The following is a 54749-nucleotide window of genomic DNA, read 5'->3' on the forward strand; positions in this document are numbered from 1 at the left end:
GTGGCGCGGGCGGTGGCCGACGCGGCGGCACGGGCCAGCGGGCCGGGCTCGGCGGCGCGGGAGGAGGCGTTCGGGGGCAAACCGCCGGAGCTGGCCGGCCCGCTCACCCTGGCGCAGAGCATCAACGCGGCGCTCGCCGACGGGCTGCTCGACCACCCCCAGATGGCCGTCTTCGGCGAGGACGTGGCCGCCAAGGGTGGCGTGTACGGCGTGACGAAGGGCCTGCGGGACCGGTTCGGCGCGGCCCGGGTCTTCGACACCCTGCTCGACGAGACGTCGGTGCTCGGGCTGGGCCTCGGCGCCGGGCTGGCCGGGATGCTGCCGGTGCCGGAGATCCAGTACCTGGCGTACCTGCACAACGCCGAGGACCAACTGCGCGGCGAGGCCGCGACCATGCAGTTCTTCTCGCGGGGCGCCTTCCGCAACCCGATGGTCGTGCGGGTGGCCGGGCTGGCGTACCAGGAGGGGTTCGGCGGGCACTTCCACAACGACAACTCGGTGGCCGTACTCCGGGATGTGCCGGGTCTGGTGATCGCGGTGCCGGCGCGGCCGGACGACGCCGCGCCCATGCTGCGGACCTGCCTGGCGAGCGCGGCGGTGGACGGCAGCGTCTGCGTGTTCCTGGAGCCCATCGCGCTCTACCACACCCGCGACCTGTACGCCGAGGGTGACGGGGAGTGGCTGGCCGGCTATCCGGAGCCCGGCTCGTGGGTGGCCGGGCATGTGCCGGTCGGCCGGGCCCGGGTCTACCGGGTCGGCTCGGCCGACGACCTGACCATCATCACCTTCGGTAACGGGGTACGGATGTCACTGCGGGCCGCGGCCGTCCTCGCCGAGGAGGGGGTGGGCACCCGCGTGGTGGATCTGCGCTGGCTGGCGCCCCTGCCGGTGGCCGACATCATCCGGGAGTCCTCGGCGACCGGCCGGGTGCTGGTGGTGGACGAGACACGCCGCTCCGGCGGGGTCGGCGAGGGGGTGATCGCCGCGCTGGTCGACGCCGGATACGTGGGTGCCGCGCGGCGGGTGGCCGGAGTTGACTCTTTTGTACCATTGGGTCCGGCAGCCCGTCATGTTCTGGTCTCCCCGGAAGCCATTACCGACGGTGCCCGTACGCTGCTGGCACGGTAAATTCCGTTCCACCCGGTGCGCCACTTGCGCGCAGAGGCACAACTGTGTGGACTTTGCCTGACGGCGTCGGTCCGACGCCGCGAGCAGGGACGAAATGAGGAGGCACGCGACAGTGAGCGCGACCGCTGGTCAGGCCGCCGACGGGGTACGCAGCCTGGCGGACCGGTTCGGCATCGAACCGGGGATGGTCGTCATGGAGATGGGGTACGACGACGACGTCGACCAGGATCTCCGCGACGCCCTGACCGACCGCTGTGGAGATCTGGTCGACGAGGACACCGACGAGGTGGTCGACGCGGTGCTGGTGTGGTACCGCGACGGCGACGGTGACCTCTTCGAGCTGCTCGTCGACGCCCTCGGCCCGCTGGCCGACAACGGGGTCGTGTGGCTGCTCACCCCGAAGGCGGGGCGCGAGGGGCACGTTGAGCCGAGTGAGGTCGCGGAGTCCGCGCCCACCGCCGGCCTCCAGCAGACCTCGACCGTCAACGCCGGCCGGGACTGGAGCGGCGCCCGCCTGGTGCTGCGCCGTGGGGCCAAGGCCAAGAAGTAGCCGTCATCGCTTTCTCGCGCCCGGCGGTCCGCACCGCCGGGTGTGGCAGGCTGGCGTCGTCCCCCGACTCGACCCCGAGGAGTGCTCATGCCGATCGAGGTTGGCGCCGAGGCGCCGGACTTCGTGCTGAAGGACCAGAACAACCAGGAGGTCCGCCTGTCGGACTTCCGGGGCCGGCGCACCGTGCTGCTGGTTTTCTACCCGCTGGCGTTCACCGGCACCTGCCAGGGCGAGCTGGCCGAGGTGCGGGACAACCTCGACGAGTACGTGAACGACGACGTCCAGGTGCTGACGGTCAGCGTCGACTCGGCCTACAGCCACAAGATCTGGGCCGACCGGGAGGGCTACCAGTTCCCGATGCTTGCCGACTTCTGGCCGCACGGCGCCGTCGCCCAGGCGTACGGGGTCTTCAACGAGGTGGCCGGCTTCGCCAACCGGGGCACCTTCGTCATCGACAAGGCCGGCGTGGTCCGCTTCGCCGAGATGAACGGCCCGGGCGAGGCCCGCGACCAGCAGGGCTGGCGCAAGGCCATCGCCGACGCGACCGCCGGATAGGGGTACGCCGTGCGGCCGGGCCGGCGGCGAGCAGGTAGGCTTGCCAGCCACCGGCCCGCCGCACACGGGCGATCCGGGCGCGTAGCTCAGTGGGAGAGCACCCGCCTTACAAGCGGGGGGTCGCAGGTTCGAAACCTGCCGCGCCCACCCTTCGCCACCAGCGGAAACCGCCCCGAGAAGATCAGTTCCCGGGGCGGTGACAGCAGCGAGGTCTACGAGAGCCGTCCGTCGAACGCCTGACGCATCGCGTCAAGGTTGGCAGCAGCCATCCCGTGGCCAGCGGCCCGGCTACTCCGCGACGAAGACTCCCACGCCGGGCAGGGTCTCGGTCATACCTTTGATCCGCAACACCTGCATGGCGCGGTCGATCACCGGCTCAGTAACCCCGTAGTGCTCGATCAACTCTCGCCGACTGGGCAGTTTGGAGCCCGGCTGGAACTCGCCTGACGCGATGCGTTCGGCGAGGTCGTCGGCGATCTGTTCGTAGCGGTAACGCGGTGGCACGTGGTTCTCCTCGGTTGGCAACACGAGTAGACCACCTACGTCAGCCCTTGACTACCCAACGGTACCTGTGGGGGGTTGCCGAGGAGGTCGATTCCCTCGGTTGGCGCTGTGGGCCGTCCTCGCCGGCGTGGATGTCCGGCGCGTCCCCCCGCCTCGGGCATCCACGCCTCCAGATTGCTGCGGCACGAGGAGGCGGCAGTGTGTCCTTTGGCTTGGGCAGCACGGCAGACCACGGCGCGAGCGGGAGTGGCGAGCTGGTGAAGCGAGTCTCGTACGACGAGTACGTCTTGGCGGTGGCGCTGACTTTGGCTCGCCGTCACCGGCCCGTCTGGTCCTGGCGGCATTGGCGGCGCATCTGCCGCTGCGGAGGCGAGCTGCCATGTCGAAGCCGCCACCGCATTCCGATCAACCGCGGCCACTGGCCCAGCCAGGATGGCCCGCAGTGACCACTCACCACCCGACCAAGCCGGCCTGGACGTGCGGCGCCTGTGCGGGGGAGTGGCCATGCGAGACCCGGCGCCGAGAGCTGCGGGCCGAATACGACCGAGCCCGAGTGTCGCTGGCCCTCTACCTGGCCGCCCATCTCGTCGACGCCGCGCAGGACCTGGTCCACGTTCCCGCCAGTCACCTGCACTACCGCTTCCTCGGCTGGACGCGATGAGCATCCTGCGGCCTGGCGACGAGAAGTTCCACTACAGCGACGGCTCGCACAAGTGGATCCCACCGAACCCGGACTACGACCAGGAAGTCTGGGATGAGCAGGTCCACCAACACAAGCAGGGCCACCTCAGGAACGAGCGCCCGAAGGTCCGCATTCAGCGCCTCGTCTGACGGCAGCGAAGTACAGCAACCGGCCAGCCGAACCGCGCCCCCGATCCCCGTTGTCTGCCGAGGTTCATAGCGGGAGTCCTGGGCCGGCCCTGCCGTGACACGGGAGCCGACTCAGTCTGTTTCCGCAGCGTCCGTAGGTACGTCAAGGCCGTCTCGACGTGAACGGCGATGTCAGGACTGGGTGCGGGTCCACTGCTGGTTGGTGCCAGTTCCGCAGGTGTACTGAGTGATGTCGGTGCCGTCTGCGGTGCCGCTGCTCACCACGTCCAGGCACTTGCCGCTGTGTCGGGCGCGCAGCTGGTAGTAGTTGCCGGTGGCGACCCACTGCCACTGCTGGTTGCTGCCCCCGCCGCAGCTGTACTGGATGACGTTGGCGTTGTTGGCGGTGGAGGCGTCGGCGACGTCGAGGCATTTGCCGCTGTTCTGGTTGACGATCCGGAAGTAGCCGCTACCGGCGTCGCGGAACTCCCACTTCTGGTTCGCACCGCCGTTCCAGGACCACTGTTTGGCTTCGGCGTTGTCGGTGACGGCCTGGTCCAGCACGTCGACCACCTTGCCGCTGTTGCGGTTGGTGATGCGGTAGTAGAGCGGTGCCTCCCCGGTGACGGTGCCCGCGGCGGTGTCGATGGTGATGGTGGGATACCAGGTCAGGCTCATGGTCGTGGCCGAAGGGAAGGCGATCGGCAACCACACGTACTGGGAGTCGTTGACCGGCCCGCCCCAGGCGCCGGCCCAGCGGTCGCCGAGGTAGAGGTAGCTCGTCGACGACGTGCCCTGGATGGGGAGCACGAAGGCCGACTGGGAGCGGAAAGTGGTCGAGTCCCCGACGTTGGTCATGCCGGTCCACGGGCCGGAAATGCTGGACGCCGTGGCGTACCTGGCCTGGTTCGGGCTCCAACCGGTCAGGCCCGAGGTGAGCAGGAAGTACGTGCCACCGCGCTTGAACAGAGCCGGTGCCTCACGGTTGCCGTCGTTCCAGAAGTTGCCGACCAGCGTGGCCACGGAGAGATAGTCGGCGGTGAGGCGATAGATGAGCAGGTCGCGGTTCTCGTCGCCGGCGGAGGCCATGTAGGCGGTACCGCCGTCGTTGTAGAGCGTGATGTCTCGCGACATGTTTCCCAGCGGCCGGAAGCTGCCGTGGTACGTGTAGGTGCCGTCCACGGTGGCCGAGGAGGCGACGGCGGCCCTGGCCTCGCCGTAGTCGCTGCCGTTCTCCTTGTGCATCCACATCACGTACCGGTTGGTGCTGGCGTTGTAGATGACCTTCGGCCGCTCGATGTTGGCCGACTGCAGTTCCGCCGCCGACGACTGGGTCAGCACGTTGTTGCGGAACTCCCAGTCGCGCAGGTTGGTGGAGCGGTAGACGGAGACGGCCCGGAACGTGTTGTTGGCGTTGCGGTTCTCACCGAACCAGTAGTAGTAGTCGCCGACCTTGAGTACCCCACCGCCGTGCGCGTGCAGCACGTTGCCGGCGGTGTCGGTGAACTGTGTGCCGTTGGAGATCGTGACCGGCGCGGCCTGGGCCGGGGCGGCGGCCATGGTGGTTACCGCCACGATCGCCGTTCCGACCAGGGTGAGCGCCGCCATCAGGGATACAAGCCGTCTGTTGCGTCTCACTACGTTCGTCCTTCCGTGGGCGGGCGGCGACCCGCCGCCGACTGCGGACGACGGCGCCACCGTCCGAACCAATCCATTCATGAATGTACATCTGTCGTCGTCGACTACCTCATCCGCCGGCTGGTGCCGTTGTGGGAGCCAGTGAGTCCCACCGGGGTCAGGCGCGATCCGCGACCATCACCCGACTGTGGGCGAGTGACGCACGGCGGATCGGCAGGGCGAGTGCCCGCGCCGTGTCGAGCAGGTCGTGGTCGCCGGTGACGGTGAAGCCGTGTCGGGCGAGCAGGGCGGCCATGGCGGCGGGCGTCCAGGTCGAGCGCCACGGCTCGGTAGCCCAGACACTCCGCCGGCCGGTGGACGCCATCAGCAGCCGTGCGACGAGCCGGCCCAGCGTCAGGGATTTCCCGGGGAGCTGGAAGTTGACGATGAGGCGGCTCGTCGGCGCAGAGCACGCGGCGATCGCGGCAACCGTCGTGGACACCTCGGCAGCCGTCAGGTACGGCACGACCCCCTCCCAGATCCACGTCGTCGGCTCGCCGGGGCGATGCCCGGCGGCTGCCAACGCCTCGGCGAGGCGGTCGCGGCCGAAGTCCACCGGCACGAACGTCGGTGAAGTGCCGGGCAGGCCCTCGGCGCGTTCGCGTTTGTCGCGCTGGCTGCTCGGCTGGTCGACCTCGAAGACCGTCTTGTCGGCGAGTTCCGGCATCCGCCAGGCGCGACCGTCCAGCCCTGCCCCCAGGATCACCACCTGCGAGCTGCGATGGTCACGTACGGCGTCGTCGATCGCCACCGTGCGGGGCACCATCATCTCGGCGCAGGCCCGTACGGTCTCGTAGTCGACCCGTTGCCGCCACGGCTTGGGCGCGGAAGCGCCGCGTACCCAATCGACGGGCTCCCGCTCGTCGGCGCGGAGCAGGCGCATGGCCGTCGGGTCCGCGAAACGGCCGGGAGCGATCAGGCCGTCCGCCGCCGCGCGGCCCTGGCAGACGAGCACCGCCGTACGGCTCGCGGATGGCGTCGTCGGCATAGCTCGCGCTCCTGTCCGTGTCGCGGCATCGGCTCTGGGTGCCGACGCTACCGTCGCACGAAGCCGGTCGGCCCGTTGGTCTCAGTCTCCACGACCGTCACTTGACCGCACCGGATAGCCTTCGCGGCTATGGGCGCGATCAAACCGTGGCACCTCGCGGTCCTCAGCATCTGTTGTCTGCTGCCGACGGTGGTGGCGATCGCCGGTGGAGTCTGGGCCGTACGCCGCAACCGCACCCGGCGCTGAGTCGAGGCGACACGCATGACCAACGCGGACGAGCACGGTCACCCCGAACCGCCCGTCGCGGGCGACGAGACCGCCACACTGCTGGGCTCCCTGGACCGCCAGCGCGCCACCCTGGCCTGGAAGACCGGTGGTCTCGACGCGGCTGGCCTGCGGGCGACGCTCGGCCCGTCGTCGATCACCCTGGGTGGGCTGCTCAAGCACCTGGCGCTGGTCGAGGACCTCTACTTCTCGCTCAAGCTGGCCGGACGTTCACCCGGGCCACCGTGGGACACCGTCGACTGGGACGCCAACCCCGGCTGGGAGTGGCGCTCGGCCGCCGAGGACACCCCCGAGCAGCTCTACACGCTGTGGCGGGAGGCCGTGGCGCGCTCCCGGGCCACGGTCACCGAGTTGCTGGCCGACGGCGGCCCGGAACAGCTCGCCCGGGGCGAGTGGCCCGACGGTCGGGTGCCGAGCCTGCGCCGGGTCCTGGTCGACCTCATCGAGGAGTACGCGCGGCACGTCGGGCACGCGGACCTGATCCGGGAGTCGGTGGACGGGCTCACCGGCGAGGACCCGCCCCGCTGAACGTGGCCCACTGCGACAGGGCCGCGGGGCACCGCCAGAATGGGCGCGTGCAGGACACCGTCGCCGTCGCGCTGATCACCTCACTGTCCACGTTGGCCGCCGCGGCCCTGACCGGGCTGGTCGGCGCGTTCAGCACCCGCCGGCAACTCGCCCACCAGCTCACCGTCGCCGGGCAGGAGAGCGCCGACCGATGGGCGACCCGGCGTGACGAGCTGCGGCGCGACGCGTACGTCGGGTTCCTCAGCGCCTGCGACGCGGCGTACCGGCGGCTGGACCGCCGGTGGGTCGAGCCGGGCGTGGACGGGGCCACGCCCGGCTACGACGAGACGTACGCGGCGATGCGCGCCGTGGACGAGGCGTACAACCTGGTGTTGTTGGAAGGCCCGGCGGACGTCGCGGCGGCGGGCCGGTCGGTGCTGGCCAGCCTCACGACGGAGTACGCCGAGCAGCGCCGGCTCGCCGACGAGCCGGGCGACGCGGCGGTGCCGCTTCGCGACCGGCACCGGGAGCGCTGGCTCGCGGCCATCGAGGTACGGACCAATCGGCGCGTCGCGTTCGTCGACGTCGTGCGTTCCGTGTTGGGCCGGGAGGAGTGACGCAGCTGGGTGGGGTATCTCAGCTGGTGAAACCCCCGTCGACGTTGACCACCGCCCCGGTCACGTAGCCCGCCTCGGGGCTGGCCAGGTGCGCGACGGTCGCCGCGATGTCGGCGGGTCATGCAAACGATCATGTCGACGGCTCGTCTTCGAGTCTGGCGGCCATCGGACCACTCGTTCCCAGCGCCGGGTCCGTTTCCCGCCGCCGGCCAGGGACGCCCTATCCTCGTGACGGAGCGTACGGGGGGGCATGATCGTGGAGCTGGCAGACGTCGACGCGGTGCTGTTCGACATGGACGGCACCCTGGTCGACTCCGACGCCGCCGTCGAGCGGGCGTGGGAGCGCTGGGCGTCCGAGTACGCCGTCGAGCCGGCGGCGGCGCTCGCGATCGCGCACGGCAGGCCCGCCGATCAGACGATCCGCCGGCTCCTTCCCTCGCTCGACGAGGCAGCGGTCGCCGTGGCGGCGGCACGGCAGTTGGCGTTGCAGTACGACGACCTGTCCGACGTGACCGCCACCCCGGGCGCCCTCGAGCTGCTGTCGACGTTGGCCCGGTTGGGGTTGCCCTGGGCGGTGGTGACCAGCGCCGACGTCCGGCTGGCCGAGGCCCGGCTCGGTGCCGCCGGCATCACCGCGCCCGTGCTGGTCACCGTCGAGGACGTGCGCGCGGGCAAGCCGGCCCCGGAGGGCTACCTGCGGGCCGCCGCGCTGCTCGACGTGCCACCGGCGCGCTGCCTGGTCGTCGAGGACGCCGAGGTCGGGTTGCAGGCCGGGCGCGCGGCGGGCGCGATGACCGCCGCGCTCAAGGGACTCGACGGCGACCTGCGGCTGGTCGACCTGACGCAGCTGGCGTACGGGTTCGCATCGGTGCCCACGGCACGCTGACCCCAGCACCGCAGTACGGCACCCGGCAGCGCGACAGCGCCAACGGGTCGCATCAGGCGAGCCGCTCGGCCAGCCAGGGGAGCAGGGCGTCGGCCTGCGCCTGCTGGAACGCCCGTACGGTGGGGATGCCGGGCGGCGGCGGACGGCGGGCGCTGTCGGCGAAGAAGCCGGCCAGTCCGGCGTACACCCCGGTGAGCGCGGCCGGGTCGACACCGGCGGTGAGCGGCAGCCGGCGCAGCATCGCCTCGGTGTCGTGCCCGCCGTAGAGCCGGACGTTCACCAGCAGCAAGGCGGTGTCCAGCCAGGCCGGCCCCCGGCAGGCCCACGGCCAGTCGACGACGGTCACCGTGCCGGCCGCGTCGAGCAGCAGGTTGTCGGCCCGCACGTCCAGGTGGCAGAGCGTGTCCCCGCTCAGCGCGGCGACGCCCTCGTCGGCGGCGTGCCGCAGGTCGTCCAGGTGGGCCCGAACCCACGGATCGAGTCGTGGCGGCGGGTCGGCGGCGATCCGGTGCCAGCCGGCGAAGTCCCCGGCCAGCAGCTCGGCGGCGGCCGGCACGTGCGCGACGGGGTTCGGGGTGAGCGCGACGGCCATCGCCTCCAGGGCGTCCAGCACGCGGGTCAGCTCGTCGGCCCGCCACGGGGTTGTCGGGTGTCGTCCGTCCACGTCGGAGAAGACCAGTGCCACCCACTCGCCGTCGTCGTGGCAGCCCAGCAGGCGGGGTGTCGGCGCTGTCGGCGGTAGCGCGCCGGCGGTACGGGCCTCGGCGCGGTGCATGACCGGGCTGTCCGGATTCTGTGCCGGGCTGACCGCCTTCACGAAAGCCCGCCGGCCGGTCGCGGTGCGGACCCGGTCGGCGGTGCCCGGCGAGAAGCCACCCGACTGGGACACCGCCTCGACCACCCGATCACCGATGATGCCCTCCACCGCGGATCGGACCGCCGCCGGCAGATCACCCCAGCCGATCCGCGTCGCTGTCCCCTGCATCCCGCCACGGTGCGCCGGCCCCGCCCCGACGAACAACCCATTTCCCGGGCTCGATGATCATGTGGTTGCCGGGCCTCTCCGGGAGATCGGCCCGGGTCGCGGCCCCGTCGCGGGTATCACGGTGGCGGCGTCTGCGTGGTTCTGCGGCACCCGGCCCGACGCGGGCCTGGATTCAGAACATCGAGGTACATCCGGCGCACCGGGGGCGTGGCCACGCGCGGCGGATGATCCAGCTCATCGAGGCCGAACTGGCCGGACTCGGGGTGCCCGAGCTGGGGTTGAACGTCTTCGGAACGAACACCGTGGCGATCGGGCTCTACCGGAGCCTGGGCTTCGAGGTCACCGCGCAGCAGATGGCCAAGCGCATCGACCCGGCGGGCTGAGCCACCCCGGCCCCGGTTCAGGACTGTTCGTCCGACCAGCGGGAAACCGCTGCGGACCGCACCTGGGGAGGAGCGACGGATGACGCATGGCGCCGGACTGACCATCGGTGTGCTCGGCTCGTACGGTGGCCGGAACCTCGGCGATGAGGCGATCCTCACCGGTCTCCTCCTCGATCTACGCATGCAGGAACCGAACGCCCGGATCATCGTCTTCTCCCGCAACCCGGAACACACCCGCGCCGCCCACCCGGACGTCGAGGCGGTGCCCTGGGAAGGCGTCAGCCGTACCGACTCGGCGTTGGTACTGGCTCAACTCGACCTGCTCATCCTGGGCGGCGGCGGGATCCTCTACGACCGGGAGGCCCGCCGCTATCTGCGGGTCGTGCGGGTCGCCCAGGAACGGGGCCTGCCCCTCATCACGTACGCGGTGGGGGTCGGGCCGCTCAGCGACGCGGTCGACACCGGCATGGTCCGGGAGACGCTCGCCAGCGCGACCCAGGTGACCGTCCGCGACCAGGAGTCCCGGATGGTCCTGGAAGAGGCGGGACTGCTCAACCCGATCACGGTCACCGCCGACCCGGCGTTTCTGTTGCAGCCGGCCGACTTTCCGGTGCACCTGCTCAGCGAGGAGGGGGTGCCGGCCGGTAAGAGGCTGGTCGGGATCAGCGTGCGGGAGCCGGGACGGGCCGCCGAACGCCTCGACGTCGACGGTTACCACCGGCTGCTGGCCCAGATCGGTGACTTCCTGGTGCACCGCATCGACGCGTACGTGCTGTTCGTGCCGATGGAACGCGACGACATCCGGCACTCGCACGGGGTGTTGTCGCACATGGTCGCCGCCGAGCGGGGGCGGATCCTGCACGGCACCTACTCACCGGAGCAGGTGCTCGGGCTGATGCGCCACTTCGACCTGGCCGTCGGCATGCGTCTGCACTTCCTGATCTTCGCGGCGATGGTGGGCACGCCGTTCCTGCCGCTGCCGTACGCCGGCAAGGTCTTCGACCTGGCCCAGCGGCTCGGTGTGCCGGCGCTGCGGGGCGTGGAGCGGGAGGTGGAGGGGCCGCTGCTGGCCGAGGTCGACCGGCTCTGGGACGAACGCGAGGAACGCGCCGAGGCCACGGCCCGTCGGGTCGCGGAGGTCTGCGAGCAGGCGCGGGGCACCTCGGAAGTCACCCGTGGCGTGCTGGACAGACTGCGCGCTCAGGCCCTCACCCGAGTCTGACCCGCGTCACACCGCCGGACCGGTCCACCGGTAGCGCCACTCGCGGCCTTCCTCGCGGGCGGACTCCAACTCGTAGATCTGCGCCTCCGCCAGCCCACCGGACCCGATGTGGTGGTGGGTGAGCGGCGGCCGGCCGTTGGTGTCCAGTTCGACGGTCACGGTCTGCCCGTCCGCCGCGCCGCCGACGAGGAGGATCTGCACGGATGAAGCCATGCGCCCATCCTGCCCGTCACGAGGGCGCCTCGCAGCGGGATACGGGGCAGCGCGAGGGGCCCGACGTGGTTACGGTCGGCGAATGACGGAGCGGACCATCGGCCGCTCTGAGCCCGGCCGCCCGTCGTCATCCGGCGGGTAACAGGCCCGGCGGATACTCCATGCCGTCGTGGGCGCAGGCCGCCGCGGCGACCCGTGCCGCGTACCGGGCCGCCTCGGTCAGGGGCTCGCCCCGCAGCCGCCCGGCGATCAGCCCGGCCGCGAACGCGTCGCCGGCCCCGTTGCTGTCCACCACCGGCCCCGGCGCGGCGGCGGGCGGCACCGGCACCCGCGTGCCGTCGCCCGGGTACAGCTCGGCGCCGTCCGCGCCCCGGGTCACCACCACGGTCCGGGGCGCCAGCGTGCCGGCGAGCGCCGCGGCCCGCTCGCCCAGCCGCACCCCGCTGACCAGGACCAGGTCGGCGACCTCGGCGAACGGCCGGTGGTAGGGGTTCGTGCCGTCCCAGTCGTGCAGGTCGGTGGAGAGCGACACGCCCGCCGGGAGCGCGGCCCGCACGGCGGGCAGCAACGGCACCACCCAGTCCATGATCGAAAGGTGTACGTGCCGGGCGTCCGCGACCAGCTCGGCCACCTCCGCGGGCGCGAACGGCGGGTCGCCCCGCCACGGGCGCGGGTCGTACAGCGAGGTGCGCCGGCCGCCCGGGTCCACCAGGTTCACCGACCGTCGCGTCCCGCCGCTGTCCTGCGCCAGCACCGCCGGCACCGCGGCCCGGGTCAGCGCCGCCCGGACCAGATCGCCGGCCGGGTCCGCGCCGAGCGTGTCGACCACCCGTACCCGCAGCCCGAGCGCCCGGCCGGCCAGCGCCACCCCGGCGCCGGTGTTGCCGATCCGCAGCTCGATCGGTTCGACGGTGTGCGAGTCGGCGGCCGGCAGCGGCAGCGCGGGCACCCGAACCCGCACATCCACCCCGAGCCCGCCGACAACCAGGAGATCGACCATGGTGCCGACGCTAGCCCAGCCCGGCGTGGACACCCCCACACCCCCGACCTGGAGTCGATCAACCCGTCGGCGGCGGGTGTCGTGCGGTGGGCGCTGACGCTCGTCGCCCCGGGCCGCCTATCCTGGGCGCGGGCGGCGGAGGGGGAGTAGGTGCTGGTCATCCATGGGCTGTGGCTGCCCGGCGACGACTCGACCGCTGGCCTCGCGGTCTGGGCCGAGGACAGCGCCGCGCCGCCGGCTCCGGTCCGCCCCGGCAGGCCGCCCCGGGAGCGCCCGCATCCCTTCGCCGCCGGGCACGCGGACCTGGTCGCGGCTCTCGCCGACGCCGCCGAGCCGGCCCGCCCGGCCACCGCGCTGCTCACCCTGCCCACCCGAGCGGGCGCGCCGACCGACTCACCCGAGCTGATCCGGACCACCGTCGCACCCCCGGCCCGCGGCCAGCTCACCCTCGCCGCGTGGCGGGTGCCCGTCCTGGTGTACGCCCCAGACGACGCCCTCGCACTGCTGCGCGCCCTGGACGACCTCCCGGCGGTGCCCGGGGCGACCCTGCGCCACCTCGCCGAGCTGGCCGACTTCGCCGCCGACCTCGTGGCCCGGGGCCGGGTCCTGCCCGGCGTCAGCACGCCGATCCCCACGGCCGGCTCGGTCGATGCCCCTGTCGGCTCGCCGGATGCCGGCGTGGCGTCGCAGGCCGGGTCGGCCGATGTCGACGTGACCGGGCTGGTGGCAGACCGGGCAGCCCAGGTGGCTGCGCGGGCCGTCTGGCGTCCGCTGCTGACCGGCACCGACGCCGCCTGGGCGCGCTCGCTGGCACTGGCGCTGCCGCCCGCAGCCCGCGCCGCCGCCCCCGTCCCGGTCGTCGTCCCCGCTGGGGCTGCCACCGCGCCGTCGGCCGTTGCCGCTACCGCTGCTGCGGTGCCGGCCGCCGAGCTGGTGGCGGACGCGCTCGACGCGCTCACCGACGCCGCCGCCCGAGCGGCCCTCGTGACCACCACGCTGGCCCGAGGAGTACGCCCTGGCGGGCCCGCGCCGGCCTGGTTGGCCGCGCTCGCCGGCCCCCGCCGCGACTTCACCGTCGACCGGGCCGCACTGGACATCCTGCGCGCCGAACTCGACGACTGGCAGCGCGACGCGGCCGGCGGCGCCGTCCGGGCCAGCTTCCGCCTGGTGGAGCCGGCCCCCGACGAGGTCACCGAGCCGATCCTGGCCACCCGCCCGCTGCCGGGCGACGCGCCGCCCGCGTCTGTTCGCACGGGCGGCGGTGAGCTGGCCGAGGGTGGCCCGACAGGCGGCGAGGACTCCCCGGCGGCGCGGTGGCGGCTGGAGTTCGGGTTGCAGGCGGCCGATGAGCCGGGGCTGCACATCGACGCCGGGGAGGTCTGGCGGGCGCACCCGCTCGACGGTCTCGCCGACCGTACGGCCAGCCCGCAGGAGACCCTGCTCGCGGAGCTGGGCCGGGCCAGCCGGCTCTGGCCCGACCTGGACGCCGCGCTGCGCACCGCCGCGCCCGAGGCGATGGAGTTGGACGTCGAGGGCGCCCACCGGTTCCTCAGCGAGGGCGCCCCGGTGCTGCACGCCGCCGGCTTCGGGGTGCTGCTGCCCTCCTGGTGGCGGCGTCCGTCGGCGCGGCTCGGCGCTCGGCTGCGCGCCCGCAGCCGGACCGCGCCCGGCACGGTGGCCAGCACCGAGGCCGGCGTCGGGTTGGACGCGCTCGTCGACTACCGCTGGGAGGTCGCGCTCGGCGACCAGCCGCTGTCGGCCGACGAGCTGGCGGCGCTGGCCGAGCTGAAGACCCCGCTGGTACGGCTGCGCGGCCGATGGGTGGAGCTGGACCCGGGTCGGCTCGCGGCCGGTCTGCGTCTGCTGCGCTCGGCCGGCGAGCTGACCGTCGCCGACCTGTTGCGCCTCGGGCTCGCCGACGGCGACGACACCGAGGCGCTGCCGGTGCTGGAGGTGACCGCCGACGGGGCGCTGGGCGACCTGCTCGCCGGCGCGGTCGAGCGCCGGCTCACCCCGCTCGACCCGCCGCCGGGTTTCCAGGGCACGCTGCGGCCGTACCAGCGGCGGGGACTGGCCTGGCTGGCGTTCCTGCGGTCACTCGGCCTGGGCGGGGTGCTCGCCGACGACATGGGGCTGGGCAAGACCGTGCAGTTGCTGGCGCTGCTCGCCGGGGACCCGCCGGAGGCCGGACCGACCCTGCTGGTCTGTCCGATGTCGCTGGTCGGCAACTGGCAGCGGGAGGCGGCCCGGTTCACGCCGACGCTGCGGGTGCACGTACACCATGGGGCGGAGCGGGCGCGGGGGGCGGAGTTCACGACTGCCGTGCACGGCGCGGACCTGGTCCTCACCACCTACTCGGTGGCCGCGCGCGACGCCGTCGACCTGGCCGGCATCGACTGGCACCGGGTGGTGGTGGACGAGGCGCAGGCGATCAAGAACGCGTCGACCCGGCAGGCCGAGGCGGTCCGCGCGCTGCCGGCCCGGCAGCGGGTGGCGGTGACCGGTACGCCGGTGGAGAACCGGCTCGCCGATCTCTGGTCGATCATGCAGTTCGCCAATCCGGGGCTGCTCGGCCCGGCCGCGACGTTCCGCAAGCGGTTCGCCGAGCCGATCGAGCGCCACGGCGACGTCGAGGCCGCCGAGCGGCTGCGCCGGATCACCGGCCCGTTCGTGCTGCGTCGGCTCAAGACCGACTCGTCGATCATCTCCGACCTGCCGGAGAAGCTGGAGATGGAGGTGCTCTGCAACCTCACGGCCGAGCAGGCCGCCCTGTACCGGGTGGTGGTCGACGACATGCTGGCCCGGATCGAGACCAGCGACGGCATCGAGCGACGCGGGCTGGTGCTGGCCACCATGACGCGGCTCAAGCAGGTCTGCAACCACCCCGCCCAGCTGCTGCGCGACGGCTCGGCGCTGGAGGGCCGCTCCGGCAAGCTGGCCCGGCTGACCGAGATCCTGGAGGAGGTGCTGGCGGCGGGGGAGCGGGCGCTGCTGTTCACCCAGTACGCGGAGTTCGGCGCGATGTTGCGCGGTCACCTGTCGGCGCGCTTCGGCCGCGAGGTGCTGTTCCTGCACGGTGGGCTCGGCAAGGCCGAGCGGGACGCCCTGGTGCAGCGCTTCCAGTCGGCCGACGGCCCGCCGCTGTTCGTCCTGTCCCTCAAGGCCGGTGGCACCGGGCTCACCCTGACCGCCGCCAACCACGTGGTGCACGTGGACCGGTGGTGGAACCCGGCGGTCGAGGACCAGGCCACCGACCGGGCGTTCCGGATCGGGCAGCGCCGGCGGGTGCAGGTCCGCAAGTTCGTCTGCGCCGGCACCGTGGAGGAGAAGGTCGCCGCGATGATCGCCGACAAGCGCGCCCTCGCCGAGCGGGTGGTGGGCACCGGCGAACAGTGGATCACCGAGCTGTCCACGGGTCAGCTGCGGGAGCTGTTCGCCCTGGAGGCCGGGGCGGTGGTGGAGTGATGAGCACGGACCGGTTCGCCGACTACGGCCGTCCCCGACGGGTCGACGGTGGGCTGCGGGCGCGCAGCGCCCGAGGCGCGATCGGGCGGTCCTGGTGGTCCCGGCGCTTCCTGGAGGTGCTGGAGTCGTTCGCGCTCGGCACCCGGCTGACCCGTGGCCGGTCGTACGCGCGGGCCGGTCAGGTGCTCCGGCTCGACATCGCGCCGGGCCGGGTCACCGCCCAGGTGCAGGGTTCCCGGCCCCGCCCGTACGAGGTCTCCATCGCGCTGGCGACGTTCCCGGCCGCGCTCTGGACCCGGATCGAGGACGAGTTGGCCGGGCAGGCGTTCTTCAGCGCCCGCCTGCTCGCCGGGGACCTGCCCGACGAGCTGGAGGAGCTGTTCGTGGCGGCGGGCGCCCCGCTCTTCCCGGCCGCCGTGGACGAGCTGACCCAACGCTGCAACTGCCCCGACTTCGCGGTGCCGTGCAAGCACCTCGCGGCCACGTTCTATCTGCTCGCCGAGGCGTTCGACGCGGACCCGTTCGAGCTGCTGCACTGGCGTGGCCGCTCGCGCGCGGACCTGCTCGACCGGTTGCGCGCCCGCCGGGCCGAGGCCACCGGCACGGCGGTGTCGCCCGCGCCGGCTGCCGCCCCCGTGTCCACTTCGGACGTCAGTTCGTCCGCGGTGGACGCGCTGCCGCCGGTCGGTGCGGCCCGGGCGCTCGCCGGGCTGGCGACCACCCCCCTCGCGGAGGCGGTGGACCGCTTCTGGGCGTCGCCGGTGCCGCTGCCCGACCGGCCACCCCGACTGGCGACCGGGCCGGATCTCCTGCTGCGCCAGCTCGGCCCGCCGGCGCCGGCCATCGGAGGGCCGGGCCTGCTGGAGCGGCTGCGTCGTGCGTACCGGGCGTTCGGCCCGGGGTGAGCCCTCACGTCCAGCGGCGGCGGAACCGCCACATGATCGCCGCGTTGGCCACCAGCACCACCGCGCAGATCGCGCCGGCCAGCCGGCCGGCGAACACGGCCATCGCCGGGAGCGACGCCCACAGCACGATGGTCAACAACATCAGGTAGCGGCCCCTGCGGGCTCGGACCCGGTGGTCCAGCCGGGCGAAGAAGGCCGGGTCACTCTCCCGGAGCTGACGGGTGATCTGGTCGAACCTGCGCTGATCCTCTTTGCTGAGCATGGCGCTGCCTTCCCCTCACGCGTTCAGCGGTTCGGCGGCATACCCGCTGCGGCGGCGGCTCACGCTCGCCCGCTCCTCCTTTTCCCAGCGTGAGGACACTTCACGTCCGGCTTAGCCGAGCCTTAAGTTTGCCTGTGGTGGTGAACGACGCGGAACGTGTCGCGTACGGCGGCCAGGTCCGATCCGTACCCGGCTGCCGCACGTCCGCCCTGCTGGGAAGGTCGGAGCCCGGCCCGCGTCCCCGGCCTGCCACGAACGCGGTGGTGAGGGCTGTCTTAAGTGCCCTCACCGGCGCGTTCGGCTCACCTTGAAGGCACCTGAGCGCTTGGTTACCTTGCCGTAGCAACCCCCTCAGGCAACAGTCGCCGCACCTGCCGCACCTGCTCGGTCGCAGCTTCCGGCGCTCATCAGAAATCGGGATTGGTACATGGCCGACCAGAATGTGCCACCACGTCGACCGCGGGACGACCGCGGCTGGGACGGACGCCAGCACCACACCTCGGACAGTTACGGCGACCCCACCGCGTCCGCGTCGTACGGATACGACTCGCCCCACCCCTACCAGGGCGGCTACCCGGCGCAGGGGGACCCGCGCGAGCAGTACGGCGACGGGTACGCGCACGCCGGACAACCCGCCCCCGCCCCGCGTGGGCCGCAGTGGGTCGGCCCGGAAGGTCTGGGTCGTCCGGCCCCGGCGCGTCCGGCCGGTGCTGGACTGCCCACCCTGGACGATGACGACGAGCCGGGCCGCAAGGTCGGCCGGCGCAAGGCCATTGTCGCGCTCGGTGGCACCGCCGCCGTCGTGGCCGGTGGCGCGGCGCTCGCCATGACGCCGCAGTTCCGCAGCCTCTTCGGTGACGAGGCGGCCGCGGGCGACGCGACGGGCAACACGGTGACCGACGGGACCGCGGCGCGTCCCAGCGGCCAGCAGCCCAGCACGGTGCGTACCTACACCGAGCAGAACGAGAGCTACATGGGCTCCCGGGCCGGCGAGGCGCTGAAGAAGAACGCGCCGACCGGTGGCCGGACCTTCTCCGGCCCGGCGGCGGCCGCCGCGGAGACCACGGTGACCGTCAAGACCGTGCTCGCCAAGGACCCGATCCTGCACCTGGCCCGGCGGGCCACCTTCGGCGCGACGCCCGCCGTGGTCGCCGACATCAAGCGCCAGGGCATCGACGCGTGGATCCGCGGGCAGCTCGACCCGGACAAGATCGAGCCGAGCAAGGCCGAGCTGAAGCTCGCCGAGCTGCCCACCCAGACGCTCTCGGTGGAGCAGCTGCGGACCCAGCGCGACAAGCTCAACGAGCAGGGCGCCCAGCCGGAGCGTGAGGTGGTCGACGCCACCCTGGCCCGCCAGATCTGGTCGAAGCGCCAGCTGTTCGAGGTCATGGTCGACTTCTGGAACGACTTCCTGCACGTCGCCGCCGACTTCGACGGCGGCGAGGTGTACCGCACGTCGTTCGACAAGGACGTGGTACGCAAGCACGCGCTGGGCAGCTACCCCGAGATGCTGGTCGCGGCGAACAAGCACCCCGCGCTGCTGATCTACCTGAACCAGAAGGACTCCCGCAAGGACGCCATCAACGAGAACCTCGCCCGGGAGAACCTGGAGCTCTACTCGGTCGGCGTCGACGGCGGCTACAAGGAGGGCGACGTCCGGCAGGCCGCCATGCTGCAGACCGGCCGTGGCGTCGACGACAAGGGCCAGTACGTCCTGCGCGTCAACCAGCACTACATGGGCAAGGTGAAGATCCTCGGCTTCACCCACGCCAACACGTTCAGCATCAAGGACGTCAACAACCCGACGGCCAAGGAGATCGCCGCCGTGGACGCGGCGATCGACAAGTACATCACCTACATCGCGCTGCACCCCTCGACCGCGAAGTACGTGGCGCAGAGCCTCGCGACCCGGTTCGTCTCGGACACCCCGCCGAAGTCCCTCGTGGACCGGCTGGCCAAGTCGTACACCAGCAACAACGGCATGATCAAGCCGGTGCTGATGACGCTGTTCAGCTCGTCGGAGTTCTGGGCGGCGGTGGGTCAGAAGGTGCGCCGGCCGATGGAGTACCTGGTCGCCACGTACCGCACCCTGGGCGTCGCGCCGGAGGCGTCGGCGAAGAACGACAACGGCGACAACAAGCGCACCCCGTTCGCCCGGGGCCTGCGGCAGATCCAGGACAAGCTGCGTGAGCTGGGCCAGTACCCGATGGGTCAGCCCACCCCGGACGGCTACCCCGACGTCTACGTCGCGTGGACCTCGGCCGGCACGATGGTCAACGGCTGGAACGAGGCCGGCGAGATCGTGGCGGGCTACCGCACCGCCTTCACGTACACGGCGCCGGAGAAGCTGGTCGCCAAGCCGCCGGCCACCGCCGGGGCGTACGTGGACGCGCTCTCGATGCGACTGGTCAACCAGAAGCTGAGCACCCGGGAGAAGAACCTGATCCTCGGCGTGGCCGGCGTGCCGGCGACCGCCAAGGTCGATGCCACGTTCAACGGGGCCATCACCGCCGTCGCGCGGGCGATCCTCGCGTCCCCCCAGCACCACCTCCGGTGAGGCACCCGATGGAGAAGACTGTGTACAACTCTTTCCCCCTGCACCCCGAATGCCCGGACCTGCGGCGACTGGCCGACAACCCGGCCGAGGCTCTGTTGCGCGCGGAGGCCGACCTGGTCGCCGCCGAGAACGCGGCCGAGGCCGACCGCTACCGCACGCTGGAGGACCTGGAGGAGGCCCAGCAGGACGGGCGCGGCGTCACCCGACGGACGTTCGTCGCCGGTGCGGCGGCCACCGCCACCGCCCTGGCCACCGCGCAGTTCGTCACCACCTCGGCGTCGTTCGCGGCGACCAAGACCGGCACGCTGATCCACGTCTTCCTCTACGGCGGCCTGGACGGGCTGAGCCTGGTCGCGCCGGACAACGACCCGGTACTCGCCAAGGCCCGGCCCGACCTGCTGCTCGGCGACGACTCGCTGGCCCTGAGCCGCGGCTTCAAGCTGACCAGCGCGTTCAAGCCGCTGGAGCAGTACCTCAAGGCCGGTCAGCTGGGCTTCATCCCGGCGGTCTCCGACGAGCGGCTGTCCCGCAGCCACTTCCAGGCCGCGGACGCCTGCAACCTGGGCGGCCTGCCCAACGAGACCGGCGGCCGGGGCTGGCTCGACGGCCTGGTCGACCACCTGGGCAAGGGCACCGCGTTCCGTAGCGTCGGCATCGGCAGCACGCTGCCCCGCTCGCTGGTCGGCAACAACGGCGCGCTCTCGCTCAACAGCGTCGGCTCGCTGCGGCTCAACGGCGACGACAAGTTCCGGGCCGCCACCGAGAAGGCCATCAAGGGGCTCTTCACCGGGATCAACCACCCGGTCGAGGAGGCCGTGCAGGAGGGCATGGGCGCGCTGGCCACGGCGCAGAAGCTCGCCGCCAAGCCGTACCAGCCCGCCGCGGGCGTCAAGTACGAGGGCGTCGGCAACGCGTTCCAGCAGCTCGCGCAGCTGATCAAGGGTGGTGCCAACGTCCGGGTCGCGACCGTCGGCATGGGCGGCTACGACACCCACGAGAACCAGGGCACCCGCGAGGGCGGCCAGCTGCACCGCCGGCTGAACGAGCTGGCCAGCGCGATGGCGGCGTTCTTCACCGACCTCGGCCCGCAGGCCGCCGACGTCACGATCATGGTGTCCAGCGAGTTCGGCCGCCGGGTCAGCTCGAACACCGGCGGCACCGACCACGGCCACGGCGGCGTGGTCACCGTCCTGTCCGGCAAGAAGCTGGCCGGATCGCTGCTCGGCACCTGGAACGGCCTGGACAAGCTGGACTCCGGTGACGTGCCGGAATACAACAACATGTTCAACGTGTACGGCTCCCTGGCGCAGGGCCGCTTCGGGCTCACCAACGCCGAGGTGCAGAAGGTGTTCCCCCGCATGAAGTACGCACCGATGAAGCTGTACGCGTGACGCATTCGCACACCCACGCCGCCGGCCGCCGCACCGGGACGACCTCGTCCTGGCACGGCGGCCGGTCGGCGGAACCCGTACCCCCGCAGATCCCGGCCCGGCGCGGACCCGCCGGCCGGCGGCTGCTGGCCGCGCTGCTCCTGGTCGGGCTGCTCGCCAGCGTGCTGCCCTGGTGGCTGGGCACCCCCGCCGGTTCGCTGCGGACCACCGCGGCCACCGTCACCGCGGCCGGCCGGATCACCGGCCTGATCGCCGGCTACCTGCTCCTGGCGCAGGTGCTCATGATGAGCCGGCTGCCGGTGCTGGAGCGGTGGATCGGCGGCGAGCAGCTCGGCCGCTGGCACCGCGACATCGGCGCGACGCTGCTGGTCGCCGTGCTGTCGCACCTGTCGCTGATCCTCGTCGGGTACGCCGACCTGCGAAACCACTCGGTCCTCGCCGAGGTGGGCACGCTGCTCGGCGGCTACGAGGACATGCTCTCGGCCTTCGTCGCCACCGGCATCATGCTGGTGGTCGGCTTCAGCAGCGTCCGGGCGATCCGCCGGGCGCTGCCCTACGAGGCGTGGCACCTGCTGCACCGGTCGAGCTATCTGGTGCTGCTGCTCGGCTACGGGCACCAGTTCACCCACGGCGCGCAGCTCTACAAGCCGGGCCCGGTGCGGACCGGCTGGATCGCCCTGTACCTGCTGGTGGTCGCCGCCCTGCTCTGGGGTCGGGTGATCGCGCCACTGGCGTTCAACCTGCGTTACCGGCTGCGGGTGGCCGACGTGGTCGCGGAGAGCCCGGACACCATCTCCATCTACCTCACCGGGGAGCGGCTGGGCCGCCTGGAGATGCTCGGCGGGCAGTACTTCCGCTGGCGCTTCCTCACCCCCGGCTGCTGGTGGCAGTCGCACCCGTTCTCCGTCTCGGCCGCCGCCAACGGCCGCTGGCTGCGGCTCACCGTCAAGGTCGTCGGCCGGCACACCGCCGACCTGCGCGACCTGGACCCGGGAACCCGGGTCTGGGCCCACGGCCCGTCGGGCACCTTCACCGCCGCGCACCGGGTGCGCGAGCGGGCGCTGCTGATCGCCGGTGGCAGCGGCATCACGCCCATCCGGGCCATGCTGGAAGAGCTGCCGCCGGGCGCAGCCCTGATCTACCGGGCCCGTACGCCGGCCGACGTGCTGCTCAGCCGGGAACTGGACTGGCTGGCCCAGGAACGCGACACCTCCATCTGGTACGTCATCGGCTCCCGCGACGACCCCGGCCCCCGCCAGCTCATGAGCCCGGACGGGCTGCGCCAACTGGTGCCCGACGTGGCCCGGCGCGACGTCTACCTCTGCGGGCCCTCCGGGCTGGTCGAGCAGTCGGTGCGCGCGCTGCGCCGTGCCGGCGTGCCCCGCCGGCAGATCCACCTGGCCACCTTCGAGCTGTAGGAAGGCATCGCATGCGTCGCGCGTTGTTCGCGATCACCGGTCTGGCCGCCAGCACCACCGCCCTGGTGGTGCTCAAGGGCTCGCCGGGCGCCACCCAGGTCGCCCAGAACCTGCCGACCGCGCAGCCGGTCAACCCCGCCGGGCCGGGCGTCGACCCGAGCGCCGACCCCGAGGCGCCCGGGACCGACCCGGCTGGCGCGGGCCCGAAGCCGTCGGTGACCGCCGGCCCCTCCACGTCGCCCAAGCCCAGCAAGACCACCGCCCGCCCGTCGGGCACGAAGACCACCGCGAAGGCGCCCTCGGCGCCGAAGACCACCACCAAGGCGCCCCAGTCGACCACCCGCCGGGTCACCGGCCCTCCGGTGGACACGGCCAATGGCTACGGGTACGTGCAGGTGCAGATCGTGGTCTCCGGCAGCAAGATCATCGAAGCCACCACCCTGGCGTTGCCGAGCGGCGGCGAGTCCGACATCCACAGCGGCGACGTGCGGGACACGTACAACGGCACCGGCGCTCCCAACACCCCCAGTGAGGTGGTGCGGAAACAGAGCGCCAACCTGAACACCGTCTCCGGCGCCACCGCCACCAGCAACGCCTACAAGAGCTCACTGCGGGCCGCGATCGAGCAGGCATTCTGACGTGCCGGCCGCGATGATCCGACCCGGGCTCTGCCGGGTCGAGCAGATCATGGGTACGACGATCACCCTGGACCTCGCCGACGACCTGCCACCGGGCCGCCTGCACGAACTGGCCGATGACGTCTTCGCCTGGATGCGTGAGGTCGACGGCCGCTTCAGCACGTACAAGGCCGACAGCGAGGTGTGCCGCTTCGACCGGGGCGAGGTGCTGCTCTCCGAGGCGTCGGCGGACCTGCGTTTCGTCCTGGAGGCGTGCGCCGACCTGTGGGGCGCCACCGACGGCTTCTTCGACGCGTACGCCACCGGGCGGCTCGACCCGTCCGGGTTCGTGAAGGGCTGGGCGGCGCAGGTCGCCTCCGACCGGCTGCTCGCCGCCGGCGCGGCGAACCACTGCGTCAACGCCGGCGGTGACGTGCGCGTCCGCGGCTTCTCGCCGACGGGGGAGCCGTGGCGGATCGGCATCCGGCACCCCTGGGACGCGATGGCGACGTGTCTGGTGCTCGCCGGCACCGATCTGGCCGTGGCCACCTCGGGGGTCTACGAGCGGGGTCGGCACGTGCTGGACCCCCGGCGGGGCGCGCCGGCCAGCGGGCTGCGCTCGGTGACCGTGGTCGGCAGCGACCTCGGCGTCGCCGACGCCTACGCCACCGCCGCCCTGGCCATGGGGGCGGCGGGGATCGGCTGGCTGGACCGTCTCGGCGACCACACCCACGCGGTCGTCACCGACGACGCCCGCCAGTTCCACTCCACCGCGCTTCCGCTGACGGTCTAGACGCGTGTCTTCTGGATCCGGGCGCGAGCCGGCGACGATCCGGAGAGACGGTCTAGCGCAGCGGGCGATGGGTGCCGGCGGGGCGGGTGCCGGTGGGGCGGGGCCGCCCGGGGCGCGAGCCGGCCGGGCGGGTGCCCGCCCAGCGGTGCCGCGGATAGCTGCGACGGGGCGGTTCGGTGCCGCCGGGATACGGCGACCTGTCGTCCGTGGACATCGTTCCCCCGTTCGTGGCGCGCGTTCGCGCTGTCACCTGCTCAACGAGCACCGGCCGTCCGGCGACGCTGTCGGTCACCGGATCGAATCGTCGGCCGGGGCCCGGTCACCTGCCCCGGCGGGGCAGGGGCAGGTGACCCGGGAGCAGGTCGGGGGCGAGCGTCACCCCGCTGGCCCGTAGCGCCTCGATCAGGGTGTTCTGCACCAGGTAGGAGTCCGGAAGCCGCCAGCGTGCCTGCTCCGGGGCGACCGCCCAGCGGACGGTCCCCTCGGGCAGCCGGGTGGGCGGCGCCGGGATCCACGAGCCCGGCCCGTGCCGGACGACGTGGAAGCAGTGCTCCAACTCCGGTCGGAGCGGGTCGCCCGGGCGGACCAGGAACATCCACCGGCCGGTGGGGGTGACCAGCACGGGCCCGCGTACGCCGGTGCCGGCCGGGTGGACCTGCACGGCGTCGAGCACGTGCCGGCCGAGGTGGGCCGGCACCTCCAGCACGTCGAAGGTCCGGCCGGTGGGCAGCAGCACGCCGTGCGGGCGGGTGCGCCACCAGGTGGCCACCCGGGCCGGATCGGTGGTGGCGGCCAGCTCCCAGTTCTCCAGGGCGGGGTGGCAGCCCACCGTGGGGCAGCCGGCCCGACCGCACACGAACCGGCTGCGGGCGAGGCAGGCGCCGGGGGTCACCTCCCAGCCGTGTACGGCGTACCGGATGGCGACCCGGCGCAGCCGGACGCGTTCCAGCGGCGACAGTTCGGCGACGCGCGGTACGACGTTCCCCCACATGTGTGCCATCTCCCCTCGTCGGGCCCGGCGAACGCCAGGTCGCATGTCGAGCACCGTCACTGCCGTAACCCACGATCGTTGAGGTTGACGAACGGCTCGTGCAACTTGCACGAAAAGTACGAGGACTGGCTGTCCGGCTGACGTACAGGCTGTGCGACCAGCGAAAACTGCAAGACGAACGACGGATCGCCGCACCCGCGGACATCGCCGCCAACCGATGGGTGGCGGCGGCAGGGGAGGGATGGGGAGATGGACGAGCTACCCATTGGACGGCGAGTGGCCTACTGGCGGGGGCGACGCAAGATGTCGCAGCAGGTCTTCGCGGACCGTCTGGGCAAGTCGAAGAGCTGGGTGGACAAGGTCGAGCGGGGCGTCCGCCGGCTGGACAAGTTCTCCGTCCTCTACGAGATCGCCGACATCCTGCAGATGGACGTGCAACTGCTGCTGGGCCGTGACCCGGAGCGGCGTACCGACGCGCTGAACTGCATCGACCAGGTCGAGGTGCAGGAGATCCGGGCCGCCCTGGAGCGGTACGACTCGATGAGCGCCTACTTCGACGCCGTGCCGTACCCGCCTCCGCTGGACGACATGCGCAAGGCCGTCAACCACGCCTGGCTCACCTACCAGTACGGCCGCTACGGGATGCTCACCCGGGCGCTGCCCAAGCTGCTGCGCGACGCTCAGGCGGCCGACGCCGCCTACGGGGGAGCGCAGGCGCCGGAGGCGGCCCACCTGCTCGGGCAGGTCTACCAGATCGCCTCGTCGGTGCTGCGCAAGCTCGGCGAGTGCGAGCTGGCCTGGCTGGCCGCCGACCGGTCGATGGCGGTGGCCCAGCGGGCCGACGACCCGCTGCTGGCCGGCATCGCCACCACCCGGGTCTGCAACGCCCTGGTCGCCATGGGTCGGGCCCGGCCGGCGCTGGAGCTGAACGTCCAGATCGCCAACCGGTTGGCTCCCGGCGGCAGCAACGAGGTCTCCCCGGCCCGGCTGTCGGTCTACGGGATGCTGCTGTTGCAGGGGGCCATGGCCGCGTCCCGGATCGGCGACTCGGCCAGCGTCGACGACCTGATCAACTGCGCGCAGGAGGCCGCCACCCTGCTCGGCGGCGACCACAACCACTACTGGACCTCGTTCGGCCCGACGAACGTCGAGTTGCACCGGGCCGCCGCCGCCGTCGAGTTGGGTGACGGGGGCCGCGCGGTGGAGGTGCACCAGGTACGCATCCTGGAGCCCGCGTTCAATGCGTTGCTGCCCGAGCGCCGCGCCCACCACCTGCTCGACATCGCCCGGGGGTACGCCCAGATCGGCGACGTGGCGAACGCCGGCGAGATGCTGCTGCTCGGCGATCGGCTCGCGCCGTCGGAGATCCGCTGCCGGCCGATCGCCCACGAGGTGATGTCGGACGTCCTTCGTCGCACACGTGGTGCGCCGCCTTCTCCGGTAGCGGAGTTGGCTGAGCACATGGGAGTAGGGGTATGAGCGCGGAGCCGGCTTGATGACCGGCGCACCACACACCAGCGAGCACCGTGCGGTGCTCTACGTCATCGCCTGCGGTTCGCCGCTGGCCCGCCACGTCGGCCGTCTGGTCGAGCTGGCCCAGTCGGATGACTGGGACGTCTGCGTGATCACCACGCCGGACGGCGCCAAGTTCGTCGACCGCCCGGCCCTGGTCCGGCAGACCGGCCACCCGGTGCGGACGCACTACAAGAATCCCGGCGACCCGGACGTGCTGCCGCCGGCCGACGCCATGATCGTCTGCCCGGCGACCGTGAACACGGTCAACAAGTGGGCGGCCGGCATCGCCGACACCCTCGCTCTCGGGCTGCTCGTCGAGGCGCAGGGCAAGGGCGTTCCGATCGTCGCGGTGCCGTACACCAATGTCGCGATGGCCGCCCACCCGGCGTTCCGGGCCGGTGTGGCCCGGCTGGCCGACTGGGGCGTCACGGTGCTCTTCGGTGATCATGTGGTCGCCCTGCACCCGCCCGGGACGGGTGAGCAGCATCTGCACGCGTTCCCCTGGCAGATGCCGCTGGCCGCGCTGCGGACCGTCGCGTACCGGGCCGCCTGAGCGCCCGCCGGTCGCCTCCCACGGGTCGACAGACCGGCGCGGCCGGGCCGGGCGTCGCCGCCCGAAGGTCCCCGCGCCGGTAAGCTGGCCCGCCGTGAGCATCAGCGCATCCACAGCCACGGTGATGGACGTCGTCGCCGAGTTGGAACGGCGCTATCCGCCGAGCTGGGCCGAGGAGTGGGACCGCGTCGGCCTGGTGCTCGGCGAGCCGACCGCCCCGGTCCGCCGGGTGCTCTGCGTGGTCGACGTGGTGCCCGAGACGGTCGCCGAGGCGCTGACCGTCGGCGCGGACATGATCGTCGCGCATCACCCGCTGCTGCTGCGGGGGGTCTCCTCGGTCGCTGCGACGACAGTCAAGGGGCGGATCGTCCACCAGCTGATCCGGGCCGGCGTGGCGCTGTACGTGGCGCACACCAACGCCGACGTCGCGTCCCCCGGCGTCTCCGACGCCCTCGCCGCCCGGTTCGGCCTGACCGGCCTGCGCCCGTTGCAGCGGCCGGCGGCCGGCTCGGCCGCTCACGGCGACGACCGGGGCATCGGCCGGATCGGGGAGTTGCCCCGCCCGATGACCCTCGCCGAGCTGACCCGGCACGCCGCCGCCGTGCTCCCCGTCACGTCCTGGGGAGTTCGCGCCGCGGGGCATCCCGGGCGTAGGGTTCGTACCCTCGCCGTCAGCGGTGGGTCGGGGGACAGCTTCCTCGGCGCCGCGACCGCCGCCGGGGTGGATGCGTTTCTCACCTCCGACCTGCGGCACCATCCGGCCAGCGAGCACCTCGCCGCCGATGGTCCCGCCCTGATCGACGCCGCCCACTGGGCGACCGAACGACCGTGGCTGGACGACCTGGCCGCCCTCCTGCGAGAGGCGCCGGGCGTCGAGACGCTGGTGTCCGACCTGGACACCGATCCGTGGACCATGCACGCCGCCGCACCCGTTGTGGACGACAAGGAGCCCGACCGTGAAGGCTGACCCCCAGGTCCAGCGCCGCCTGCTCGACCTTCAGGCGATCGACACCAACCTCGCCCAGCTCGCGCACCGCCGCCGCTCGCTGCCGGAGCGGGCCGAACTGGAGGCGCTGGCCCGGGAGTTGTCGTCGCTGGAGGACGAGCGGGTTCGCGCCCAGGTTGCGGTCGACGACCTGGACCGGGACATCGCCCGCCTGGAGAAGGACGTCGAGCAGGTGCGGGCCCGCAAGGAGAAGGACCAGAACCGGCTCGCCGCCGGCACCGGCCCGGCCCGGGAGTTGGAGGCGCTTCAGCACGAGCTGGCCTCGCTCAACCGGCGCCAGGGCGACCTGGAGGACGCCGAGCTGGAGCTGATGGAGCAGCGGGAGACCGCGCAGGGCGTGCTGGACGGCGTGGAGCAGCGGCTGGCCGACACCCGGGAGAAGCGGGCCGCCACCGAGCAGCGCCGTGACGACGCGCTGGCCGAGATCGCCAAGGACGAGGAGTTCAAGCGGGGGGCCCGGCAGCCGCTCGCGGCCGACCTCCCGGCCGAGCTGGTCACCCTCTACGACAAGATCCGCGCGGACACCGGGTTGGGCGCGGCGCTGCTCACCGCGGGCCGCTGCGGCGGCTGCCGGCTGGACCTCTCCGGCGCCGACCTGGCCCGCATCCGCAAGGCGGCCCCGGACGACGTGGTCCGCTGCGAGGACTGCCGGCGGATCATGGTCCGTACCAATGAGTCGGGCCTGTAGGTCGTGGCGCCGCGCGTGGTCGTCGTCGAGGCCGACGGCGGGTCCCGGGGCAACCCGGGGCCGGCCGGCTACGGCGCGGTGGTGCGGGACCCGGAGACCGGCGAGGTGCTCGCCGAGCGTTCCGAGTCGTTGGGTACGGCGACCAACAACGTCGCCGAGTACCAGGGCCTGATCGCCGGTCTGCGGGCCGCCGCCGAGCTGAACGCCGCCGAGGTGGACGTCCGGATGGACTCCAAGCTGGTGGTCGAGCAGATGTGCGGCCGGTGGCAGATCAAGCACCCGGGCCTGCGCCCGCTCGCCGCCCAGGCGGCCACGCTTGTGGGCCGCTTCGGCGCGGTCCGCTTCACCTGGATCCCCCGCGAGCAGAACCGGCACGCCGACGCGCTGGCCAACGCCGCCATGGACGCCGCCGCCGGCCGGCCCACCCCGCCGCCGGCCTCCCTCGGCGCACCGGCCTCGGCCAGCGCCCCGGCCGGAGGCGCGTCGACGGGCAGCGATCCGGCCACCGCGCCGGCCTCCTGGGAGCCCCGTCCGAGCTTCACGGCCACCCGCCTGATCCTCGTGCGGCACGGCGAGACCGCGTACACCGAGCAGGGCCGCTACTCCGGCCGCGGCGACGTGCCGCTCTCCGAGCGCGGCCGGGCCCAGGCCCGCGCCACCGGCGCCCGGGTGGCCGCGCTGGCCCCGTCCGTCGCGGCCGTGCTCAGCTCACCCCTGTCCCGGTGTACGGCCACCGCCGCGGCGATCGCCGGGGCGCTCGGTGACGTGCCGGTCCGCACCGAGACCGACCTGATCGAGTGCGACTTCGGGCAGTGGGAGGGGCGCACCTTCGCCGAGGTACGCCAGGAGTGGCCGGGGGAGATGGACGCCTGGCTCGCCTCGCCGCGGATCGCCCCGCCGGGCGGCGAGTCGTTCACGCAGGTGGCCGAACGCGTCCATCGGGTCGTCAACGCGCTGCCGGCGGCGTACCCCGGGGAGACCGTGGTGGTCGTCTCGCACGTCTCGCCGATCAAGCTGGCGCTGCGCGACGCCCTCGCCGCCAGCGACGCCTTCCTGCACCGGCTCTTTTTGGACGCGGCCGGCATCTCGGTGCTCGACATGTGGCCCGACGGCGGCATCGCGGTCCGCACGGTCAACGACACCGCGCACCTGCCCGCCGCCTGAGCCGCGCCCCTCCGGCACCCGTCGCACCTCGCCCGCCAGCGGAACTGTCGCGCCGTTCGGCGCAGCCGGTGCGCCGTTCGGCGCAGAGCCGTCCGCGCGCTGATCGTGACGGCGGTCACAGAGTCGTAGCCTCCGGCCGTTACATCGAGTGCCTCGACTCCCCGGAGGTGTGTCAGATGCCTGCACCGGAACCGGAGGCGCCCACCACGGCGCCAACCCGGGCGAAGGACCACAGTCCCTGGAACTGGTTGCTCTTTCTCCCCATCGTGGTGCCGCTGATCCCGGCGTTCTTCAACGGCGACGCGCCCCGGATCTTCGGGTTCCCGCGCTACTACTGGCTGCAACTGGCCTGGATCCTGCTCGGCGTCTCCACGACGACGCTGGTCTACCAGATGACCAAGAAGCGGGGTGAGCACTGATGTGGCGTGACCATCTCACCGAGATCATCGTCTTCTCCCTGCTGTTCCTGCTGGTCAGCGCGATGGGCTTCGTGGCCGCGCGGTGGCGGCGGCCGAAGGACATGGCGCACCTCGACGAGTGGGGCCTGGGCGGGCGCAGCTTCGGCGGCTGGATCACCTGGTTCCTGGTCGGCGGTGACCTCTACACCGCGTACACCTTCGTGGCGGTGCCGGCGTTGATGTTCGGAGCCGGGGCGGCCGGGTTCTTCGCGGTGCCGTACACGATCGTCGTCTACCCGCTGGTCTTCCTGGTGCTGATCCGGCTCTGGTCGGTCTCGCACCGGCACGGCTTCGTCACCCCGGCCGACTTCGTCCGTACGCGGTTCGACTCGCCGGTGCTGGCGCTGCTGATCGCGATCACCGGCATCGTGGCCACGATGCCCTACATCGCGCTGCAACTGGTGGGCATCGAGGCGGTCCTCAAGACGATGGGCGTCACGGGTGAGAGCACCCTGGCCCGGCACCTGCCGATCATCATCGCGTTCGCGATCCTGGCGGCGTACACCTACCAGTCGGGGCTGCGCGCTCCGGCGCTGATCGCGTTCGTCAAGGACAGCCTGATCTACATCGTGATCCTGGTGGCGGTCATTTACCTGCCGTACAAGCTCGGTGGCTGGGGCGACATCTTCGACGCGGCGGACGCGAAGTTCCAGGCGTCACCGAACCCGAACGACGGCATCCTGCTCAACGGCAACAACCAGTTGCAGTACGTCACGTTGGCGTTCGGCTCGGCGCTGGCGCTGTTCCTCTACCCGCACAGCATCACCGGCGTGCTGGCCAGCCGGAACCGCGACGTGATCAAGCGCAACATGTCGGCGCTGCCGGCGTACAGCCTCCTGCTCGGTCTGATCGCGTTGCTCGGCTACATGGCCATCGCGGCCGGGGTGAAGCCGCTGGCGGGAGCGTCGGCCGGCAGCGTCGACAACAACACGATCGTGCCGCTGCTGTTCGACCAGCAGTTCCCGGACTGGTTCGCCGGGGTCGCGTACGCCGCCATCGGCATCGGCGCGCTGGTGCCGGCGGCGATCATGTCGATCGCGGCGGCGAACCTGTTCACCCGCAACATCTACAAGGAGTACCTGAAGCGGGACGCCTCCCCGGCGCAGGAGGCGAACGTCTCGAAGATCGCCTCGCTGGTGGTCAAGGTCGGGGCCGTGGCCTGCATCGTGTTCCTCGACCCGCAGTTCTCGATCGACCTCCAGCTCATCGGCGGCGTGATCATCCTGCAGACGCTGCCGGCCGTGGCGCTGGGCCTCTACACTCGCTGGTTCCACCGGACCGCCCTGATCGCCGGCTGGGTCGCCGGGATGGGGCTCGGCATGTGGATGCTCTACCAGGTGGCCAGCCCCACCCGGAAGCACTTCGGCGGGTCGGCGTTCCCGCTGGAGAAGTTCGGCTTCGACACGCCCAAGACAATCTACGTGGGCATCGTGGCCGTGCTGGTCAACCTGGCGGTCGCCGCGCTGTTGACGCTGATCCTGCGGGCCGCCAAGGCGCCCGAGGGAGTCGACGGCACCACGCCGGACGACTACTTCGCCGACGAGGGCGACCCCCGCATCACCCCCGGCGTCGACCGCGACGCCGACTCGGCCCGCGAACCGGTCGCCTGACCCCGTTCCCCGGGCGCCCGCCGCGAGGTCGGCGCCCGGGGCGACGGTGGGGCGTTGGCGCGCCGTCCGGGCGCACGCCACCGGGGAGGCGGGCTCAGCGGCGGTTGCGGTTCACCAGGGCCTGGTTGAGGCGGCCCAGCAGGGTCGCCAGGGCGGCCCGGTCCTCGGCGCTCCAGTCGGCCAGCATGTCGCCGTAGAGCCGGGTGCGGGCGGCCTGCACGGCGGCCATCCGCTGTAGCCCGGCCGGGGTGGGGGAGATGACCGTGCCTCGGCCGTCCGTCGGGTCGGGGGCGCGGACGATCAGGCCGTCGCGTTGCAGGGCGGAGACCTGCCGGGTCACCGTCGAGCCGTCCAGGTTGAGTCGCGCGGCGAGGGCGGAGACGTTCTGCGGGCCGGCGGCGTCCAGGTGGCGCAGGATGACGTACGCCGCGCGGTCGAGCACCCGGTGCTCGGCGGTGCCGGTGGCCCGCCGGGTGGCCTCGCCGAAGCGCATCAACAGGGCCACCTCGGTCTCGATCCGGCCGAGGGTGCTCTCGTGGTCGTCGCTCATAGCTGTATGATACAGCGTAAGTACCTGTACGATACAGCTAATTGGGGAGTCGGAGTGGATCGGTCATCCGAACCAAACCGCAGTGCCATCTACGCCACCACACTGGTGGCCTTCCTCGCGATCGCCGGCATCGCCGTGGTCGATCCGATCCTGCCGGCCATCGGCGACGCGATCGGGGTCACCGCCTGGCAGGTCGAGTTGCTGTTCACCGCGTACATCGCGGTCATGGCCCTCGGCATGATCCCGGCGACTCTCGCCAGCGGCCGGTTCGGGTTCAAGCCGGTGCTGATCACCGGGGTCTCGGTGGTCGGGCTGGCCGCCATCCTCGCCTCGTTCAGCGACAACATCGTGCAGCTGTCCGTGCTGCGCGGCGTCTGGGGGCTGGGCAACGCGATGTTCTTCGCCACCGCCATGGTGGTGCTGGTCAACCTGGCCGTCGACCGGGAGTGGGTGGTCGGCCTCTTCGAAACCGCCCTCGGTCTCGGCTTCGCCGTCGGCCCGCTGATCGGCGGCCTGCTCGGCCAGGTCTCCTGGCGGCTGCCGTTCTTCGTCTGCGGCGTGTTCATGGTCCTCGCCCTCGGCGTGGCCGCCCGTAAGCTGCGCGAACCCACCAACCGGCAGGCCCCGGTACGCGTCGGCCAGATCTTCGCCACCTACCGCCGACCGGCGTTCATCGCCCTCTGCGTGGTGACCGCCGCGTACAACTTCGTGTTCTTCGTCGTGCTCGGCTACACGCCGCTCTTCCTCGGCCTGGACGTCGTCCCGCTGGGGCTCGCGTTCACCGGCTGGGGGCTCGGCCTGGCCACCGGCATCCTGGTGATCGGCCACCGGCTGGCCCACCGGATCGGCGCGGTGCAGACCGTCGGCGTGGCCATCGCCGGCCTGCTGGTCTGCATGGTCCTCTTCGCCACCTCCACCAGCACCGCCGAGGCGCTCGTGGTGCTCGTGCTCGCCGGCCTCTGCATGGGCCTGGCCAACGCCAACCTCACCGACCTGGCGCTCGGCCTCGGCTCCAGCGACCGCAGGCTTGCCACCGGCGCGTTCAACCTGGTCCGCTGGGGCGCCGCCGCGCCCGCGCCGATCATCTCCGGCAAGCTCGCCGAGCGCTCGCTGTCGCTGCCGTTCTGGGTCGGCTTCGGGGTGCTCGCCGTCGGTGTGCTGGTCTACCTGGCCTTCGCGCACGTGATGGCCGCCGGCTACGGCGAGCGGGTGCTGTGGTCCCGCTGGAACCGCAGCGCCGCGAGTGCCGAGAACACCGCCGAGGAGCCGGTCGGCGAGGCGTACTGACCCCCGGCTCCCGCCGGTCCGCTGCGCCGTTCGAGATCCGCGCACTTTCGGGGATATTGCTGCCTCCGGGCTCGCTGAGGCAGCAACATCCCGGAAGTTGCGCGGATCTTGGCGTTGACGCCGCTCAGTGCAGGGCACGCCAGAGCAGGTAGAGGCCGATCGTCGTACCGAACACCACGATCAGCGTCTTGAGCAGCACCGGCGGCAGCCGACGGACGAGCCGGGCGCCCGCGTACCCCCCGATCAGCGTCGCCGGCGCGACCACCGCGACCGCCGCCCAGTTCACCGGGCCGAACAGGGCGAACACCACAAGCGTCGTGAGCCCCACCAATGCGGAGAGCAGATTCTTGATGGCGCTCACCCGCGCCAGCGTCGCGTCCAGCACCAGAGCCAGGCCGGCGACCAGCATCACCCCGAGCGCCGCGCCGAAGTACCCGCCGTACACCGCGCCGAGCGCGACCATCGTCTGCACCGCGACCGTCCGCCGCCGTGGCGACAGGTCGCGGGGGTGACCGACCAGCCGGCGCAGCGGGTCCTGGAAGGCCAGGACCGCGGTCGCGCCGAGCACCAGGAACGGTACGACCAGCTCGAACGCGCGGGCCGGGGTGGCCAGCAACAGCAGCGCCCCGACGATCGTGCCCACGATGGTGGTGGGCACCAGCGTGGCCAGCGCCCGAGGGCGCGGCAGGTCCTGCCGGCTGCCCGCCACGCTGGCCACGTACCCGGGGAACACGGCGACGGAGTTGCTCACGTTCGCCGGCACCGGCGGCAACCCGACCGCGATCATCGCCGGGAAGGTGATCAGCGAACCGCCACCGGCCACCGCGTTGACCGTGCCAGCGGCGAGACCGGCGGCGAGCAGCAGCGCGGCGTGGGAGAGATCCATAGCCCCACGAGGCTAGTACGCGCGCCGAACCCGTCGTGAGCTGGCCGGCGAGGCGGAACAGGGCAGCGGTATACCGGTCGTATACTCCGGTCGTGGATACCACGATCAAAGTCGACACCGAGGTACGCGACCGCTTGGCGCTCCTGGCGAACGAACGTGGAACGACCATGCGAGACCTCGTCGCCCAACTCACCCAGGCGGCACTGACCGCCGACGAACTGCGCGACCGCGCGGCGCGCGCAGAGCAGTACGTCCGACTCAAGATCGCTTCCGACCTCGGCGCCGACGACCTCACCCGGGGCGAGGACGTCTGGGCGGCCGTCGAGGCTGGCAATGTCCCGGAATCTCTAGCCGAAGACGGCCGGCGGGCCGCGTGACCGAGGCCGCGGTCATCCTCGACCACACGGCGCTGCTCGCACTCGGTGCCGGCAACCCGGCGCTCTCCGGGCTCGTGGTCACCGCACACAGGGGTGCGGGGCGGCACGTCCAGGTGCCGGCGCTCTGCCTTGCCGCGGCCACCTCCGCCCGCCCGGCCCTGGGAGAGCACATCGGTGCCCTACCAGCGCTGGAGGTCGTCGAGCTGGGCTACGCGACCGCTCTGCTGGTGGGGCGTCTGCTACGTCAAGGTGTGGACTGGCAGCTAGCCCATGCCGCCGCCCTGGGACGTCCCGACGCCGAGTGGCCCACCGGGCGTCCGGTCCTCACCGAGCTGCCGAAGGCGTACGCCGGAACCGGTGTCGTGACGATCAGCGTGAACTGACCGGTCGCTACCCAATGTCCGTCTCCACGCGCGCTGCCGTGCGGGCCGGGTCTGTCGAAGGCCCGACTGCGGGGCAGGTCTGCGCGGGCACCGCCTGCGGGGCGGCAATAGGCGCGCGAGCGGCGTCGTTAGGATGACAGGGCGACGGACGAGTCGACCGGGCGGCCGCGTCGGCGGGCTTCGGCCCGCCGCCGAGGAACGTCCGGACTCCACAGGGCAGGGTGGTTGTTAACGGCAACCCGGGGCGACCCGCGGGACAGTGCCACAGAAAACAGACCGCCGACCCCAACGGGGACGGTAAGGGTGAAACGGTGGGGTAAGAGCCCACCAGCACCCCGGGTGACCGGGGTGGCTCGGTAAACCCCACCCGGAGCAAGGCCAAGCAAGGGCCGTCACCGCAAGATGACGACCCGGCGCAGACGCTTGAGGGCTGCCCGCCCGATGTCTGCGGGTAGGCCGCTAGAGCCTGTCGGCAACGGCAGGCCGAGATGGATGGCCGCCGCCGGCGCAAACCCCTTCGGGGTACGCGCCGCGCACAGAATCCGGCGTACAGGTCGACTCGTCCGTCGCCCACCAGGTCAGCCACCCTTGCATGGTGGCTGACCTGCCGTTTCTTTCGGTGCTGCTGGTCGTCCTCGGTCATCTTTGGTCGGCGCTTGACGGCCCAGCGACGGCCCAGGGGCGGCCCGGAGGGGACGCAGCGATGGGGTCGGAGACCGCCCTGGGTGCCGTTGTTGGCCGATGTTGACCGCTAGATCGGGCACGTGTCGGGCACACTGGCGGTCCAGTAGCTAGGCCGCTGTCACGTGCTTACGGGCGTGGCATCTCTCCGTTACCTTGTATGCCGTATGGGGAGGTGAACACGTGAGAGATGTCGCTCTCGCGATACTTTGCGGCTTAGTCGGTACTGCCCTCTTGTATGTCTTCTATAGAGCGGTGCGGCTTGAGTGGCCGTCTAATTACGTCACAATGACAAGAACCTACGGCCTAATCATTAATAGATCCGTCCAACGGTATCTTTTTTTTATACTGTGCCCGGTCTACCTCGTGTCATTGCTGATGTCAACGACCGCTGCCCGCGAACATGCTCCCGCGTTGGCGGTGGCAGCTATTGTCGGTATAGGGCATAGCTACCTGAATCACGGACTTCCCATGATTCGAGTGCTTCGAAACGGGTCGCGCAAACTCTGGAGCGCCGACACTCTATTACAATTCACACTTACGATGCTGTCCGTGGGGGCAGCCCTTCTCGGTGGGCTAGGTCCGGGCCCCTTCGATTTCGTAGTCCCGCCCGTTGATGAATTCTTTAAGGCGCTGTGGACAGCGATATTCGTCGCAGTAATCGGCGTGGTGGTGCTGAATGGAACGCGCGATCGATACGGACCTGGAGATCTGTTCGACATTGCAGAGCGCGAGGCTCCGGCTCATTTAGTCGAGTATTCCAGGTCTAGATCTGAAAAGGCTGGAGCCGATGCAGACCTGCTGCTCGCTATTCTCTATACAGAAAATTTGCAGAGGCCGTCGTGGTTCAGAAGACTCGAATACATCAAGGGTGCGGTCTTCCCTCGGGGCTCGTATGGAATCATGCAGGCATCATCGCCGTATCCGATATCAGATGAACAATCCATCGACGTTGCAATTGACAGATACCTGCGGGACGTGGAGATCCCGACCGATCCAGAGCACGGCATTCCCGACCGAGAGGCACTTGAGCGAACACTCCGCAGGTATAACCGTAGCTCCGCGTTTGTTGAGCTAGCCGCGGGAATGTATGAAAGACTGAAGCGCGGATACTAACCGCGGGCCCTGCGACGGCCTGGACCTGGTCCTCGTCGACCCCTTGACCCCCAGGCAACCAACACGGCTCGCTGACCTGCGCTGTCAATGGGCCTGTACCTGCGGCAACCGTCCAGGATCGTCCGTGGACGTCCGCCGCCGCTCGTACCCGTCGTCACCCAGATAGTCACTCAGTTATTGCTGGGACTGGAGATTCCTCATTCCGCAAAGGGCTCAGCGATCTCATCGAAGACCCTGACGGCAAGCTCCGGCCGCGCGAGCGCATCGGACAACGGCAGCTCCAGCTGGGGGTCGTACCCGGGTAGGCCCGTGACTGCCTCGACGGCCTCGCCGGGTTGATACATCGCCGTGACGATCGCCTGAGCATCGCCGCCTCGGTACCAGTAGGGTGCCGTGATCCCAGCCGCTTCCGCGTAGCAGCTGACCTGGATGCCAGTCGGCTCGTGGGTCAGCTCGTAGTTGTGGGACCCCTCGTAGACGGAAACCTCACCGAGCACCTGCCGCGCCGCCACCACCAGTCGGGCCCAAACCTCGCCCCTTGGACGCTCGTCGCTGTCGGCCTCCTCTGCCGCTTCCAACGCGTCATCCCAGGACTGGTCGTCACTTCGGGGCACGAAGATCAGGTTATATAGCTCATGGCGATGGACCGTACATCCATCCGGCCTCGCCGAGGAGGGCTCCCGGACCGCCAGTTCGGAAGGTGCCTTGCATCGCTCCACGCGGTCCTGGCGACGAATCCCTCGAAAACTTATCCGCAAAGCGGAGGAGCGGGCGGTCAAGCTCGGCTAGCGCAACTCCTTGCCGCCAGCCGCCCAATATGGGGCATGGACCTGAGAAGCTGACTGATGCGGGCGTGCCGGTGGCTGCCGTACCGGACGTCGGCGACAACATCATGCTCGACAACCCCGACGGCGCCGTCGCGGCCACAGCCACGGCACTGGAGGCGTAGGGCGTCGCGCTCGCGCCAGCGGCCAAGGGCGTGCTCAGGTGACTCGCGTCGGTTACTGCCGTTCAGAGACATGGGTGACGAACGCCCGCCAGGCCGAGGGGCCGAACGCGAGGGCCGGACCGGCAGGGTCCTTGCTGTCCCGGACGGCGACGACGCCGGGCAAGTTGCTTGCCACTTCGACGCAGTTGCCGCCGCTAGCGCCGCTGCGGGTGGACTTGCGCCACCGAGCGTTACTGAGGTCCATGATGGCTCTCAACTTCCTTCAGCAGGTCGATGGACTGCCGGCGCGGTAGAGCCTCGTTGCGGGCGCTTGCGAATTGGACGCTTTGGCCCGGAGCAACGCTTCCGCGCGTCTGGCGTCAGTCAGTACTGCGCGCCAACCTGTCTGACAAACGCCCGCCAAGCTGCCGGATCGAAGGTCAGGACCGGGCCGGCAGGGTCCTTGCTGTCCCGGACGCCGACAACACCGGGCAGGTTGTCGGCGACCTCGACGCAGTTGCCCCCAGACGAACCGCTGCGTCGGGACTTGCGCCAGGTGGCGTTAGTGAGGTCCATGATGGCTGTGCACTTCCTTCATCAGCTCGTTGGACTGTCGGCGCGGGAGTGCTTCGTTCCTCACGTTCTCCCACCTCGTCTGGAGAGTATGTAACCCATCTTCGTTGTCGACCACGATCCCGCCTAGCTGATTTTCGAGGTGCCCGACCCAGGACCCGTCGCCAGCCCGCGCCAGCGCGAACGGCCCGGACAGCCCGATATGGAGGCCAGCGCCGGCCGGGATCACGTGGATGTGAACGTGCGGCAACTCGGCGACGGTGATGAGGTGAGCGACCTGCTCGGCCATGATGCCGGCGTGCTCATCGCCGGCGCGGCGGAGCGTGGACTCATCCAGCACGGCCACCACCTGCGGAGGGCTATCGCCGGTGAGGATCTTGTGTCGGCTCATGCGAGCGCTTACCTGCTGGTCGACCTCGGTGGCCGACATGAGGTCGTTCAAGCGCATCACGACGCGGGCGTAGTTCTCGGTCTGGAGTAGGCCCGGGATCAGTAGTGGCTCGAAGAGACAAAGCTGTCGCGCGCCACGCTCGGCGTCCAGCCACGGCAGAAACCATGACGGTGCGCCGAGTTTCACCACCAGGCGTCCGAACAACCCGTCGTTGTTGAAGGCGCGGTCCGCTCCCCGGATGAAGTCCATCGTCAGCGCTCGGGTACCGCTCTCCACGGCGCTGACATGCGAAGCGCTGAAGCCCGCCGCCCGGCCGAACGACTCCTGCGTCATCCCGGATGCTCCACGAGCACGGCGGATCTCGCTCACGATGAAGTCCGCGAGGGGACTGGGCACGTCAGCCATTCAACGCTCCTCAAATCGGAGATCGACTACCCGAGGTGCCACACCCCTGGGGCCTCTCCCGCCAGCTCCGGCCCGGACACCTGGAACGCCTTCCGAGCGTAGTGGCCTGGCAGCAGAGTGTCACCAGGCGGCGCGGCCGGTAGGGACCACGAAACCCGGCGGTCGCGTTCGTAGCGGGGCCGCTCCCGACGGGCGAGCACTCACGGGAGCGGCACCCTCCCAACGGCGCCAAGGGGAAGACCGTGCCCGACGACAAACCCCAGGAGATCGGCAAGATGAAGGCCGGGGATGTGGTCCACCTGACCACTGCGGCCAGCGTGCAGTTTCTGCGCCCGATCTTCGTACGTGTCATCCGCGAGTTGCCCGAGCGGCACACGTACGACGGGTGGGTCTGGATCGAGGGTTACCAGCTGAACGCGGCGGGCGACGCGGTGGCGCGGCGCGAGCTGTACGTGAGGCGAGCCGGCGTGCGGTGGCAGGCCCTGCCCGTCGCACCGATCAGGCCAGCCAAACGCCGGCGAGACCCGGTGCGGGTCGGATGATCGCGCGCCCTCGCCCGCACCTGCCGGTGCGCCCGGCGTGGCGGTGTCGCAACTGCGCCGCGCCCTGGCCGTGCGGCCCGGCCCAACTCGCCCTCGCCGCCGAGTTCTACGGCCATTCGATCGCCCTGGCGTTCTACCTGGCCGCGTCCATGCGGGAGGCGATCGACGACACGTACGAACTGGGGTTGCGCCCGGATCTACCCGCGCTCCACGCCCGGTTCCTCGGCTGGATGTCCGTCGCCCGTCGGCGTCGCCGGTCACATCGGCTCTGAGCGGTATACCTCAGAGTCATATTCATACCTCTGAGGTATACCGCTCAATGTGGCATCCGCCCCGACGGAGGCTACCGACGGTTACCGCCGCCTGCGCCTACAGCTCCAGCCAGGTAAGGATCTACTCGTCTAGTGCTTCTTGAACACCGGCATGGTGTCCAGCGTGGTGGTGATGTTCTGTGTGGTGCCGCCCCGGTACGTCTTCCCGGTGAAGATGTCGGTCCAGCTGTTGCCCGGCGGGAACCACACCGACGTCGTGGCGGTGGTGCCCGGAGTCGTCACCGGTGCCACCAGGTAGTCCGGGCCGTAGAGGTACTGGGAACCGGCGGTGCCGTACGCGGCCTGCTCATTCGGGTACGCCAGGTACATCGAGCGGACGATGGGCGTACCCGTGCGGGTGGCCTCCTTGGCGGCGGCGTAGGTGTACGGCTGCAGCTCCTTACGCAGGTTCAGGAACTTCTTGGCCGACGCGTTCGCCTCCGGGCCGTACTGCCAGGGCAGCCGGTCGCTGTGGTTGGAGTGCAGCCGGTCGATCGGCTGGAACGTGCCGAACTGCACCCACCGGGCGTAGAGGTCGTCGGGCAGCTTGGTGCTGCCCGGTTCGGTGCCCGGCTCATGGAGGCCGCCCGTGTGCCCGCCGATGTCGTGGCTGACCGCGGCGAGCCCGGTCGCGGCGGACTCGCCCGGCGTGTAGCCGACCTCCATCTGGAGGGTCGACCAGTCGGAGGTGGTGTCACCGGTGAAGTGCAGCGTGGTGCGCTTGTCGGCCCACGGGCCGGTCGACACGGGGGTCGGGCTGCTGTAGCCGCCGGCCTGCAACGAGCCGTACGCGCGGGAGAACGCGAAGCCGGTCTTGTCGGCGTACTGCTGGTTGATCCACGCATCCGCGGTCACCCCGGCAAGCGAGGACTTCGTGTTGTCGCAGCACCAGTCCAGCCACCAGAGGTCCGGGCCCTTGGTGCCCTTGGGCAGCATCTCGTCGTGCAGCTGCAGGTACGCCTTGAGCTGGTCCGGGTCGCCGAAGTCGAACGCGTAGCAGTCGGGGCCGCCGTTGCAGCCGACGCGCTGGAGCTTGCCCTTCGCGGTGGCTTGCGCCTGCGCGAACTTCGGGTCCGAGCCGAGGATGCTCGGGTGGATGTTGATGCCGGTGTGCAGACCCTGCTTGCTGGCCCAGTCGAAGAACGCCTTCGGGTCGGGGATCCGGGTGGGGTCGATGCTCCAGCCGTTCCACTTGTCCGGCGCCTTGATGTCGGTGTCGAGGACAAGAACATCCATGGGTACGCCCTCAGCCCTGGCCCGGGCCACCAGGTCCTGGAATTCGCTGGCGGTGCGGTCGTAGTACTCGGAGTACCACACCCCGTACGCCCACTTGGGCAGCAGCTTCGTGGGCCCGGTCAGGGTCGACAGGTCCTTGAGGCCACGGGTGAAGTCCTGCCCGTACGCGAAGACGTAGCCGTCCTGCTCGGCGGCGGGCCGGGGCTTGGTGGTGCTCAGGGCCGAGGCCGAGTCGTCGAGCAGGTACCAGCCGTCCTGGTAGAGCAGGCCCGGGGCGGTGAGCGCGGCACCGGTCACGCCGTCCAGGCCCCGGCGGTAGCCGCCGAGCGGCGCGTGCGGGGCGAGCAGCGGGGAGCCCTTGCTCGTGACGGCGACCGTGTCGATGTTGACGTTGCAACTGGCGTCCGTGGGGCACCCCAGCGTCACCGTGTTGGTGCCACGGTCGAGGTGGACCGGGACGGAGACGGTGTTCCAGTAGTCCCACCCGCTGGTCGGCGCGAGGTCGCCGTGACCGGTGCCGCCGTTCCGGCCGTTACCGACATCGTCCGCGCCTGGCTCGGCTGGGCGCCGGCCTGGCCGTTGGCGTAGCGGATCTGCACCTGGTAGTCACCCGGGGACGGAACATCCGTCACGGTGAGCGCGACGGCAGCCGTGGTGCTCTCCAGACCGGCCAGGAATCCCGTACCGGAAGCGCCGTTGTGGTCGTTCGCGGGCTTCGCGCCGCCGGTCAGCGCGCCGGTCTCGGCCTCACCCAACGTGCCGAATCGCAGGGACTGCGGCTCGGGCGCGGCCGGCGCCGGGAACGGATCACCCGGGTTGAGCACCGCGAGGCTGTCGATGTTCACATTGCCGGAGTCGTTGGGGCCCCGCACCACGGTGATCTCATGCCGACCCGCGGTGAGGTCGACCGGCACGCTGGCCAGGCCCCAGGTGTCCCAGTTCGCGGTGGGCGGCAGCGTCAGCGTACGGCCGGAGTCGCCGTCGATGAGAACCGTCAGGGTGCGGGCCACGTTCTGGCCGTCGCCGCCGGTGCTGTTGGCGTAGCGGACGGAGAGCTGCTTCGTGCCGCCTGCCGGCGCGTCGAGCGCGAACGTGACCGAGTCGCCGGACGAGGCGAAACCAGCCGCGAAGCCGCGCCCGGTGTATCCCCGGTGGTCGGTGGCCACGCCGGGACCGCTCAGCTGTAGTGATTCGGCCTCGCAGAGCGCACCGAACGCGCACGCCGGAGCAGTGTGGCCGGCCCAGGGCTGACCCTGCACGAGCTGCTTGCCGGTCTTGAGCCGCACCGTCAGGTTGTCGGCGGTGAACGCGCCCGAGCCGACCTGGTAACGCAACGTCATCGCGCCGGTGTCGATGGTGAGCCAGCCGTGCTCGACCTGCTTCGTGAAACGCGTACGGGGGAAGTCGTCGCGCCCGATGGCGTTGAACGTGGCGGCGTCGGTGAACCTGCCGTCCTTCTGGTACTCGGTGCGGATCAGGGTCGGGGACAGCACCTCGAAACGGGCGTTGCCCGACCGTACGGCTGAGTCTTGCGCCTGGTGGTGGCTGGCCTGCGCCGGCCCGGACGGAGCGAGAGCCAGCCCCGTGCTGAGAATGCCGACAGCGACGACTGCTGTCGCGCGACGGCGCGGTGAGTTCCGATAGAGCAAGATGCGCTCCTCGTCTCATATGGAGGAAATAAGTCGTTGACAACGCTGTCACTCGACGGAAACACCTGTCAACGGGCGTCGGAGGGTGTCCCTTCTCTCTTACGCGCACAGGTTGACGACCGTGGCACGGGAGGGGCGGGTCAGCAGCGGGGGCGCCGAGCGCGGCGAGTCCACGCGTCACCGTGCCCACGCGGGTAGCTACCAGATGTGTCCGCGTTCGTCGATGATTCGAGGCGAATCGCCGAGGAAGGTGTCGGCCGGAACCGCCCCGTGCGCCAGTTGAGGGTGTCCAACCGGTACAGCGTGGCGCCTTAGGAAGCGGCAATCGCGGATCCTCAGCCCCCTACCTGCCCCGACGCAACTCAGAATCCCGCCGGGTCCGGCTGCGTTGCCGGGCCCTTCTAAAGTGCCGACCATGCCCCGTCGACGGCCGAGCCGAACCTTTCTACGAGTGTTCTCGGCGTTCTATCTCGCTCTCGCGATGACGGGCGCGGCGCTTGTCGCCTGGTCGCTCGCAGGCGAGCAGCGGAGATCGGAGGCATCGGCCGAGGTGCTCGACGTCGAGGGGCACGGGACGCGAACCATCCTGACGGTTCAGTTCAGCACCGAGCGTGGCGTGGTGTGTGAGGTGAGCTTTCGCTCGTCGGTCGTTGCAAACCGAGCCGTGACCATCGGCGAGCGTATCCGTGTCGCCTACGGCGAGAGCCATCCCTGTCTGGGAGTGCGCGAGGTCGGCGACCGATCGCCTTGGTACATCTTCATCATCGCGGTGGTGGTTCTGACCGCCGCCGTCATCATGGCCTACGTCGTCTGGCGCCGGCCGCGACCTCCGCTGCCGCTCCGCTACGCGGGAATGCCCTAGCGGTCTGGACGATCGGACCGGCGAAGCCAGCCGCGGCAACCTGTACACCCCTCTGCGGGCCAGCGTCGCCCTTGTCGTTCACCTGGTCAGCAGCGGGGGCGGTCCAGTGGGGCTGCGCCGGCGAGGGCCTCGACTGTCGCCGGTGGTGCGGTCGACTCGGCCGGGGTCGGTGAGGGCGCGATGGTGGGGCTCGGCGCGGACGTGGGTGGACTGCTCGGCGGGGGCGAGGCGAGGGAGGCCGTAGTGCGTTGCACCTGCCTCGCGACCATCCGGATGTTCGTGGCGGTCGTCCTGTGGCCGTACACGTCGGTAACCCTGATGCGGTACGGCCCGGGGCCGATCCCGTCCTCGATGGTCCAGTAGTTGTCGACCTGGCGGGCCGCCTTGCGGAAGCCGCCGCTCGACCCCTGCGCCTCGACCGAGCGCAGCGGGTTGCCGTGGTTGCCGACCTGCACGGCGAACCACCACTGCGACGCGCCACCCTTGAGCCGGAAGGTGAGGCCGCCGTCGAGCGGAGGGTCCACCACCGCCCGGTACGTCACCTGCGCGATGCCCTGCGCCCGGTCGGCGATCCGCGCGAACGCCTCGTCGGAGAGGTCGATCTTGCTGGGTCCGCACCCGCCGCACTGGTCCATGACCATCACCCGGACCGTGCCCTTCGGGCCGCTGACGTCCAGGTAGCTGCCGCAGGCCGCCGCCCCGGCGTACTGGGACGCGCCGAGGGCCACGTAGAGCCGGTCGGCGGGAGGGCCCGGGAAGGAGCAGGTGCCGCCTGAGCGGCCCGCGTCGTAGAAGCTCGCGGTCCCCTTGTGGACGGTGTTGCCCGCGGGCGGCGCGGCGCAGGCCGGGGCGGCGCCGCCGCGTACGGCGAGGGTGATGCCTAGTACGGCGGCCAGGGCGGCGATCCCGGTACCGGCCAACCAGTGCCTGACCCGCCGATTCAACCGGGGCGTGCCGTTGTCGCCGGCCGGGTTGGCGTTCTCCGCATCCGTGCTTGGTGCTGCCGTCACGGCGGCTGATGTTGCCGCACCGTGCCACGGCAGCGCAAAGCCGTCGAGCGGACCGTCACGCCCCGGAACCGGCGGGTGCGCAGTCCGTTGCGTCCGCCGTGACTTCTCGTATGGCCACGGCGCCTGCGTGCGGCGTTCTAGGCTCCGAGATATGGCGGTGGCGTGCCCTTCTCGACATTGGCGCAGAAGTCCGGGCAATGCCCTCACCCGATGATTTCCCTCGCGAGGCGCGAACTCAGACAGGGAGGAAGCACGCATGGCGGTCAAGACGAAGACCCGTCCCGGCACCACGGAGATTCGCCCGATGCAGGTGGAAATCCCGCAAGCGGACCTGGACGACATGAAACGGCGGATCGCGGCCACGCGTTGGCCGGAAAAGGAAATCGTCGACGACCAGTCGCAGGGCGTGCCACTCGCGACGATCCAGGCCCTCGCACGTTATTGGGAAAATGAGTACGACTGGCGCAAGGTCGAATCACGGCTGAATGCCCTACCGCAGTTCATGACCACCATCGACGGGGTGGACATTCACTTCATCCACGTGCGTTCCAAGCACGAGGACGCTCTGCCGCTCATCGTCACGCACGGGTGGCCCGGATCGGTGATCGAGCAGTTGAAGATCATCGAGCCGCTCACCGACCCCACCGCCCACGGCGGCAGCGCGTCGGACGCCTTCCACCTGGTGATCCCGTCGCTACCCGGCCACGGCTTCTCGGGCAAGCCGACAGCGTTGGGCTGGAACCCGCAGAAGATCGCGACCGCGTGGACCGAGCTGATGACGCGTCTCGGCTACTCGCGGTTCGTCGCCCAGGGCGGCGACTGGGGCGCGGTCATCGTGGACCAGATGGGCATCCAGGCGCCCCCCGAACTGCTCGGCATCCACACCAACATGCCCGGCGCGATCCCAACCGAGATCGACCTGCTGTTCCAGGGCGACACCACAGGCGCGAACAACGCCATGGGCTCGCTGCCCTCGGGTCTGTCCGCCGACGAGATGCGTGCCGCCGAGGAAGCCAACTACGTCTGGAAGCATGTCGCGTACGCCCTGATGATGGCGACGCGTCCGCAGACGCTCACCGGCCTGGCGGATTCGCCGGTCGGCCTGGCGGCCTTCCTGCTCGACCACGACGCGAAGAGTCTGGCCCTGATCGCGCAGGTCTTCGACGGCGCCCAGGCGGGTCTGACCCGCGACGACATCCTGGACAACATCTCGCTCTACTGGTTGACGAACACCGCGATCTCGGCGGCCCGCCTGTACGCGGAGAACAAGCTCTCGTTCTTCGCCGCCAAGGGCGTCAACGTCCCGGTGGCCGTGAGCGTCTTTCCCGACGAGCTGTACGAGGCCCCGCAGAGTTGGGCGGAGCAGGCGTACCCGAACCTCATCTACTTCAACAAGCTCGACGTGGGCGGGCACTTCGCGGCCTGGGAGCAGCCGAAGATCTTTTCCGAAGAGGTTCGCACCGCCTTCCGGTCGCTTCGCTAGATGGCCGCGTTGGGTCGTGCGCACCTGCCGCCGCTCGGCGGGGCGGTCGAGTGGCTCAACTCCGCGCCGCTCGGCCCCGCCGAGCTGCGGGGTCGCGTCGTCCTGGTGAACTTCTGGACGCTGACCTGCATCAACTGGCTGCGCCAGGAGCCGTACGTCCGGGCCTGGTCGCAGGCATACCGCAACGACGGCCTCGTCGTCGTCGGGGTGCACACCCCGGAGTTCACCTTCGAGCACCAGGTCGACTGGGTGCGCCGGGCGGTCGCGGCGCGCTCGATCGACTACCCGGTCGCGGTCGACAACGACTACGCGATCTGGCGTGCCTTCGACAACCAGTACTGGCCGGCGCTGTACTTCGTGGACACCGACGGGGTCATCCGCGACGAGCACTTCGGTGAGGGGCGCTACGAGCAGTCCGAGCGGAGGCTTCAGCAACTGCTCGGCGTCGAGCGCGCCCCCGTACCCGTGCGAGGGCTCGGCCCGGAGGCGGAGGCCGACTGGGGCAACCTGCGGACGCCCGAGACGTACCTCGGGTTCAGTCGCGGCGAACACTTCGCGTCGCCGAACGGCCCCGCGCTCGACGAACGCCGCGCCTACGACCTCCCCGATGCCCTGGCCCTCAACCAGTGGGCCCTCGCCGGGGAGTGGACGATCGGGTCGGAGAACGTCGTGGTCGATCGGGCCGGCGGCAGCATCGCTCTCCGGTTCCACGCCCGCGACGCGCATCTCGTGCTGGCCCCCGGGGCGGGACGGTCGATCCCGTTCCGGGTGCTCCTCGACGGCGAGGCTCCCGGCCCGTCCCACGGCGTCGACGTCGACGAGGCCGGCAACGGCGTGCTGGAGGACGGCCGCCTCCACCAGCTCGTCCGCCAGGACGGCGCGGTCCGGGAGCGGACCCTGGAGGTCACGTTCGGCGAGCCCGGCGCCGAGGCGTACGCCTTCACCTTCGGATAGGCCCGGTCAGCGGCGCAGGTCGACCCTGCTGACCTCGCCCGAGAACGGCGAGATGGTGCGTACCTGGGGGCCGGGGCGTAGGCGGGCGTCCGTCGCGTACCGGTCGGCGAGTGCCTTCTCCGCGGCCTCGTCGCCGCCGTCGGCGGCGAGCAGTAACGCGGCGATCTCGTCGGCGAGCGTGAGGTCGGCGTCGGCGAGGTCGTCGGTCATCGCGCCGAAGCCGTCCCAGAGCAGCAACTCGTCCTTGCGCCGATGGGCCAGCTCGTGCAGGACGTATTCATGGATGAACCACGGGCCGCGGATCGGCAGTTCCGGGCTCACGCCGTAGGAGTCGGGATCGATCGCCCCGGCCCGGTACGCCGACCAGACCCGCGCCGCCGAGTCGAAGAGCCCTGCCGTCGGGTCGATGTCGTAGCCGTCGAACGGCCAGTCGCCGGCCGGGTCGACCTCCGGGTCGGCCCAGACCCAGCGGTGGCCGTTCCAGTACTCCACCAGCACGTGATCGTGGTGCCAGCCGGGCGTGAAATAGGAGGCGAAGCCGACCCGGCTGCGGCTCGGGATACCGTGCTGACGCAGCAGCGCGACCGAGAGCAGCGTGTGGTCGCGGCAGCAGCCGGCCACCCGGTCGACGGCCGGACGCTCGGTGCGCAGGGGCAGGGCAAAGCGGGACTGGTCGGTGTCGAGGATGCGGTCCACCCAGCGGCTGTTCACCTCGTCGAGCCGGTCGATGGGCAGTTCGACGCCGCCGGCGCGGTAGTGGACGATCACGTTGCGGGCGGTCGCCGCCACGGTGGCGATGTCGGCGGGCACGGCGTCGAGCAGTGCGCCATGCCGGCCGGGGTCGCTGTACGGGGAGTGCTGTCGGTAGCTGTCGACGTCCATGGGGCAAGTCTTCGTCCTGCCACCGTGTCAGGGTCAAGGCGTCCGCACGCGATAGTGTCGCCTGCTGTGACAGCGCCCGTGATCACCATCGCCACACCAGCAGACCGTTTCGCGGTGGTCGGCTCGCTGGTCGCCGCGTTCGTCAAGGATCCCGTCCTGCGGCACCTCTTCCCCGACGACGCGACCTATCCGCGCTACGCCGCCACCTTCTTCGGGAACCTCTTCGACAGGCGGGTGCACCGGTCGTCGATCTGGACGATCGGCAGCGGTGCGTCCGTCGCCATCTGGGAGCCCCCGGCCGAATCCCCGGCGGCCGGGCACGGATCGCCGGCGGCCGGGCACGGATCGCCGGCGGAAGTTCGATACCCCGCTGACGTGCGGGCCCGCGTCCAGGGCTACGACGAGGCCGTGCACGCGGCCCTGCCGACGTACCCGTTCTGGTATCTCGGTGTCCTCGGCACCCACCCGGACAGCGCCGGGCGCGGTTGGGGCCGCGTGGTCATGCGGGTCGGGCTGGCCCGCGCCGCCGCCGACGGCCTGCCGGCGATCCTGGAGACCAGCAATCCGGCCAACGTCGAGCTGTACCGCCGCGCCGGCTGGGAGGTGGTGGGGTCGCTGTCGGAGCCCGTGCCCACCTGGATCATGCAGCAGTCACCCCGCTGAGCCGTGGACGCCGCCAGCCCTGCCTCCCCGCCCACCCGACCGTTGCGGGCATCGGATGTCGGGTGGGCCACCTGCCCTGCCGCCTAGCGTTGCTGCTCGTCAGGGAAAGGAGGTCCGGGTGCTGGAGCGGCTCAACGAGGCCATGGCGCACATCGAGCGGCACCTCGACCAGCAGATCGAGGTGGCCGACCTGGCGCGGATCGCGCTGACGTCGGAGTACCACTTCCGGCGGCTGTTCTCCGCGCTGGCCGGCATGCCGCTGTCGGAGTACATCCGTCGGCGTCGGCTCACCGTCGCCGGCGCGGACGTGCTGGCGGGGGAGCGGACGTTGCTCGACGTCGCCGTGCGCTACGGCTACGGATCGGCCGAGGCGTTCGCCCGGGCGTTCCGCGCCGTGCACGGCGTGGGGCCGGGAGAAGCTCGGCGTACGGGGGCAGCGCTGCGCGCCCAGCCCCGGATGTCCTTCCGACTCACCGTGGAAGGGAGTGGCAGCATGGAGTACCGCATCGTCACCAAGGACGCGTTCGCGCTGGTGGGGCGCAAGGCCCGCGTCCCGCTGGTGCACGAGGGGATGAACCCGGCGATCGTCGCGTTCATCCGCAGCATCGACGCGGGAACGACAGCCCGGATCGAGGCGCTCTCCGATCAGGAGCCGGCCGGGGTCGTCAACGTCAGCGACAACCTCGCCGACGGTCGGGCCGAGGGCAGCGAGCTGGACTACTGGCACGGGGCGGTCACCGGCGCCACGCCGCCGGAGGACCTGGACGCGTTGCCGGTGGCGGCCGGAACGTGGGCGGTGTTCACCACCTCCGGCGCGTTCCCGCAGGCCGTGCAGTACCTGTGGCGGGACGTCTTCACCCAGTGGTTCCCGTCCAACCCGTACCGCAGCCGACCGGGACCGGAGATCTCCCGGGTCCGGGTGTCCGCGGACGGGACCACGGCGGACGCCGAACTGTGGATCCCCGTCGAGCGCGTCGCGGCCTGACGGACGCGGCTCAGGCGGGGACGTCGTCCCAGGTCGTGCCGGGCGGGAGGTAGCCGGCTGACGGGTTCTCGCGCAGCGCGTAGGCGAGGACCAGCAGCGCGTGCTTGTCCAACTCGGGCAGCCGATCGAGCGGGAACCACCGCACGGCCAGCGACTCGTCGTCGTTGACCCGGGCGGTGCCGGCCACGACCCGGCAGACGAAGCCCAGGTTCAGGTATTCGCAGTGGTCCCCGTTGGGGTAGGTGTGCGGGTGCGAGACGGCACTGGACAGCCGTACCGGCGTCACGTCCAGGCCCGTCTCCTCCCGTACCTCCCGGACGAGCGCGGTGGCCGGCTGCTCGCCCGGCTCCACGAAGCCGCTGATCACCGACCACCGTCCGTCGTCGGAGCGCTGGCCGAGCAGCACCTCGCCGGCGTCGTTGCGGATCACCGCGCTGACGCTGGGCAGCCACAGCAGGTCGTGGCCGACGTGTTTGCGCATCCCCACGATGTAGTCCGGTACCGCCATCGGGCGATCATAGGCCGCGCGTGGGCGCCCGCCGCCGTCCCGGCAGCGCCGCGCCGCGCTCAGCCCGACCAGGCGACGGTACGACGAAAGCGCGCGTACTCCCCGGCCAGCTCGGCGTCGATCCGCTCCATCCGGGCGGGGGTGAGCACCACAGCAGGGTCCTGCCACGGGCGTCCGGCGAGCATCCGGCGGCGTAGCCCGATCGGCGGGTGGGCGGCGAAGAGCGAGGCCTCGTCGCGGACCGACAGTTGGCGCAGCAGCGGCAGCCGGTCGCTGCTCGCCGCCCGGGCCTCGGCGAACGCCGATCGCCAGCGGTCCGGGCCGTGCCCCGCCCGCGTCTGGACGCGCACCGCCAACGCCATCGACTCGCCGGCCAGCAGGGCGTCGAGCAGGCCGGTGGCGGCCGTCGTGCCGGCGACCCGGGCGGCCAGGTCGTCGGCCAGGTACTCGGCGCGCTGGCTGTCCCGCAGCGCCACGCTCACCAGCACCAGGTACGCGCCGAACAGCACCCGGGACACCACCCACTGGAACGCGCGGCCCAGCGCGTCACCCACCATCTCCACCAGGCCGGCACCGATGGTGGTCCGTACCGGCCGGAACAGGTCGGCGGCCGACGCGAGCATGGTGAACGCGGGTTGGGTGAGCAGACCCCGACGCGGGTCGCCGTTGACGAAGTGGCCGAGTTCGTGCCCGAGCAACGCCACCCGTTCGCCGGCGGGAAGCGAGCCCCACAACGGCAGCCCGAGCCCCAGCACCCTGCGGCGTCGCACCCCGACCGCGTTCGCGTACGCGTTGATGTCGCCGTCGACCCCGACCACGTGCGGCGCTGGTGCGCCGATCGCCGCGGCCACTTCGTCGATCAGCCCGAACAGCTCCGGCGCCCGGTCGCGGGACAGCACCTCCAGATCCGGGTCGACCCGGCCGAAGCGCGGCCGCAGAGCGACAGCCAGGCCGACCATCGCCACGCCCAGCACGATCGCCAGGTTGGGAAAGGGGAACGCCACGATCAGCCACCCGCCGACGACCGCGAGGGCGAGCACGGCCGCGACCAGCAGCAGGGACACCACCGCGGTCAGCACCCGTGCCCCGTTCGACCCGCCATCACCGAGCGGGCGGCCAACCAACTGCCGGAACTGCCGCCCGGTCGCCTGGAACGCCAACCGGTGGGTCCACCTGTCGACCCAGGTCCAGCCGAACTCGCGCTCGCGCCGCCGGGGGTCGTAGGCGTCCAGGTTCCACTCACAGCCGGGGCACCACGGCACCGCGTCCCGAAGCGATGCGGTGGTGGTTCCGCATCCCGGGCACGCCCCCGCGCCGGTCGCCATGTTGATCACGGCCACGAATCCTGCCCCGGATCGCCGTACGCGGGAATCGACCGTTCGGTCACCGGCGTTCTCGCGCGTCCAGTGCCCCCACCTGCACTTCTTTCGGTGTTTTCGCCCGGAGCGCGGTAAGCGTCTCTACTGTGGAGAGGGTTCGGCGACTTGTGTGATCCGGTGGCGGTCAGCCGGTTCGCGGTGCACAGTGATTGCCATGAGCGACAGCGGACGTAATGGGCAGTTCTACTGGTGCACCCGGCACCACCGGGTCGAGACGGACACCGACGTGTGTCCGGCGAAGCACGTCCTCGGCCCGTACAACTCGGCGGCCGACGCGGAGAACGCCCTGCAGCGAGTGCAGGAGCGGAACGAGGCGTGGGAGGCCGAGGACGCCCGTTGGGCCGGGGACGACAGGTAGACGGCGCGGGACGGCCCGCGTCGCGGTAGTTCGTGCTCCGCGAGGACGCACGCGAGAGCACGTCCCCGAGGAGGGAACCACGATGGCCGAAGCACAGCAGGCCACCACCCGTCCGGCCGCCCGACGCACCACCGCGAAGAAGACCGCCGCGGCGGAGCGCAACACGGCGGCGAGCCGGACCACCCCCGTGCGCAAGTCCACCACTGGCGCCGCGAAGGCGCCGGCCCGCAAGGCGGCCGGCGGCGCGGGGCGTGCGCCGGCCAAGAAGACCACCGCGGCGGCGAAGAAGGCCCCGGCGAAGAAGGCCGCTCCCTCCAAGACGGCCGCCACCACGACCGCCGCCGCCAAGACCGCTGCGGCGAAGAAGACCGCTGCGGCGAAGAAGACCGCTGCGGCGAAGAAGACCGCGACCAGGACCAGCGCGGCGGCGAAGAAGGCTCCGGCGAAGAAGGCCCCGGCCAGGACCTCGCCCGCCACCCGCAAGACGACCACCGCCGCGAAGCGGACCCCAGCGCGCAAGAGCACCACCGCCGCGAGCAGGACGACGGGTACGGCGAAGAAGACGACAAGCGCCGCGAAGAAGACCACGGCGTCGGCGGCGAAGAGGACGACCGCCGCCGCGAAGGCGCCCGCGCGCAAGGTCGCGACCAAGGCGTCCACGGCGAAGAAGACGGCCGCCAAGAAGGCCCCGGCGAAGAAGACGGCGGCGACGAAGGCGCCCGCCAAGAAGGCGGCGGCGAAGAAGACCGCTTCCACCCGCCCGAGCGGCGGCGCCCGCAACGCCCCGGCGAAGAAGGCGCCGGCCGCGAAGGCGACCGGCACCTCCTCGATCACCGCCCGCAAGGCGGCGGCGAAGAAGGCCCCGGCGAAGAAGACCACCGCGGCCAAGGCGCCGGCCCGCACGGTGACCGCCCGCAAGTCACCCGCCCGCCCGGTCGCCGCACGAGCCACCACCCCACGGGGTACGCGCAGCACCGCCCGCAAGGCGACCGGCTGAGCGCAGGCAGCCTCGGCTCGACACCCACGGAGATCTCGGCCGGTCACCGGAAGCGGATCACCGGTGGCGCTGTCAGGATTGACCCCGTGGTCATCCGACGCGTACTCGCGCCCCGCATCGACTTCGGCGCGCTGCGCCGCGAACTCGGCCTGCCCGAGGGTTTCCCGGCGGCCGCCCAACGGGAGGCCGACGCGGCGGCTGCCGCGCCGCCCCGGCCGTCCGTCGACCGCACCGACATACCGTTCGTGACGGTCGACCCGGCCACCTCACGTGACCTGGACCAGGCGATGCACCTCGCCCGCCGCCCAGGCGGCGGCTACCGGGTGCGGTACGCGATCGCGGACGTCGCGGCGCACGTCGAGCCGGGCGGCGCGCTCGAGGAGGAGACCTGGCGGCGCGGGCAGACGGTCTACCTGCCCGACGGCAACGTGCCGCTGCACCCGCTGACGCTCAGCGAGGGCGCGGCCAGCCTGCTGCCCGACGACGACCGCGCCGCCGTGGTGTGGACCATCGACCTGGACGCCGACGGCGGCACCGTGGCCGTCGAGCTGGAGCGCGCCCTGGTGCGCAGCCGGGCGAAACTCGACTACACCGGCGTGCAGGCGGCGGCCGAGGCAGGCCGGCTGCCCGAGCCGATCGCGCTGCTGCCCGAGATCGGCGACCGGCTGACGGCCCGGGGGCTGCGCCGTGGCGCCATCAACCTGCCGCTACCCGAGCAGGACGTGGAGCCCGACGGTGACGGCTGGCGGCTGGTGCTGCGCGGGCCGGTGCCGATGGAGGAGCACAACGCGCAGATCTCGTTGCTGACCGGGATGGCCGCTGCCGACATCATGCTGGCCGCCGGGGTGGGCCTGCTGCGGACGATGCCGGCACCGAAGCCGGAGGCGGTGCAACGCCTGCGGGCGGCCGCCGCTCCGCTGGGCGTGCACTGGCCGGACGGCGCGGGCCCCGGTGAGGTGATCGCCGGCCTGGACGCCGCGCAGCCGCGTTCCGCCGCGTTCATCGACCAGGCGGCCGAGCTGATGCGCGGCGCCGCGTACACCGCCTTCGACGGCACTCGGCCGGAGCAGCCGGAGCACGGCGGGGTGGCCGCCGCGTACGCCCATGTCACGGCGCCGTTGCGGCGCCTCGCCGACCGGTACGCCACCGAGGTCTGCCTGGCCCTGCACGCGGGCCGCGAGGTGCCCGACTGGGCCCGCGCGGCGCTGCCCCGGCTGCCCGAGGTGATGGCCAGCACCGACCGGACCGCCTCGGCGGCCAGCCGCGGCGCCGTCGAGCTCACCGAGGCGGTGCTGTTGGAGCACCGGGTGGGGGAGACCTTCGACGCGGCGGTGCTCGACGTCGACGCTCCGCCCAACGGCAAGTCCCGGCCCCGCCCGCCCGGCGGAACGGTGGCCCTGGACGCCCCACCGGTACGCGGCCGCTGCCTCGGTGCGCTGCCGCTCGGCGAACGGGTCCGGGTCCGCCTGGTCACCGCGGACCCCACGGCCCGCACGGTGCTGTTCGAGCTGGCCTGAGCGGTGTCGTTCGGGGGCGGTGTCGTTCGGGGGCGGTGTCGTTCGGGAGCGGTGTCGTTCGGGAGTGGTTCGCTCGGGTAGCGGGGATTGTCACAGCGGCTCGCGCTGCTGACGGACCGGGCGGTTTGCGAGG

At 71.4% G+C, this 54749-nt stretch carries 60 protein-coding genes, 1 tRNA gene and 1 other RNA gene; 41 read left to right on the plus strand and 21 right to left on the minus strand.

All coding sequences use genetic code 11. The annotated features are described in order from the left end of the window. From ABZU46_RS11775 to ABZU46_RS11790, 4 genes are all read left to right on the plus strand, one after another. The coding region (locus ABZU46_RS11775; protein WP_354856555.1) for a transketolase C-terminal domain-containing protein at positions 1 to 1128 on the plus strand (1128 nt) is incomplete at its 5' end. A 112-nt stretch (positions 1129 to 1240) separates the two neighbouring features. Beyond that, a complete protein-coding gene (locus ABZU46_RS11780) occupies positions 1241 to 1678 on the plus strand; it encodes a DUF3052 domain-containing protein (protein WP_030330240.1) in 438 nt (145 codons plus the stop codon). Positions 1679 to 1765: 87 nt separating this feature from the next. Beyond that, positions 1766 to 2233: a peroxiredoxin gene (locus ABZU46_RS11785; protein WP_354856558.1), complete on the plus strand. Its 468-nt coding sequence runs from the start codon at positions 1766 to 1768 to the stop codon at positions 2231 to 2233. 75 nt (positions 2234 to 2308) lie between these two features. Beyond that, positions 2309 to 2380: transfer RNA gene (locus tag ABZU46_RS11790), tRNA-Val, on the plus strand. 141 nt (positions 2381 to 2521) lie between these two features. Here ABZU46_RS11790 and ABZU46_RS11795 read toward each other — a convergent pair. After that, entirely contained in the window at positions 2522 to 2737 is a 216-nt protein-coding gene (locus ABZU46_RS11795) for a GntR family transcriptional regulator (RefSeq protein WP_233578732.1), read from the minus strand. A 442-nt stretch (positions 2738 to 3179) separates the two neighbouring features. On the opposite strand from ABZU46_RS11795, the gene ABZU46_RS11800 reads away from it, so the two are divergent. Both ABZU46_RS11800 and ABZU46_RS11805 read left to right on the plus strand, forming a co-directional pair. Next, entirely contained in the window at positions 3180 to 3398 is a 219-nt protein-coding gene (locus ABZU46_RS11800) for a flavin reductase (RefSeq protein ID WP_354856560.1), read from the plus strand. Continuing rightward, positions 3395 to 3568 (plus strand): hypothetical protein, encoded by a 174-nt coding sequence (locus ABZU46_RS11805; protein ID WP_354856562.1) that lies wholly within the window; start codon positions 3395 to 3397, stop codon positions 3566 to 3568. Before ABZU46_RS11800 ends, ABZU46_RS11805 begins: the two co-directional genes overlap by 4 nt. 171 nt (positions 3569 to 3739) lie before the next feature. Here the strand turns inward: ABZU46_RS11805 and ABZU46_RS11810 are convergent, their stop codons facing one another. Continuing rightward, positions 3740 to 5185 carry an RICIN domain-containing protein gene (locus ABZU46_RS11810; RefSeq protein ID WP_354856564.1) on the minus strand — a complete coding sequence of 482 codons (1446 nt, stop codon included), beginning with the start codon at positions 5183 to 5185 and terminating at the stop codon, positions 3740 to 3742. A 157-nt stretch (positions 5186 to 5342) separates the two neighbouring features. Next, the gene (locus ABZU46_RS11815; protein WP_354856565.1) at positions 5343 to 6212 is read right to left on the minus strand and encodes a class I SAM-dependent methyltransferase; all 870 of its coding nucleotides are present in this window, start codon (positions 6210 to 6212) and stop codon (positions 5343 to 5345) included. Positions 6213 to 6473: 261 nt separating this feature from the next. On the opposite strand from ABZU46_RS11815, the gene ABZU46_RS11820 reads away from it, so the two are divergent. Beyond that, entirely contained in the window at positions 6474 to 7025 is a 552-nt protein-coding gene (locus tag ABZU46_RS11820; RefSeq protein ID WP_354856567.1) for a DinB family protein, read from the plus strand. 47 nt (positions 7026 to 7072) lie between these two features. After that, a complete protein-coding gene (locus ABZU46_RS11825) occupies positions 7073 to 7621 on the plus strand; it encodes a hypothetical protein (protein ID WP_354856569.1) in 549 nt (182 codons plus the stop codon). A gap of 19 nt (positions 7622 to 7640) precedes the next feature. Here ABZU46_RS11825 and ABZU46_RS11830 read toward each other — a convergent pair whose 3' ends face one another. Next, positions 7641 to 7730, minus strand: a complete 90-nt coding sequence (locus tag ABZU46_RS11830) for an SDR family oxidoreductase (protein ID WP_354856680.1) — start codon at positions 7728 to 7730, stop codon at positions 7641 to 7643. A gap of 141 nt (positions 7731 to 7871) precedes the next feature. Between ABZU46_RS11830 and ABZU46_RS11835 the strand changes: the two genes are divergently transcribed. Next, positions 7872 to 8507 carry an HAD-IA family hydrolase gene (locus ABZU46_RS11835; RefSeq protein WP_354856571.1) on the plus strand — a complete coding sequence of 212 codons (636 nt, stop codon included), beginning with the start codon at positions 7872 to 7874 and terminating at the stop codon, positions 8505 to 8507. A gap of 52 nt (positions 8508 to 8559) precedes the next feature. Here ABZU46_RS11835 and ABZU46_RS11840 read toward each other — a convergent pair whose 3' ends face one another. After that, positions 8560 to 9492 (minus strand): phosphotransferase, encoded by a 933-nt coding sequence (locus ABZU46_RS11840; protein ID WP_354856574.1) that lies wholly within the window; start codon positions 9490 to 9492, stop codon positions 8560 to 8562. Positions 9493 to 9551: 59 nt separating this feature from the next. Between ABZU46_RS11840 and ABZU46_RS11845 the strand changes: the two genes are divergently transcribed. Together ABZU46_RS11845 and ABZU46_RS11850 are read left to right on the plus strand one after the other, a co-directional pair. Next, on the plus strand, positions 9552 to 9875 hold the full coding sequence (locus tag ABZU46_RS11845) for an N-acetyltransferase (RefSeq protein ID WP_354856683.1): 324 nt from the start codon (positions 9552 to 9554) through the stop codon (positions 9873 to 9875). 79 nt (positions 9876 to 9954) lie between these two features. Continuing rightward, positions 9955 to 11097 carry a polysaccharide pyruvyl transferase family protein gene (locus tag ABZU46_RS11850; RefSeq protein WP_354856576.1) on the plus strand — a complete coding sequence of 381 codons (1143 nt, stop codon included), beginning with the start codon at positions 9955 to 9957 and terminating at the stop codon, positions 11095 to 11097. Between the two features lie 6 nt (positions 11098 to 11103). On the opposite strand, the gene ABZU46_RS11855 is transcribed toward ABZU46_RS11850, so the two are convergent. After that, the gene (locus ABZU46_RS11855; RefSeq protein ID WP_354856579.1) at positions 11104 to 11310 is read right to left on the minus strand and encodes a hypothetical protein; all 207 of its coding nucleotides are present in this window, start codon (positions 11308 to 11310) and stop codon (positions 11104 to 11106) included. 127 nt (positions 11311 to 11437) lie between these two features. Next, on the minus strand, positions 11438 to 12310 hold the full coding sequence (locus ABZU46_RS11860; RefSeq protein ID WP_354856581.1) for a PfkB family carbohydrate kinase: 873 nt from the start codon (positions 12308 to 12310) through the stop codon (positions 11438 to 11440). Positions 12311 to 12460: 150 nt separating this feature from the next. Here ABZU46_RS11860 and ABZU46_RS11865 point away from each other — a divergent pair, with 150 nt between their 5' ends. After that, on the plus strand, positions 12461 to 15775 hold the full coding sequence (locus ABZU46_RS11865) for a DEAD/DEAH box helicase (RefSeq protein WP_354856584.1): 3315 nt from the start codon (positions 12461 to 12463) through the stop codon (positions 15773 to 15775). Further along, complete coding sequence (locus ABZU46_RS11870) at positions 15775 to 16680, plus strand: SWIM zinc finger family protein (RefSeq protein ID WP_354856587.1); 906 nt, start codon at positions 15775 to 15777, stop codon at positions 16678 to 16680. Before ABZU46_RS11865 ends, ABZU46_RS11870 begins: the two co-directional genes overlap by 1 nt. A 4-nt stretch (positions 16681 to 16684) precedes the next feature. On the opposite strand, the gene ABZU46_RS11875 is transcribed toward ABZU46_RS11870, so the two are convergent. Next, complete coding sequence (locus tag ABZU46_RS11875; RefSeq protein WP_234586377.1) at positions 16685 to 16942, minus strand: DUF3040 domain-containing protein; 258 nt, start codon at positions 16940 to 16942, stop codon at positions 16685 to 16687. Positions 16943 to 17369: 427 nt separating this feature from the next. Here ABZU46_RS11875 and ABZU46_RS11880 point away from each other — a divergent pair, with 427 nt between their 5' ends. From ABZU46_RS11880 to ABZU46_RS11900, 5 genes are read left to right on the plus strand one after another with little or no spacing between them, the layout of a single operon-like run. Then, a complete protein-coding gene (locus ABZU46_RS11880; RefSeq protein ID WP_354856591.1) occupies positions 17370 to 19499 on the plus strand; it encodes a DUF1800 family protein in 2130 nt (709 codons plus the stop codon). 8 nt (positions 19500 to 19507) lie between these two features. Then, positions 19508 to 20890: a DUF1501 domain-containing protein gene (locus ABZU46_RS11885; protein ID WP_354856593.1), complete on the plus strand. Its 1383-nt coding sequence runs from the start codon at positions 19508 to 19510 to the stop codon at positions 20888 to 20890. Further along, complete coding sequence (locus ABZU46_RS11890) at positions 20887 to 22308, plus strand: ferredoxin reductase family protein (RefSeq protein ID WP_354856595.1); 1422 nt, start codon at positions 20887 to 20889, stop codon at positions 22306 to 22308. The genes ABZU46_RS11885 and ABZU46_RS11890 overlap by 4 nt, the downstream gene beginning before the upstream one ends. Positions 22309 to 22319: 11 nt before the next feature. Beyond that, positions 22320 to 22946 carry an FMN-binding protein gene (locus tag ABZU46_RS11895; RefSeq protein ID WP_354856597.1) on the plus strand — a complete coding sequence of 209 codons (627 nt, stop codon included), beginning with the start codon at positions 22320 to 22322 and terminating at the stop codon, positions 22944 to 22946. 49 nt (positions 22947 to 22995) lie between these two features. Beyond that, a complete protein-coding gene (locus ABZU46_RS11900) occupies positions 22996 to 23718 on the plus strand; it encodes an FAD:protein FMN transferase (RefSeq protein ID WP_354856685.1) in 723 nt (240 codons plus the stop codon). Between the two features lie 319 nt (positions 23719 to 24037). On the opposite strand, the gene ABZU46_RS11905 is transcribed toward ABZU46_RS11900, so the two are convergent. After that, positions 24038 to 24709, minus strand: a complete 672-nt coding sequence (locus tag ABZU46_RS11905; RefSeq protein WP_354856687.1) for a bifunctional DNA primase/polymerase — start codon at positions 24707 to 24709, stop codon at positions 24038 to 24040. Between the two features lie 249 nt (positions 24710 to 24958). Here ABZU46_RS11905 and ABZU46_RS11910 point away from each other — a divergent pair, with 249 nt between their 5' ends. The 7 genes from ABZU46_RS11910 to mctP all read left to right on the plus strand — a co-directional run bounded on the left by ABZU46_RS11910 (position 24959) and on the right by mctP (position 31703). After that, positions 24959 to 26188: a helix-turn-helix domain-containing protein gene (locus ABZU46_RS11910; RefSeq protein WP_354856598.1), complete on the plus strand. Its 1230-nt coding sequence runs from the start codon at positions 24959 to 24961 to the stop codon at positions 26186 to 26188. A gap of 16 nt (positions 26189 to 26204) precedes the next feature. Continuing rightward, on the plus strand, positions 26205 to 26777 hold the full coding sequence (locus ABZU46_RS11915; RefSeq protein WP_354856600.1) for a flavoprotein: 573 nt from the start codon (positions 26205 to 26207) through the stop codon (positions 26775 to 26777). A 124-nt stretch (positions 26778 to 26901) separates the two neighbouring features. Next, positions 26902 to 27744, plus strand: coding sequence for a Nif3-like dinuclear metal center hexameric protein (locus tag ABZU46_RS11920; RefSeq protein WP_354856690.1), 843 nt, complete (start codon positions 26902 to 26904; stop codon positions 27742 to 27744). Further along, complete coding sequence (locus ABZU46_RS11925; protein WP_354856603.1) at positions 27734 to 28471, plus strand: C4-type zinc ribbon domain-containing protein; 738 nt, start codon at positions 27734 to 27736, stop codon at positions 28469 to 28471. The genes ABZU46_RS11920 and ABZU46_RS11925 overlap by 11 nt, the downstream gene beginning before the upstream one ends. Positions 28472 to 28474: 3 nt before the next feature. Then, a complete protein-coding gene (locus ABZU46_RS11930) occupies positions 28475 to 29635 on the plus strand; it encodes a bifunctional RNase H/acid phosphatase (RefSeq protein ID WP_354856607.1) in 1161 nt (386 codons plus the stop codon). Positions 29636 to 29811: 176 nt separating this feature from the next. Then, complete coding sequence (locus ABZU46_RS11935) at positions 29812 to 30054, plus strand: DUF3311 domain-containing protein (RefSeq protein WP_354856610.1); 243 nt, start codon at positions 29812 to 29814, stop codon at positions 30052 to 30054. Next, positions 30054 to 31703 carry a monocarboxylate uptake permease MctP gene (mctP, locus tag ABZU46_RS11940; protein WP_354856612.1) on the plus strand — a complete coding sequence of 550 codons (1650 nt, stop codon included), beginning with the start codon at positions 30054 to 30056 and terminating at the stop codon, positions 31701 to 31703. Before ABZU46_RS11935 ends, mctP begins: the two co-directional genes overlap by 1 nt. 94 nt (positions 31704 to 31797) lie before the next feature. On the opposite strand, the gene ABZU46_RS11945 is transcribed toward mctP, so the two are convergent. After that, positions 31798 to 32253, minus strand: coding sequence for a MarR family transcriptional regulator (locus ABZU46_RS11945; RefSeq protein ID WP_354856613.1), 456 nt, complete (start codon positions 32251 to 32253; stop codon positions 31798 to 31800). Between the two features lie 54 nt (positions 32254 to 32307). Here ABZU46_RS11945 and ABZU46_RS11950 point away from each other — a divergent pair, with 54 nt between their 5' ends. After that, positions 32308 to 33540 (plus strand): MFS transporter, encoded by a 1233-nt coding sequence (locus ABZU46_RS11950; RefSeq protein ID WP_354856616.1) that lies wholly within the window; start codon positions 32308 to 32310, stop codon positions 33538 to 33540. A 124-nt stretch (positions 33541 to 33664) separates the two neighbouring features. Here ABZU46_RS11950 and ABZU46_RS11955 read toward each other — a convergent pair whose 3' ends face one another. Next, positions 33665 to 34426: a sulfite exporter TauE/SafE family protein gene (locus ABZU46_RS11955; protein ID WP_354856618.1), complete on the minus strand. Its 762-nt coding sequence runs from the start codon at positions 34424 to 34426 to the stop codon at positions 33665 to 33667. A gap of 92 nt (positions 34427 to 34518) precedes the next feature. Between ABZU46_RS11955 and ABZU46_RS11960 the strand changes: the two genes are divergently transcribed. The 4 genes from ABZU46_RS11960 to ABZU46_RS11975 all read left to right on the plus strand — a co-directional run bounded on the left by ABZU46_RS11960 (position 34519) and on the right by ABZU46_RS11975 (position 36983). Continuing rightward, entirely contained in the window at positions 34519 to 34803 is a 285-nt protein-coding gene (locus ABZU46_RS11960) for a hypothetical protein (protein WP_354856620.1), read from the plus strand. Next, entirely contained in the window at positions 34800 to 35186 is a 387-nt protein-coding gene (locus ABZU46_RS11965) for a hypothetical protein (RefSeq protein WP_354856621.1), read from the plus strand. The genes ABZU46_RS11960 and ABZU46_RS11965 overlap by 4 nt, the downstream gene beginning before the upstream one ends. A 149-nt stretch (positions 35187 to 35335) precedes the next feature. Next, an RNA gene (rnpB, locus tag ABZU46_RS11970) (RNase P RNA component class A) lies at positions 35336 to 35752 on the plus strand. A 667-nt stretch (positions 35753 to 36419) separates the two neighbouring features. Next, entirely contained in the window at positions 36420 to 36983 is a 564-nt protein-coding gene (locus ABZU46_RS11975; protein WP_354856623.1) for a hypothetical protein, read from the plus strand. A gap of 197 nt (positions 36984 to 37180) precedes the next feature. On the opposite strand, the gene ABZU46_RS11980 is transcribed toward ABZU46_RS11975, so the two are convergent. Continuing rightward, positions 37181 to 37597, minus strand: a complete 417-nt coding sequence (locus ABZU46_RS11980; protein WP_354856625.1) for a hypothetical protein — start codon at positions 37595 to 37597, stop codon at positions 37181 to 37183. A gap of 203 nt (positions 37598 to 37800) precedes the next feature. On the opposite strand from ABZU46_RS11980, the gene ABZU46_RS11985 reads away from it, so the two are divergent. Next, on the plus strand, positions 37801 to 37932 hold the full coding sequence (locus ABZU46_RS11985) for a hypothetical protein (protein ID WP_354856627.1): 132 nt from the start codon (positions 37801 to 37803) through the stop codon (positions 37930 to 37932). A 52-nt stretch (positions 37933 to 37984) separates the two neighbouring features. On the opposite strand, the gene ABZU46_RS11990 is transcribed toward ABZU46_RS11985, so the two are convergent. From ABZU46_RS11990 to ABZU46_RS12000, 3 genes are all read right to left on the minus strand, one after another. Beyond that, positions 37985 to 38176 carry a DUF397 domain-containing protein gene (locus ABZU46_RS11990; RefSeq protein WP_354856628.1) on the minus strand — a complete coding sequence of 64 codons (192 nt, stop codon included), beginning with the start codon at positions 38174 to 38176 and terminating at the stop codon, positions 37985 to 37987. A 119-nt stretch (positions 38177 to 38295) separates the two neighbouring features. Continuing rightward, positions 38296 to 38487, minus strand: a complete 192-nt coding sequence (locus tag ABZU46_RS11995; RefSeq protein WP_354856631.1) for a DUF397 domain-containing protein — start codon at positions 38485 to 38487, stop codon at positions 38296 to 38298. Next, positions 38474 to 39280 carry a helix-turn-helix transcriptional regulator gene (locus ABZU46_RS12000; RefSeq protein WP_354856633.1) on the minus strand — a complete coding sequence of 269 codons (807 nt, stop codon included), beginning with the start codon at positions 39278 to 39280 and terminating at the stop codon, positions 38474 to 38476. Before ABZU46_RS12000 ends, ABZU46_RS11995 begins: the two co-directional genes overlap by 14 nt. Positions 39281 to 39555: 275 nt before the next feature. Here ABZU46_RS12000 and ABZU46_RS12005 point away from each other — a divergent pair, with 275 nt between their 5' ends. Together ABZU46_RS12005 and ABZU46_RS12010 are read left to right on the plus strand one after the other, a co-directional pair. Beyond that, positions 39556 to 39822, plus strand: a complete 267-nt coding sequence (locus tag ABZU46_RS12005) for a hypothetical protein (protein WP_354856692.1) — start codon at positions 39556 to 39558, stop codon at positions 39820 to 39822. After that, positions 39819 to 40094 carry a hypothetical protein gene (locus ABZU46_RS12010; protein ID WP_354856636.1) on the plus strand — a complete coding sequence of 92 codons (276 nt, stop codon included), beginning with the start codon at positions 39819 to 39821 and terminating at the stop codon, positions 40092 to 40094. The genes ABZU46_RS12005 and ABZU46_RS12010 overlap by 4 nt, the downstream gene beginning before the upstream one ends. A 129-nt stretch (positions 40095 to 40223) precedes the next feature. Here the strand turns inward: ABZU46_RS12010 and ABZU46_RS12015 are convergent, their stop codons facing one another. Both ABZU46_RS12015 and ABZU46_RS12020 read right to left on the minus strand, forming a co-directional pair. Further along, positions 40224 to 41795, minus strand: a complete 1572-nt coding sequence (locus ABZU46_RS12015) for a TIM-barrel domain-containing protein (protein ID WP_354856638.1) — start codon at positions 41793 to 41795, stop codon at positions 40224 to 40226. After that, entirely contained in the window at positions 41792 to 43018 is a 1227-nt protein-coding gene (locus ABZU46_RS12020; RefSeq protein WP_354856640.1) for a CBM35 domain-containing protein, read from the minus strand. The genes ABZU46_RS12015 and ABZU46_RS12020 overlap by 4 nt, the downstream gene beginning before the upstream one ends. A gap of 451 nt (positions 43019 to 43469) precedes the next feature. On the opposite strand from ABZU46_RS12020, the gene ABZU46_RS12025 reads away from it, so the two are divergent. After that, positions 43470 to 43880, plus strand: a complete 411-nt coding sequence (locus ABZU46_RS12025; RefSeq protein WP_354856642.1) for a hypothetical protein — start codon at positions 43470 to 43472, stop codon at positions 43878 to 43880. An 86-nt stretch (positions 43881 to 43966) separates the two neighbouring features. Here ABZU46_RS12025 and ABZU46_RS12030 read toward each other — a convergent pair whose 3' ends face one another. Continuing rightward, the gene (locus ABZU46_RS12030; RefSeq protein ID WP_354856644.1) at positions 43967 to 44890 is read right to left on the minus strand and encodes an expansin EXLX1 family cellulose-binding protein; all 924 of its coding nucleotides are present in this window, start codon (positions 44888 to 44890) and stop codon (positions 43967 to 43969) included. A gap of 256 nt (positions 44891 to 45146) precedes the next feature. On the opposite strand from ABZU46_RS12030, the gene ABZU46_RS12035 reads away from it, so the two are divergent. Next, positions 45147 to 46373, plus strand: a complete 1227-nt coding sequence (locus ABZU46_RS12035) for an epoxide hydrolase family protein (RefSeq protein WP_354856645.1) — start codon at positions 45147 to 45149, stop codon at positions 46371 to 46373. Beyond that, positions 46374 to 47327, plus strand: a complete 954-nt coding sequence (locus tag ABZU46_RS12040) for a redoxin family protein (RefSeq protein WP_354856647.1) — start codon at positions 46374 to 46376, stop codon at positions 47325 to 47327. A gap of 6 nt (positions 47328 to 47333) precedes the next feature. Here the strand turns inward: ABZU46_RS12040 and ABZU46_RS12045 are convergent, their stop codons facing one another. Then, a complete protein-coding gene (locus tag ABZU46_RS12045) occupies positions 47334 to 48209 on the minus strand; it encodes a transglutaminase domain-containing protein (RefSeq protein ID WP_354856649.1) in 876 nt (291 codons plus the stop codon). A gap of 66 nt (positions 48210 to 48275) precedes the next feature. Between ABZU46_RS12045 and ABZU46_RS12050 the strand changes: the two genes are divergently transcribed. Together ABZU46_RS12050 and ABZU46_RS12055 are read left to right on the plus strand one after the other, a co-directional pair. Then, positions 48276 to 48872 carry a GNAT family N-acetyltransferase gene (locus tag ABZU46_RS12050; protein ID WP_354856652.1) on the plus strand — a complete coding sequence of 199 codons (597 nt, stop codon included), beginning with the start codon at positions 48276 to 48278 and terminating at the stop codon, positions 48870 to 48872. A 118-nt stretch (positions 48873 to 48990) separates the two neighbouring features. Next, entirely contained in the window at positions 48991 to 49857 is an 867-nt protein-coding gene (locus tag ABZU46_RS12055) for an AraC family transcriptional regulator (protein ID WP_354856654.1), read from the plus strand. A 10-nt stretch (positions 49858 to 49867) separates the two neighbouring features. Here ABZU46_RS12055 and ABZU46_RS12060 read toward each other — a convergent pair whose 3' ends face one another. Both ABZU46_RS12060 and ABZU46_RS12065 read right to left on the minus strand, forming a co-directional pair. Next, complete coding sequence (locus ABZU46_RS12060) at positions 49868 to 50365, minus strand: NUDIX domain-containing protein (protein WP_354856656.1); 498 nt, start codon at positions 50363 to 50365, stop codon at positions 49868 to 49870. A gap of 59 nt (positions 50366 to 50424) precedes the next feature. Further along, positions 50425 to 51690, minus strand: coding sequence for a M48 family metallopeptidase (locus tag ABZU46_RS12065; RefSeq protein ID WP_354856695.1), 1266 nt, complete (start codon positions 51688 to 51690; stop codon positions 50425 to 50427). A gap of 208 nt (positions 51691 to 51898) precedes the next feature. On the opposite strand from ABZU46_RS12065, the gene ABZU46_RS12070 reads away from it, so the two are divergent. The 3 genes from ABZU46_RS12070 to ABZU46_RS12080 all read left to right on the plus strand — a co-directional run bounded on the left by ABZU46_RS12070 (position 51899) and on the right by ABZU46_RS12080 (position 54616). After that, positions 51899 to 52102 carry a hypothetical protein gene (locus ABZU46_RS12070; RefSeq protein ID WP_354856657.1) on the plus strand — a complete coding sequence of 68 codons (204 nt, stop codon included), beginning with the start codon at positions 51899 to 51901 and terminating at the stop codon, positions 52100 to 52102. 82 nt (positions 52103 to 52184) lie between these two features. Then, positions 52185 to 53099, plus strand: coding sequence for a histone (locus tag ABZU46_RS12075; RefSeq protein ID WP_354856658.1), 915 nt, complete (start codon positions 52185 to 52187; stop codon positions 53097 to 53099). A gap of 86 nt (positions 53100 to 53185) precedes the next feature. Further along, positions 53186 to 54616 (plus strand): RNB domain-containing ribonuclease, encoded by a 1431-nt coding sequence (locus tag ABZU46_RS12080; protein ID WP_354856660.1) that lies wholly within the window; start codon positions 53186 to 53188, stop codon positions 54614 to 54616. The last annotated feature ends 133 nt before the right edge of the window (positions 54617 to 54749 follow it).

Origin of the sequence: Micromonospora sp. NPDC005197 (assembly GCF_040608295.1) — a bacterium.
Lineage (GTDB): Bacteria > Actinomycetota > Actinomycetes > Mycobacteriales > Micromonosporaceae > Micromonospora.

Bases quoted from the DNA above. Each gene is read 5' to 3' on its own strand.
- ABZU46_RS11785 (WP_354856558.1), top strand. From the start codon at position 1,766: ATGCCGATCGAGGTTGGCGCCGAGGCGCCGGACTTCGTGCTGAAGGAC.
- ABZU46_RS11805 (WP_354856562.1), top strand. From the start codon at position 3,395: ATGAGCATCCTGCGGCCTGGCGACGAGAAGTTCCACTACAGCGACGGC.
- ABZU46_RS11815 (WP_354856565.1), bottom strand. From the start codon at position 6,212: ATGCCGACGACGCCATCCGCGAGCCGTACGGCGGTGCTCGTCTGCCAG.
- ABZU46_RS11820 (WP_354856567.1), top strand. From the start codon at position 6,474: ATGACCAACGCGGACGAGCACGGTCACCCCGAACCGCCCGTCGCGGGC.
- ABZU46_RS11835 (WP_354856571.1), top strand. From the start codon at position 7,872: ATGATCGTGGAGCTGGCAGACGTCGACGCGGTGCTGTTCGACATGGAC.
- ABZU46_RS11840 (WP_354856574.1), bottom strand. From the start codon at position 9,492: ATGCAGGGGACAGCGACGCGGATCGGCTGGGGTGATCTGCCGGCGGCG.
- ABZU46_RS11845 (WP_354856683.1), top strand. From the start codon at position 9,552: ATGTGGTTGCCGGGCCTCTCCGGGAGATCGGCCCGGGTCGCGGCCCCG.
- ABZU46_RS11850 (WP_354856576.1), top strand. From the start codon at position 9,955: ATGACGCATGGCGCCGGACTGACCATCGGTGTGCTCGGCTCGTACGGT.
- ABZU46_RS11855 (WP_354856579.1), bottom strand. From the start codon at position 11,310: ATGGCTTCATCCGTGCAGATCCTCCTCGTCGGCGGCGCGGCGGACGGG.
- ABZU46_RS11860 (WP_354856581.1), bottom strand. From the start codon at position 12,310: ATGGTCGATCTCCTGGTTGTCGGCGGGCTCGGGGTGGATGTGCGGGTT.
- ABZU46_RS11870 (WP_354856587.1), top strand. From the start codon at position 15,775: ATGAGCACGGACCGGTTCGCCGACTACGGCCGTCCCCGACGGGTCGAC.
- ABZU46_RS11875 (WP_234586377.1), bottom strand. From the start codon at position 16,942: ATGCTCAGCAAAGAGGATCAGCGCAGGTTCGACCAGATCACCCGTCAG.
- ABZU46_RS11880 (WP_354856591.1), top strand. From the start codon at position 17,370: ATGGCCGACCAGAATGTGCCACCACGTCGACCGCGGGACGACCGCGGC.
- ABZU46_RS11885 (WP_354856593.1), top strand. From the start codon at position 19,508: ATGGAGAAGACTGTGTACAACTCTTTCCCCCTGCACCCCGAATGCCCG.
- ABZU46_RS11895 (WP_354856597.1), top strand. From the start codon at position 22,320: ATGCGTCGCGCGTTGTTCGCGATCACCGGTCTGGCCGCCAGCACCACC.
- ABZU46_RS11900 (WP_354856685.1), top strand. From the start codon at position 22,996: ATGGGTACGACGATCACCCTGGACCTCGCCGACGACCTGCCACCGGGC.
- ABZU46_RS11905 (WP_354856687.1), bottom strand. From the start codon at position 24,709: ATGTGGGGGAACGTCGTACCGCGCGTCGCCGAACTGTCGCCGCTGGAA.
- ABZU46_RS11910 (WP_354856598.1), top strand. From the start codon at position 24,959: ATGGACGAGCTACCCATTGGACGGCGAGTGGCCTACTGGCGGGGGCGA.
- ABZU46_RS11915 (WP_354856600.1), top strand. From the start codon at position 26,205: ATGACCGGCGCACCACACACCAGCGAGCACCGTGCGGTGCTCTACGTC.
- ABZU46_RS11920 (WP_354856690.1), top strand. From the start codon at position 26,902: ATGGACGTCGTCGCCGAGTTGGAACGGCGCTATCCGCCGAGCTGGGCC.
- ABZU46_RS11935 (WP_354856610.1), top strand. From the start codon at position 29,812: ATGCCTGCACCGGAACCGGAGGCGCCCACCACGGCGCCAACCCGGGCG.
- mctP (WP_354856612.1), top strand. From the start codon at position 30,054: ATGTGGCGTGACCATCTCACCGAGATCATCGTCTTCTCCCTGCTGTTC.
- ABZU46_RS11945 (WP_354856613.1), bottom strand. From the start codon at position 32,253: ATGAGCGACGACCACGAGAGCACCCTCGGCCGGATCGAGACCGAGGTG.
- ABZU46_RS11955 (WP_354856618.1), bottom strand. From the start codon at position 34,426: ATGGATCTCTCCCACGCCGCGCTGCTGCTCGCCGCCGGTCTCGCCGCT.
- ABZU46_RS11985 (WP_354856627.1), top strand. From the start codon at position 37,801: ATGGGGCATGGACCTGAGAAGCTGACTGATGCGGGCGTGCCGGTGGCT.
- ABZU46_RS11990 (WP_354856628.1), bottom strand. From the start codon at position 38,176: ATGGACCTCAGTAACGCTCGGTGGCGCAAGTCCACCCGCAGCGGCGCT.
- ABZU46_RS11995 (WP_354856631.1), bottom strand. From the start codon at position 38,487: ATGGACCTCACTAACGCCACCTGGCGCAAGTCCCGACGCAGCGGTTCG.
- ABZU46_RS12000 (WP_354856633.1), bottom strand. From the start codon at position 39,280: ATGGCTGACGTGCCCAGTCCCCTCGCGGACTTCATCGTGAGCGAGATC.
- ABZU46_RS12005 (WP_354856692.1), top strand. From the start codon at position 39,556: ATGAAGGCCGGGGATGTGGTCCACCTGACCACTGCGGCCAGCGTGCAG.
- ABZU46_RS12010 (WP_354856636.1), top strand. From the start codon at position 39,819: ATGATCGCGCGCCCTCGCCCGCACCTGCCGGTGCGCCCGGCGTGGCGG.
- ABZU46_RS12035 (WP_354856645.1), top strand. From the start codon at position 45,147: ATGGCGGTCAAGACGAAGACCCGTCCCGGCACCACGGAGATTCGCCCG.
- ABZU46_RS12040 (WP_354856647.1), top strand. From the start codon at position 46,374: ATGGCCGCGTTGGGTCGTGCGCACCTGCCGCCGCTCGGCGGGGCGGTC.
- ABZU46_RS12045 (WP_354856649.1), bottom strand. From the start codon at position 48,209: ATGGACGTCGACAGCTACCGACAGCACTCCCCGTACAGCGACCCCGGC.
- ABZU46_RS12060 (WP_354856656.1), bottom strand. From the start codon at position 50,365: ATGGCGGTACCGGACTACATCGTGGGGATGCGCAAACACGTCGGCCAC.
- ABZU46_RS12065 (WP_354856695.1), bottom strand. From the start codon at position 51,690: ATGGCGACCGGCGCGGGGGCGTGCCCGGGATGCGGAACCACCACCGCA.
- ABZU46_RS12070 (WP_354856657.1), top strand. From the start codon at position 51,899: ATGAGCGACAGCGGACGTAATGGGCAGTTCTACTGGTGCACCCGGCAC.
- ABZU46_RS12075 (WP_354856658.1), top strand. From the start codon at position 52,185: ATGGCCGAAGCACAGCAGGCCACCACCCGTCCGGCCGCCCGACGCACC.